Consider the following 49935-nt stretch of genomic DNA (forward strand, 5'->3'; position numbering starts at 1 on the left):
CATAACCAATAACCCTAAGATTACTGAACATGTTATTATGTGTTTCTTTATCATTTTCCTCCTTTTTTTGGTTAACAATTATAAAACGCCTGCAAACATACAATATATAAACCTAATTATCAACCCATTACATAATTTAGGGACAAAAGCACCGTTTAAACGCCTATAAAGCACGATTTTAAAATCAACAATGAGCCCGAAATTAAAAGAGGTGATTTGAGCTATTTTTATTAAATTTGCACCCCGCATTAATTATGTGGTAAACAGCGTATCATGACAAAAAATAACAACAGGAACAGTCGGGATGACAAGTCCAAACCGGGAAACCGAAGCACAACAGGTAGAACCCAGAGTGGAACTGATAGTTCTTACAAAGGCAAAAGCAGGTTTGAGGGGAAAGAGGGGAACGATAAGAGTAAATCTGGAGCTGGCAAAGACAACTACAGACCAAGGGCAGCAAAAGAGGGCGATGATTTTAACAGCAGACCTCCGAGAGACGGAGAAAGAAGCAGCTTTAAATCAAGAGAAAGTGGCAGCAGCAACTTCAGACCAAGAACAGGAAGAGATGGCGATGCCAAAGACTTCAACAGCAGACCTCCGAGGGACGGAGAAAGAAGCAGCTTCAAACCAAGAGAAGGTGACAGCAGCTTCAGACCAAGAACTGGAAGAGATGGCGATACCAAGGATTTTAAAGGCAGACCGCCAAGAGACGGAGAAAGAAGCAGCTTTAAACCAAGAGAAGGTGACAGCAGCAATTTCAGACCCAGAGCAGGTAAAGATGGGGAAAGCCAGAGTTTCAGGCCTAAAAGCCCGAGAAGTTCAGCAGGTCCGTCAAGCTTCAAACCACGCGCATTCAAAGAAGGCAGTTCTAAAGAAATGCCAAGAAATGAAAGCCGCAGTTATGTAAAAAAAGACAATTTCAGTACGGATGGCGAAAGACCATTCAGAACATTCGATAAAAAAACCAGCACTTCAAGAAGTACAGACAGCAGGCCATTCAGAAAAAGAGAAGAAGGCGGTCCCCTGTTATCAGGCGGAAAACCATTCTCTAAAGACCGTCCGGCAGCAGCCCCTGTAATGCGCAGCAGAAAAGAAAGCAACAGCGTTGATGACGGAAAAATCCGTTTGAACCGTTACATTGCCAACTCTGGTATCTGTTCACGCCGTAAGGCAGATGAACTGATTGCTGCAGGTGTAGTGTCAGTAAATGGTGTTCCGGTTTCTGAACTGGGCCATAAAGTAGATCCTGCAAAAGATGAAGTACGCTACAATGGTGAGCTGCTGAAACGTGAAAAAAGGATTTATGTGTTGCTGAACAAACCAAAAGATTATATCACTACTACGGATGATCCTCAGGAACGCCGTACAGTAATGTCACTGGTGGAAAAAGCAAGCAGGGAACGTATCTATCCTGTTGGCCGTTTAGACCGTAATACTACCGGTTTATTATTAATGACCAATGATGGTGATCTTGCAGATAAACTGTCACACCCTAAAAATGGCATTACCAAGATTTACCATGTTGAACTGAGCAAAAGCCTGAGCCAGGGCGACCTGAACAAGATCCAGTTTGGACTTGAACTTGAAGACGGTATAATAAAACCAGATTCCGTATCTTATGTTGCAGGGGGATCAAAGCGTGAAGTAGGCATCCAGATCCACAGTGGTAAAAACAGGATTGTCCGCAGAATATTTGAACACCTGGGATACGAAGTAGTAAAGCTGGACCGCGTAGTTTATGGTAACCTGACTAAAAAAGATCTTCCACGCGGAAGATGGCGTTATTTAGAAGAGCATGAACTGATCCAGATCAAACATCTGATCCAATAATATAAGCGCATTGACGTTATAGTTAACATGAAGCCGGCATAAGATCAATCCTATGCCGGCTTCATAACTGAGAGCCAACAATCATCCAATGAGAAAATTAGTTTACCTGTTAGCTGTGATCATGAGTTCCTTAACTGCAGAAGCACAAAAATCAGATTACCGTCTGGTAATCGGAACCTACACTGCCCCCGGAAAAAGCGAGGGGATTTATGTATATGACTTCGATGCCGTTACTGCCGGTCTTAGGCAGGTAAGCGTACAGAAGAACGTTATCAATCCAAGTTTCCTCACCCTAACGGCTGATAAAAAGTTCCTGTATGCGGTAAACGAAGACGCTGACAGAAGCATGGTAAGTGCTTTTAGTTTTGATGAGGCTACAGGCAAATTAGATTTTCTGAATAAACAGAAGGTTGATGGCGCCGATCCATGCTACCTGATTGCCGATGATCAGAATGTAATTACTGCCAACTACAGTGGTGGCAGCATTTCCGTTTATGGCAGAGACCGCAGCGGAGCACTAACCCCGGTAAAACAATTGATCCAGCATACCGGATCGGGAATCGACAAAGCAAGACAGGAAAGTGCACACGTACACATGGTGCGCTTCACACCTGACCATAAATACGTTGTATGCAACGATCTGGGAGAGGATAAAGTAAAAATCTATGCTTACAATAAGTATGCTGATAATGAGGTCCTGACACTAAAAGATAGCATTGACACCAAACCAGGCAGCGGCCCCAGGCACATCGTATTTGGCAACAGTGGTAAATACGCTTATCTGATTCAGGAGATGCATGGCGATGTGACAGCTTTCAGTTACAACAATGGTACGCTCAAAAAGATCCAGGAAACCAGTGTGGTTGACAAAGATTTTAAAGGCCAGAGCGGCGGTTCAGATATCCAGCTATCAGCAGACGGAAAGTTCCTGTACATCAGTAACAGAGGTACTGCAAATACCATCACAACATTTGCCATAGGCAAAGACGGGAAACTCAGCAAAAAAGGTCAGATCAGCTCTGGGGGAGATGCCCCGCGCGCATTTACTATAGATCCGAGCGGAAACTGGCTGCTTGCAGGCCACCAGAAAAGCAATGATATCATCATTTTTAAACGCAATAAGATTACCGGTGAACTTACGAACACCGGCAAGAAGATTGATATTGGTGCCCCGGTATGTTTTGTATTTGTACCTAAAAAATAAGCAGGTCTATAAGTCAACCTGCGGAGTCAGCAGGTGTGCATGGCTTTTGGCAATAATCTTATTGTACATTTCAATATAAAAAGGCAGGATCTTTTTCAAATCAAAATCCTGTGCCCTGGTAAACGCATTCTCTTTAAAACGGTTCAGCACTTCATCGTCCTTAAGGATAGAAATTGCTTTAACAGCCATATCCTCAACATCACCAACGTTACTCATATAACCACAGAAGCCATCTACATTCAGTTCAGGTAAACCACCTGCGTTGGATGTAATAATAGGCACCTTGCAAGCCATAGCTTCTAACGCTGCCAATCCAAAGCTTTCCGTTTCAGAAGGCATCAAAAACAAATCAGATACAGAGAGAATTTCCTCAATCGCATCCTGTTTGCCCAGAAAACGTACCTGGTCACAAATTCCCAGATCACGACATAACTGCTCATTATTTGCACGGTCAGGTCCATCACCAACCATCAGTAATCTTGAAGGGATCTGATCATGGATAAGTTTAAACATCTTAATCACATCAGCAGTTCTTTTCACCTTGCGGAAATTGGATGTATGGATTAGAATCCTTTCATTATTTGGAGCGATCGCCTTCTTAAAGTGATCTTTCGCCTTCAAGCTAAACCTAGTAAAATCAATGAAATTAGGGATCACCTCAATCTCATTGGTAATATCAAAATGTTTCTTGGTATCTTCTTTCAAATCTGCAGAAACAGTAGTTACGCCATCAGATTTGTTGATTGAGAACGTAACCACCGGTTTATATGTTGGATCTTTTCCAACCAATGTGATATCAGTACCGTGAAGGGTAGTTACAAAAGGAATATGGATACCGTAAGTTTCCAGAATTTGCTTGGCCATAAAAGCTGCAGAAGCATGTGGAATTGCATAATGAACGTGCAGGATATCCAGTTTTTCAAATCTTACTACATCTACCAATTTGCTGGCCAGAGCCGATTCATAGGGAGCATAATCAAACAGGGGATAATCTCTCACAGAAACCTCATGGTAGTATAGGTTAGCAGAGAAAAAGTCTAACCTGGCAGGCTGGCTATAGGTAATAAAATGTACCTGATGCCCTTCATCGGCCAGTGCCTTTCCTAATTCTGTGGCTACAACACCGCTACCGCCAAATGTGGGGTAACAAACAATACCTATCTTCATTAATTCAGTTCTTAGACAGTCACAATTTAACTGTTTTGCGGTTGCAAATTACAGTACTAAACATGAGCTTTGTGTTAAACAATTGCAATTATTTGGTTTGTAACAAAATTATCTTCCCATTTCTGCCTGGATCACCAATAACATTTCGTTAGGCCTTTGTGTTCCAATATAATACATCAGTCCATCCCGGTCAGTTAATACTATAGCGTCCTTTCCTGAAGAATAGAAACGTATACTTCCCTTACGGTGCAGATTATATACAGGATTATTAAACAAGTAGTTACTGTAGGAATCCTTTCTAACACTTACAATACTGTTCAGGTCGATTTTCACCTTCTTGGCAGTCCACAACCCATCGATAACAATACTCTTATTGTGAATGATGATCTTGTACTGGATCATAAACAGCAGGATGATAGAGATCCCGATAATTCCAAAACCTACAACAAGAAAAAGATCCTGCGTATTGTCGCGGTCCCTTTCATATACATAAGCACCAAAACAGAAAGCTGCCATTAATAAACGAATAGCAATCCTGATGTAATCCCGGCCTATGTATTGTTTTTCAAGAAAAGCGTACTTATTGATCATTTATTTAAATTTCTGTTCGAATATAACGACTTTTTTTGTGGTTGACGTCACTTTATATCGGTTGTCCTGTCGCAAACCCATCACCCAGACGATCTCCCCGTTGCCATTAATTAAAATTGGAATATTCTCCTTTTCGGGCAGGGGCACCTTTTGATCGATAAAAAAGTCGCTCAGGTTTTTAAAGTTTTTCATTCCCAGCGGCATAAAACGGTCACCCTCCTGCCAGTTTCTCAGGATCAGCGGAAAGATTAGTTTTTCCACATCTATAAAGGCTTTATGCAGGTTACTTTCAAAGCTGACCTCTTCTGCATAGGTGATCTCAATCATTTGCCTGTCCAGCTGCAGCGTTTTGTCTGCCCGGTGGATCATATGGTGGCGGTCATGCTCTTCAATCGTGTTTGTGATGATGAGTTCGGTTCTGTCTATCGTGATGCGGTGGCTGGGACTGTAAAATGAAGTTCCGCTTTGTTTGTCCAGTGAAGCCAGCAATTCTTCAGCTACCATTTCAGTAAACCCGTAGGGCTTCAATAGCTCAGAGAGAAGCAAACGCTGCGGACGTAAAGCAACAACTTTTTCAATCAGGAGATACACACCGTTAATCCGTTTCTCACAAATTTCTGCTGTCAGCTGAGCGATACGCTGCTGTAATACGATCTCCGTATCCGCGAAGCGCACTATATTACGTGCAAAGGTTTCTTCCAGATTGGGGTTAATCTCCTTTAACTTTGGAATTACATCCAGCCTCAATTTGTTCCTTGCGTAATTGCTGGTCAGGTTGGAACTGTCCTCTACATACTCAATGGAATTTGAACTGATCAGTTCGTCTATCTCCTTGCGTGAAAGAAACAGCAATGGTCTTACCAGGTAATCCCTTTTAGGAAGAATCCCATGTAAACCTGCTATTCCAGTTCCTCTCACAAGATTCAGTAAAACCGTTTCTATTGCATCATCCTGGTGATGTGCTACGGCGATGAAATCATATTGCTCGTTGCTTCTCAGTTCTTCAAACCAGCTGTACCGTAAATCGCGGGCTGCCATCTGGGTAGATATTTTATGATCAGCAGCATAAGTTTTTGTTTCGAAATGCGTTACATACAAAGGAACGTCCATTACAGCGGCAAGGGTACGGACAAAATGTTCATCCCTTTGCGATTCGCCGCCCCTTAAGCCAAAATTACAGTGTGCAATTCCAAATTTAAAGCCCGCCTCCTTAAAATAATGAACCATCAGAACAGAGTCTTTTCCTCCGCTTACAGCGAGTAAAATCTTATGTGTACGATTAAACAGGTCGTTTTTACGGATGTATTCAGCGAAGGTTTGCAGGGGTAACATCTTCAAAACTACGGAAAAAACAATAATTAACTATATGAATATTGCTGCGCAAAAAACTAACTTTGTAAAGTGCAAAAAAACCACACTTTTAACATTCATGGTGCTTTCATGAATTTACTGTCTGCCACATCCGGGAAAATACTTGCAGGATTCTTCCTGTTTTTTTTACTCCCCCTGGGTCTCTCTGCCCAGCAGAAAACCAAGATTATTCTGCAAAGTTCAGAACGTAGCCGGATCATTACCAAAACCGATATCACCTATCTGAGGAGACCTGTATTTAAACAGGATAACGCTATTCTTACATGCGACAGTGCAGTTTTTTATACTGCGAAAAACTACTTCGAAGCCTATAACAATGTACACATCAACCAGGCTGATACCATTAATATCTATTCTGACTTTCTTACCTATGATGGAAATGCCAAACTTGCGCATTTAACAAGTAACGTCAGGCTTGTGGATAAAAGTTCTGTACTTACAACCAATGTGCTGGACTACAGCATGGTGCCCAAAGTAGGTACTTATGTAGACGGCGGTAAGATCGTGAACAAAGACGCTACCATTACCAGTAAAAACGGTTATTATTTTGCAAACAGCCGGGATGCCTATTTCCGCTACAATGTATTGGTTGTTACTGAACAGAGTACCATCAAATCTGATACGCTGCGCTACAACACTTTCAGCAACTGGGCTTATTTCTATGGCCCTACCAATATCAAGGAAAAGGACGGCGGTAACCTTTACACCGAAAATGGCGCTTACAATACCAAAACCAGGTATGCCTATTTTGGAAAAAACAATCTCTATACCTCCGGCAGCAGGTCTATGAAGGGTGACAGTTTATATTATGATGGTATTGCTGGTTACGGTAGAGCTGTGAAAAACATCACCTTCAGGGATACAGTAGATAAAATGCTGATGCGTGGCCAGCTTGGATATTACTATAAAGCTGACCAGCGAACGGTGGTTACCAAAAATGCATATGCAGGGATGGGAACAAACGACACTGTGATGGTAAAAGATGTAAAACAGCCGGACAGTCTGTGGCTTGGTGCCGATACCCTCGAAACACAGATGGTATTGCAGAAATCATTAAAGCTGATTAAAGGACCTGTCATTAAAAAGGATAATGAACTGGGCGATGAAGACCGCGAAAGCAAAATGAACGGGGTCAGTAAAAAATCACCTGTTGCTGATAAAAAGCCTGGCAGCGCTGCTCAGGGCAAACCGGGAAGCCCGCCACCGGGCGGACAAAAGCCTGATGATAAGAAAAAACCACTAGCGGGAGTTAAACCGCCAGTTGGGGCGAAGGATAGTTTAAAAACTGACTCTGCTGTAAAGGTGCCCGTCGCGCTTACCAAAAAGGATTCTACAGTCAAACTTCCGGTATTTAAAAAAGATTCCCTGAAAACCGATAGCCTGAAATTACCTCCGGGCATGAAAAGGACCGTGACTGTTCCAAAAGCTAAACTTCAGCTGGGAATAAAAAAACCAGTGGTTAAAGACAGCCTTCCTGTTAATCCGCTGGACACGGTACGTACCCGAAGTATTAAAGCTTTCAGACATGTGAATGTATTCAAATCGAACATGCAGGCAAAAGCCGATTCGCTTTTTTATACAAGTGCAGATTCTACCCTGCGCTGGTACAGAAATCCTATTATCTGGTCGCAGGGTTCACAGCAAACAGGTGATACCATTTATTTACAGCTCAGAAATAAAAAGATCAGTTCTGTGCAGGTGATCCAGAATGCCTTCGCGGTAAACGTAGATCCGATAGACACCACAAAGTTCAATCAGATTAAAGGTAAAATGATCACCGGATTTTTTAAAGAAGGGAAACTGAGCAGCATGTACGTGGATGGCAATGCCGAAAGTGTTTATTTCACCAAAACTGATGATGGAAAGAAATACGAGAAAATGAACCAGACTGTCAGCAGCAGGATCAAGATCGTTTTCAGGAACAGTGAGATTGGGGATGTTGTACCAATAAAGAATGTAGAAGGTGCCACCACACCGGTTGCAGATATCAAACAGGATGTAATCCTGACAGGTTTTATCTGGAAGCCCGAACTTAGGCCCCGATCCAAAAGAGATATCACAAATCCCAGGGCGATTGCCAAACCTAAAAAACCTGTGGTCGCGAAGGCTCCTGGCAAAGGGGTAAATCAGGTTAAAGGCTTACTTAAAGATGCAAAAGCCCCGGCAGGTACAAAGTTGGGCGATCTTAAAAATCTCGCTGCTAAAGAAGCTATGAAACAATTGGGATCATCCAGTCCTTCGGCTGTAAGCCCTTCTGCAGTCAGGAAACAAATCAGCACTATCAAACAGCTTGGAAAAACTGCCAATTCGCTAAAACTGAAGGATTCAATCCCGGCTAAACTGATTGATACTGCAAAGAAAGAACTGCCAGGATTGATCAACAAAGCAGATTCGCTGTCTAAACTGCCTGCTCCTTTAAAAAAGTAATCAGCTTGCGCATGGCGATAGCTCTGTGACTGATCTGGTTTTTCTCGGTCATGTCCATTTCTGCAAAAGTACAGTCATAACCATCCGGCTGGAAAATCGGATCATATCCAAATCCGTTAGCACCGGTTGGGTTTTCTCTAATTGTGCCCTCTATAGCTCCCTCAAAAAGAAATCTTTGGCCGTCACGGATCAGGGAAACCACAGTTCTGAACCTTGCTTTCCTGTTTTGTACACCTTTCATCTTTTGCAAGACTAATTGAAGGTTTGCTTCGTCGCCCCTTTCTCCGGCGTATCGGGCAGAGTATATCCCGGGTTCATTGTTCAAAGCCTCTACTTCCAGTCCGCTGTCATCAGCAAAGCAGTCGAGCTTAAAGTTTTCGGCAACAAAGCTGCTTTTCAGCTCTGCATTTCCTGCAAAATTATCTGCTGTTTCCGGAATATCTGTTGTACAGCCGATGTCGGCCAGGTTAAGTACTTCATATTGTCCGGTAAGCAGGGTTCTCACTTCGCTGGTTTTATGCTGGTTATTTGTGGCAAATACTAATTGTCTCATCTAAAATATAAATTGTTTAAGGCTGCTCCATAATTTTTTCTTGCCATCCTGATCCCGGGCCAGAAGGTCGAGCCTGCCTGTAAATACAAGCTGGGTATTCCCATGCGAACCAACACTATGCTGAGGCTGATCAGGGAGGCCCAACTGTGCAGGACTCACACCAAATCCAAGTACAAGTTTGCTGCTGAAGAATCTGCTCAGTTCCTCAAATTGCACATGGCTATAACTGAAGTAATTTAACAGTGCAAAATCATTTGCCGTAAGCTGCATTGCTTTTACCAGGTTCCTGAGCAACTCTCTACCGCCTTCAGAACTCACATCGTTTTCCCCATCATTTACCAGGATTAGCACATTTTTCTGGTTTTTGCCAAGATATTTAAATACAATTTCGGAAGCAGGAGCTATTACTGGCATAGGTGCTACCGGTATAACCGGGGCAGACACTGGAACAGAAGCTGGTTGAGGTGTACTTACAGCTGCATCTGACACAGCGGGTGAAGCTGCAACGGCAACACTAATCTCTTCAGTTCTGACCAGGTAAATATCATCAGTAAAAAATAAACGAAGCGCTTCGGCACTTGTAGTTAATTGTTCAGCCATGAATGCTATAGGATATAGGAATATTTTTCTGTTAAAATTAGTTAAATATCCTATTATAGCGCCTTTATTTATTACTTTTATAGCTTAAAAATACCCTAGTAAAGCTTCTGTGAGAAAAACCTGCTGTATCATTATTCTCTGTTTTTTCTATTTCGGTACTGTTGCACAAAACGTTGCTGTTGTAAACAGCAATCCCATCAGCCAGAAAGAATTCGTATGGGTATATAAAAAACACCGTCCGGGGAATACCCAACCTACACTGACAGATCTGATCTCATTTTTGAATATTTATATAGACTTCAAACTTAAAGTAGAAGATGCAAAGGCAGCGGGTCTCGACAAAGACAGTACCTATATCGCTGAGACAAAAAATTATGAAGCAGCCTTACTGTCATCCATGCCACCCGAAGCACAGAAAGCAGATTATTCTCTTGTGATCAATGAATATAAAGAGGCACTCCTGCTTTTTAATATCTCACAGACAAAAATCTGGGACAAGGTAGGCGAGGAAGAAGATAGTTTACAGGAATATTATAACAGCCACAAACAGCAGTATTCGTCAAAGCTTTTTGATGAGGTACAGACTGAAGTATCAGCCGATTATCAGAAGAAAATAGAGTGCGACTGGGTAACCTCACTGAGAAATAAATATAAAATAACCATAGATCAGAACCTGCTCAATAAGTTGATCAGATGATATTATCTACAAATGGTTGAATAATAGTAAATTTGCAAACAAAATATAATTGAAGAAAGTATAATGAAGAAAGTTTTATTGATGGCAAGCGGGTTGCTCTTCTTGTTTATATTGAATGTACAGGCTCAGACAAAAAGCGTAGATAAAGTAATCGCGGTGCTTGGTAGTGACGTGATCTTATTATCTGAACTGAATCAGCAATACGTAATGTACCTTAACCAGGGTAATCCACCTGATGAGACCAAAGCAAAATGTTACTTCATGCAACAGATGCTGGTTCAGCGTTTGTTAAAACAGCAGGCTGATATCGACTCTGTAATGGTTGATGATAAACAGGTTGATGATGAGCTGGACAGAAGAATGCGCTACCAGATTCAGCGTGCAGGTGGCCAGGATAAACTGGAAGAATTCCTGAACAAGTCTGTACTGCAATATAAAGATGAGATGAGAGCCGACGTAAAAGATCAGCTTCAGGCCAACAAGATGCAGGGTACGATCACAGAAAAAGTGAGCATTACTCCTCTTGAAGTAAAAAAATATTTTGATACCTATAAAAAAGACAGCCTGCCTGATATCCCTGCAGAATACGAAGTAGGAGAAATCACTTTGAACCCTGAACTGACAAAGGCAGAGAAACAAAGGTTCATGGATAAACTGGATGCCATCAGGCTTCGTGTGAAAAGCGGCGAAGACTTTGGTTTCCTGGCAAAAACATATTCTGAAGATCCGGGATCTGCTGCTGAAGGGGGCGACCTTGGTTTCTTTGACCGTACACAGATGGCCAAAGAATTTACAGCGTGGGCTTTTAAGCTGAAACCAGGTGAACTTTCTCCTGTATTCGAAACTGATTTCGGTTTCCACATCCTGCAGGTTGTGGAGAGAAGAGGTGAGCAGGTTCATGCACGCCATATCCTGATCCGCCCGCAAAGTACCCCTGCAAGTTTAGAACGTACCAAACTGCATGCAGATAGCATCTATACAAACATCCTCGATAAAAAACTGAGTTTCTCTACCGCAGCTTCATTGTATTCTGCTGACAAGGAATCGAAGTATAACGGAGGGATGATACTCTTTGCAGATAACGTTACAGCGAGAACAACATTTATCCCTGCGGACAAGCTTGATCCTAAAATTTACCAGGTAATTGATACCATGAAAGTGGGCGAAATATCTAAACCGGTACCTTTTACTGGACAGGATGGAAAAGAAGGTTACAAGATCGTATTCCTTAAATCCAGTGTTGCGGCGCACAAAGGAAACCTTGACCAGGATTACACAAAATTCAAGGATAAGGCACAACAGGAAAAAAGTGACCGTACCATGAGTGAATGGTTTGAAAAAAGAAGAAAGAACACTTACATTAGGATCGACAGCGATTACCAGGAGTGCAGTGAACTGAAACTCTGGACTAAACCTGCTGCAAGTACCACAGAAGCGAAATAAATGACAGCATACCATAACGACATCGCGGCAGTTGATGCCCTGCACCAATCTTATATTGATATTAAAAATGAGATAAGCAAAGTCGTTATTGGCCAGGATGAAGCAGTGAAAGCTGTGCTCATCTCCATATTCAGCAATGGCCACTGTTTACTGGTAGGCGTTCCGGGACTGGCAAAAACCCTCCTGGTGCAAACCGTTGCAGATGTGCTGGACCTTAATTTTAACCGCATACAGTTTACGCCAGACCTCATGCCTGGCGATATCATCGGCGCCGAGATCTTAGGAGAAGACAGGAACTTTAAATTTATTAAAGGCCCTGTCTTTTCTAATATAGTACTTGCAGACGAGATCAACAGAACTCCGCCAAAAACTCAGGCCGCTCTTTTAGAAGCCATGCAGGAAAAGGCGGTTACTGCCGCAGGATTTAAACATATCCTCCCAAAACCATTTTTTGTACTGGCTACACAGAATCCTATTGAACAGGAAGGTACTTATCCCCTTCCGGAAGCACAGTTAGACCGTTTCATGTTCAACATCCAGCTTACTTATCCAAGTTTCGCTGATGAAATGACTATTGTAAGAAACTCTACCGGTGGTGAAACTGTAAGTCTCCGCAAGCTGATCAATGCAGAACAGATCCAGTATTTTCAACAATTGATCAGAACTATTCCTGTCACAGATAATGTATTGGAATATGCAGTAAAACTTACCGGCAAAACACGCCCGGGCAGTCCGCTTGCAACAGCTGAAATCAATCAGTATGTGAATTGGGGCGCAGGCCCCCGTGCATCACAGTTCCTTATACTAGGGGCTAAATGCCATGCGGCGATATCTGGTAAATACTCTCCTGACATTGAAGATGTACAAGCAGTAGCTGAGGCCATCTTGCGCCACAGGATCGTTAGGAATTACCGTGCAGAAGCTGAAGGTATTTCTATTGAGAAGATCATTAAGAATTTGCTGTAGATCCAAATTTCCCAGCTATTATTTCCCCCTTTTTAAAAAGCATATTCCATCCAGTCCTACATTAGCATTATCTGCAGTAACCCCCATGTTTGGCGATATGTAAGCTGCTAAGCTATGGCGATTTTTGGGGACACATAAATAATCATATCTTATGCAATTACAACTAAAGGGAAAAAAGATCCTGTTTGGTACCGTACCTGCTGACGGTCATTTTAATCCTCTTACGGGCTTAGCTGTTTATTTAAAAGAGCAAGGTTGCGATGTTCGCTGGTATACATCCTCAATTTTTAAAAAAAAACTGGACCGCCTGGATATACCATTATATCCGCTTGTCAAAGCGCTGGAAGTAACGGGCAGCAATTTGAACAAACTCTTCCCTGAAAGGGTGGAGATCGATGATCCCTCAGAGAAAGTAGAGTTTGACCTGATCCATCTCCTTGGAGACCGGGGGCCTGAATACTTTGAAGATGTCATTGATATCTATGAAACATTTAAATTTGACATGATGATCACAGATGGTGCTTTTTCTGTGATCCCCTTCGTTAAGCATAAACTCAAGATACCTGTGATAGCTATCGGTATAAGTGTTCTCTATGAAGAATCTGTTGACCTGGCACCATATGGAATGGGATTGCTGCCACCTACAAATGAGGCCGAGCGGAATGAATATGCGAAATTACGCGACCATATCAATAATTCGGTCTGCAAAAAGTCGATCGACAAATTTTCTGCGATCCTCGATCAATATGATATACCCCATAAAAAATCCCTTATCTTTGACCTTCTCGTCAGACAGGCCGATCTTTATCTTCAAATTGGTTCGCCGGGCTTTGAGTTTGAGCGGAGCGACATGGGGAATAACATCCGGTTTATAGGCTCCCTTCTTCCGGCAGTTTCCAAAAGCAGCGAGGAGCCCTGGTTTGACGACCGCCTCAATCAATACAAAAAGATAGTTCTCATCACGCAGGGTACCGTAGAAGGAGATACCGATAAACTTCTGGTACCGGCATTTGAAGCTTTCAAAGATACAGATGTGCTGCTTATTGCAACTACGGCGGGGCACAATACTGCAGAGTTAAGACAGAGATTCCCGCAGCAGAATTTGATTATAGAAGATTACATTTCCTTTGATACAATAATGCCCTGCGTAAATGTATATATCACAAATGGGGGCTACAGTGGTACGCTTTTGAGTATTAAACATCAACTGCCTATGGTTGCTGCAGGCGTCCATGAGGGCAAAAATGAAACTTGTTCAAGAATTGGGTATTTCAAGTTAGGGATCAACCTTAACACAGAAAATCCGGCGCCTCAGCAGCTCAGAGATGCTGTAGAGGAAGTATTTGGCAATCCACAGTATAAGAATAACGTGATAAAGATTGGGACAGAGCTCAGCAGCTATAATTCAAAAGAGCTGTGCCTTAGATATATTAAAGAGCTGATTGGCTAATCTGCTGGTAGTGCAGCAAATTGACAACAAATGATTTCGGCCGGCATAACAACCGGTCGGATTTTTCATTTAAGACCTAAATGCTACAATATTTCCACCTTGTGGTTACTTCTTATTAGTATCTTGACTTCTTTCCGCGCTGACTTTCATGGTATGGGTTTTCAACAAATTCAGGATGACATAGGCACCGATGAGTGCCGGACATAAAAGCAGAAATGAGCGCTGCAGCAGCGTAAACACTGGCAATACGGCTGATGGTACAAGCTTGGAAAACAATACTGCAATACCGGCTTCTGCGAAACCGCTGCCCCCCGGACTTGGCGCAAAATAGATCATGAACTGTATCAGTACCTGAATACTGATCACCTCCAGAATATCAACACGTATACCTAAGCCAAGCAGGATAATGTATTGCATGCAGTACTTGTTCAGGTAAAGCAGTGTCGTAATCAGCAAGCTCAAAGGAAATAACCAGGGATGCTCCGCCAATAATTTCTTACAGATCTGCTGGTAATTGAGGATTTTCCCATAGCTGGTATCAGCCCACTTTAGTAATTTCACTTTCTTCGCCGGCCACATACCACCTATGATTTTAACAAGCCGCAGCAGACCAGCTCCGATCCATAAGGGTTTCCAAAACGCAAGTAGGAAAACACACAGGAATATAGAGAAAACAGTAAATCCATATTTTAATAGCGCCGGGATCAGTCCGCTGTCCAACTGATTGTTCATCGCCCAAATTGCAAATAAACCAGCCAGCGGCATAAAGAGCAGTGTAGCCCCCATGTTGATGAGGCTGACAATAAAGCCATCTAAAACTTTGACCCCATACCGGTTGTAAACATATAACTGCCCTGGCCCTGCCCCACTGTGAAATGGTGTTACCGCCCCCATAAACATGTTGGCTACGTTAGCCTTAAAACTTACCCAGTGTGAAAGTTCTGGTTTAAGCTGGCGGATAAAGATGTGGTTCCTCCAGCTGCCGAGCATAAGGTCAATAAATACCATTCCCAAACATAAGGCGATGTATTTGAGCTTAAGGCTGGAGAGTGCTTTGATGGTATCATCCGTATGGGAATAAAAGAAAACAATTGCTACTGATGCGATTGTCAATAATCCCAGCCACATTCCACCTTTAAGGATTAATCTTTTATTAAAGCCTTGAATAAAACCTGATTCATCTAAAGGCTGAGCGGCTTTTTGAGCTACAACTTCTTCTTTGTATTGCATATGTTTTAGTTTAAGGCCCTTCCTTCGCTTGAAACAGGCACTTTGTTTAGCCATTTTAGAATGGTGGGGAACAGATCAGCTGTTCTGGCTGAATGACTGGCCCAGCCCTTTTGATTGTAAATCAGCGGCACAAGCATATGTTCTCTGCATAAAGATCCATGCGAGCCCTTATGTTCCGGGTATTCCCAGAAATCTCTTAAGTCATGCCCGTTCGCTGCGCTTACCACTATATCACCCGCACGACTGCTTCTGAACAATTGAGAGATCTGAAATAATGCATCAGGGTATTCGCTTTCCATCGTTACCTCCAGTGCCTGCTGTTGTCCCGACACCTCGATATTTCCCATTCCCAATGGATCAGCATCTATAGGGTTATAACTAAACTTCAATCCGTCAGATTTGATTATTGCACTGCCATTTTGATTTTGAATAATAAACTCTCCTAAGTTATCTCCCCGACAGCTCACAAAATCAACTGCTTTCTTATCCAGAAGGTTCTTCATTCTTTCTGATCCAAAATGCTGGTTGATTTCACTGCGGCCCAGGGCATGATCCCCCGCATGATTCAGCAGGTGAATACTGCCAAATGAATTTCCAGAGATCATCACTGCAGACTTGGGGTTTCTTCGCCAGATTACAGGATAGCTTACCGATTTTAGACCCTGCTCTGTCATCCAGTCACCAAGGTCGAAGTGTGCATCACTTGGTGTTAGACCATGGTCTGAGGTCAAAAGAAACAACGTATCCTGCCACCATCCTTTTTTTTCGAGATAGGCCCTCATTTCACCTATGCTGTTGTCTGCAATCTGATAGGCTTTTACAGTCCGCTCGTCGCGGATGTGATGATAATGAGAATCCCAGTCAACGCTTGGGAAAACAGCAAACAGAAAATCAAAATCCTTGTCACTTTGCAGCATTTGCATGATACGTTCGTGGCCTTGTATATCTACAGGATGGTGCCGCTTTAAAAAATGTGCACGGGTATATAACCAGGACTTCCCTTTTTTACCCAGATCATGATCGTCAGGAATGTTTCTGGTAATCATGTTATACAGGTTGTAAGAATCACCGCAAAGGTCAAACAGGGCTGGTTTATCGGCAGGCATATCTGTATTAAACCAGGGCGCTTCCGGCCCGCAATAGGAACGCATGGCCATTCTATTCCAACGGCTGCGTTTAAACTCTTTTTTATCAAACCAGCGAATGCCGGGGATATTCATTGTTCCTGGAAAATGACCGGTCAAAAACGGCAGGTAAGCTGGACCTGTAGTTGAGGGAAAGCATGTTGTAGCAGTGCGGTAAGTCCCTTCTTCTTTTAGCTGTTTTAAATGAGGTAATTTACCTTGTGACATTAATTCGCTTAGCACATCCGGCCTTGCACCGTCTAACAGATAAAACACAACACGTTTTCTAATTTTCTTCAAGCTGATAGTATTATATATAAGGAAGGACAACTCATTAAGGGCAGCCCCCCATACAACTAAGTTAAATAAAATAATAATTACAGTAATGCATGTAGCATTAACTATCGTTATTACATTTTGAAGCTAAAACGTAATTTTTAGTGAAATAGCATATTTCGTTAAAGAGTATAGCTTCAACAGCCGCGATGAACGCGTAGCTGCAAGCTTTCACACTCTTCATATCACGTATTATAAACCCTATAATAGCAATCATATAACTGAACACTAACCTTACAAATGAATCACAACCTTTGCATAATTCAAGTAGTAGCAACTTAATAATTGTGGGCTCTCCAATTGTTGAGCCGATTCTCCCTAAAAAAAAGAGAAATGAAGCACATAGGCAAAAAGGTCAATCATTATGAAAAATGTAATCTTAATCACCGGAGCAAGCTCTGGTATGGGCAAAGAGACCGCTAATCGGTGAAGGATATACTGGAGACCGCAGCCCGCCGGCTGGAAAACATGGAAGACCTGAAACAACTGGGCGGTTGTCCTATGCAACTGGATGTAACCAACGAGGAAAACATTCAGTATGTAGTGGATACGATAATCCAAAAAGAAGGTAAGATCGATGTACTTTGGAATAACGCCGGTTATGGGCTATACGGCTCCGTGGAAGATATTCCGCTGGCAGAAGCCCGCAAAGAATTTGATGTAAATCTGTTTGGACTTGCAGCCATGACACAGAAAGTGGTGCCACAAATGCGTAAAGCAAGATCCGGAACTATCATCAACACATCGTCTATGGGCGGTAAGATGTATTTTCCTTTAGGAGCATGGTACCATGCAAGCAAACACGCTGTAGAAGGGTTTAGTGACTCCCTGCGGTTGGAACTCAAACTTTTCAATATCGATGTGGTGGTACTGGAGCCCGGACTGATTGCTACGGAGTTTAACGATGTAGTGCTTCAAAGTATTTCAGCGATTTCAGGACAAAGCCCGTACATAGACCTCATGAATAAATTCTCCGATGGAGCGAAAAAGACCAGCGAGAAAAACGGCTCTTCTAAACCTTACATAATAGCGGATGTCGTAAGCAAAATCGTAGGAAGCAAAAAAGTAAAGACGCGCTACCGTATTGGAAAATTCGCGAAGCCGTTGGTTTGGATGAGGGTTTATCTGGGTGACAGGTTATTTGATAAAATCATTACAAGTCAGATTTAACAGCGCTATAAATCTTAGGAAAATGGACCTATCTACTTCTTCACAGGCAAATCAACCCCTGAAAAAAGATTAGGATAATCAGTAATAATCCCGTCAACCCCTAACCCAACCATATACTGAATCTCCTTAGGGCTATTCACAGTCCAGGGGATAATCTTAATACCCGCCGCATGGCAGCGGTCTACAAGACCTTTGCCAACTAAAACAGAATAAGGGCTATAAACCGTAGGTGTAAACCCAAGATCCTTGATATTATTCTCAAAATCTTCTTTCTCGTCAATCATCAGCGCAGTCCGCATCTTAGGATACTTCTCATGAACATATTGCAGGCTTCTAACATCGAAGGCCTGGATGATCGTGCGCTTACTGATTTTCTTCTTCTCTACTACATCCATTACAAGCTGAGTAAATTCTCCAGGCTCAGGATGAAACTCAAGGTCTCCTTTACGCACTGTCTTGATCTCAATTCCGTAATTTGGCTTAGGCAACTTGTGTAGTTTCACATAAGCTTCAACAGAATCGATCACCTCAGAAAGCAAAGGTTTATAAGCTTTATACTTCTGCTGGCCGGGAAAGCGGCTGTGCAGCTTACTGCCTACATCAAACTTTTTGATCTCTGCATAATCCATCTTGTACATATTAAAACTCCGCTCGTCCTTTAAAGGAATAGGCTTTCCTGCGGGAGTGAGACTAATCTCATTGTTGAAGTAAGGTTCATGTGAAAGCACTACCTGATTGTCCTTAGAGATCACAACATTCATTCCTAGGGTAGTTACACCAAGGTCAAGGGCACGAAGCATTCCCCCAATGGTATTTTCCGGCATTAAGCCCCGGGCTCCTCTGCTGCCTTGTTTATCAAAACTCTGTGCATTAGCAGCAAAAGGTAAGGTCAAAGCCAATAGTATTGCTATTTTTAATTTCATCATCATTCAAAAATAGCAAATCCTGCTGCGTTCAGTTCAAAATAATCATAACAAAATTACAAAGAAAATCACTACCCTGTGCGCGCACACATTTTATATTTATATATTTGTGCACGCACACAGGAAATTCGATTAGCTGAAACAAATTTCATTAACAGCTTAACTACAACTATTCTATTTAACCGAATTAGTTTTAATAAAAGGAGGCAAAGGCCTGCAACATATTTACTAAACACCAAAAATGTAGACATGAGAACAAAACAATTCTTTTATGTAGTATTATTCCTTTGTTTATCAGCGCTCTTAAATGTGAAGGCGCAGGAGAAAAGTAAAAAGAACATTATAGAACATGCTTTTAACAAAACTTCGCGGATCAGAATTGAGATGGTATCCAGTAATATCCTCAGAATCTCAATTATCCCTAAAGGGGGCACTTTTCAAAACTCCGGGCTCAACCGCTATGGATTTATAAATAGTCCTGACATCAGAGATTTCAAACCGGAAGTAGCAAAAACCGACCAGGTTTTCTCCGCAAAAACAGCTGATATGCGCGTTAAGATCAATTACTCAACAGGAAACATCTACGTTACCAATGCCGATGGCAGCAAAGTATTGCTGGATCAGCGGACAGCTACCTTTGAAAAGGGTATCACAGAGGCTACTTTTAAAGCTGACAAAAATGAAGACTGGATCGGATTCGGAGATCAGTCAAGAACTCATCTTTACCACAGAGGATACATGGCCGACTGTGATATCAGGTACAAGACCTCAACATATATTCCCGTTCCTTATTTTATGTCAACAAATGGAGCAGGAGTATTGGTAAATACTACATTCCGTACCATATTTGATATGTGTAAAACCAAATCCGACACATATAACTGGAAAAACCAAAGTGGTACCGTAGATTATTATGTGATTGCCGGAAAAGACTTCAAACAGCTTTTGAGTACCTATACTGGATTAACCGGCAGGGCTAACCTGCCACCGCAGTGGGCTTTTGGCTTATGGTTTATCTGCCGCGATCAGGCCGATGATATGGAGGCAGTGACCGCAGCATACAATTTCAGACAGGAGCAAATACCCTGCGATATAATCGGACTGGAGCCCGGATGGATGGAGCGCAGATATGATTACTCCATAAAAAAGAAGTGGAGCTCCAAACGTTTCCCCCACCCATTCTGGTTTGTTGAAACACGACCTCCATCATTTGTACCCGCACTGAAAAAGATGGGCTTTAAGCTCGAATTATGGCTGTGCAATAATTACGACCTGAGTTACGAAGCAGAAAGGCAGGCAGCCAGGCGGGCAGGAATAAAAGTGAACGAAGATTCCCTGAAAAATGCGGCGAAAGCAAACGCAACACCTCCGCTATTCCAGGATGATCACCTGGGTGGCAGTGTGTACGCAGATACCGTAACCCGCATTGATACTCCCTGGTTCCAGCACCTGGAAAAATTTGTAGATCAGGGCGTGGATTTTTTTAAACAGGATGCTGCCGTACAAATGGAATTTCACCCCGACCGCCTCTGGGGAAATGGAATGAAAGATAAGGAAATGCACAACCTCTATCCTATTCTCTATTCACAACAGATGTATGACGGCTTTAAGGCAAAAACAAACAGGCGCCCCACAGCACTTACCCCTGCCGGCTGGACGGGCTTTCAGGCGTTTGGTGCCACCTGGACTGGGGACACAGGAGGAGAACTGGCTACGCTTGGAGGTATCCTGAATACTTCGATAGTAGGCGGAAGCTGGTCAACCGTCGATATGGAAGTAAGCACTAAAGAGGGAATTCATTACGGTTACCTATTGCCCTTTAGCGAAATCTGCAGCTGGGCTTACTTTAAAATGCCATGGGTACAGGGAAACGAACTCAAATCCATACACAAGGATTACGCAGAACTGCGTTCAAGATTATTCCCTTATCTGTATTCATCTGCCAGGATGACCACTAAAACTGGTTTGCCCTTGCTGGAACCACTCACCATTGCTTTTCCTGAAGATAAAAACTGCCGTGAAAACTTGCACCAGTATCTGCTCGGGCCCGGATTAATGGTAGGTATCTATAAAAAAGAAATGTATTTCCCTGCCGGGAGATGGAAGGATTACTGGAGCGGCGAAATAGTTGAAGGTTCGCAGCAAAAAGATGTAACCTGGCCGGATAATAAAGGAGGAGCTTTGTATGTTTCTTCAGGCGCCATTATACCCATGGCACAAGTAATGCAGTACCGCGGCGAAAAACCTATGGATGAAATCACCCTGTACGTATTTCCGGATCAGAAAGAAACAGCCTTTGATTTATACGAGGATGACGGGATCAGTTTCGATTATGAAAACGGCAAATATTCAACCAACCGGATTACCGCGAAAAAAACTGCAACTGCCAGTATCATCGAAATTGGTAAAACCACAGGGGGCTTCGAAAACAGCGTTAAAAACCGGACCTGGAACATTATCCTGAATCTGGCCGCAAAGCCATTAGCTGTATCTATGGACGGAGCTGCTGTAAAAGAAGATCAGTATACATATAATGAGACCAGGAAAGAACTGACCATCCGTAAGCTAAGCAACACGGGAATTATCAGCGTTCAGGAGAAATAAAAAAAGAGGCTGCTCCACAGCCTCTTTAAAAAATCATGATAGCAAACTTATTTATCAGCAGGTGTATAAATCTGCTCAACTAAATTCCAGTTGTGATCTGGCTGGCGTGCATAGATAAATATATAATTGAAATATTCTCTGAGATCAGTACGGTAATCTACAGTGGCCACCCCATAGGTATAAGCCAGATCACCACCATTTGCTTTATCAGCCTGGGTAGTTTTATAGGTAACCCTTTGCATCAGGCTATTATAAAAGGCTACAATTTTGTCTTTACCAATAATAGGCTCATATCCCGGGAAAAGTACCCTCGAATCCGGGTTAAGGAAACCGCCATAAGCACCAATACCATGAGATTTGATCATCGCGCTCAGCGTTTTTTCTGTAGTCAGGATGATTTCCTTGCCAGAAGCAATCTGTCTCGGGCCCAGGAACTGGGGTTTAAAATAATCTTTAGGATCTACAAAACTATTCACTACAGGATGTAATGGTTTGTTGTGCGTAGTACCCATATCAAGCACAAGCTCCCATTTGCCATTGACAGCCTTCCAAACCGACAGGTACTGACCATAGGTTTGCGTTGTACCATCAACAACATATGCACCACTGGTAAATCCCCAGTCGGCACTGCGCGAAACCCTGGCGAAATCAGGCGTCCAGCTCACATTTTTATCATTGGGCTGCGTATTGTAAAAAGTTTTTGCATTTACAGGGTTTGGCCTGAATACCAGTGCATCACTGGCACTGAAGGAATGATAAGCAGATTTCACTCCGTTTTTAGCCACTGCCTCGGCAAATTCCTGTTCTGCTTTTAATAAAGATTTAGTAGTTCCGTCGGTACGTTGCGCATTTGCGCTAAAAGTTAGTGTAGCAACCAGCAGGGTGCAGATTATTTTATTGATCATTTGATGAGTAGTAGTATAAAAAAATAGTATTAGATTTTATTCCAGGTAGTGCCTTCTTTACTGTCTTTTAACTGGATGCCGATATCATGCAGCCCAATGCGGATCTTGTCAGAAGTTGCATAGTCCTTGTTCTCTTTAGCGCTTTTACGGATATCGATCACCATATTCAGAACATCATTCAGTTCTGTATTGGAAGAATCTTCGTCCTTAAGACCAAAAATATCATATACAAACTCCTGCATCAGGTGCTTTAAGTTATCCAGTTCGCGCGCTGTGATCTGTGCTTTGCCATCATATACTGTGTTGATGATCCTTGCTGCTTCGAACAGTTCTGCAATTACTACCGGACTGTTAAAATCATCATTCATTGCTTTTATACAATTGTCCCTGATCACAGCAATATTAAAATCACTGGCGCCCGGAGATGGCGTAAGTTTGTCCAGCAGGTTGAGGGAATTCATTAACCTCCTGAAACCTTTTTCCGAAGCATCAAGTGCATCATTGGAAAAATCAAGTGTACTGCGGTAATGTGCCTGCAGCATAAAAAACTTCACCGTCATCGGGCTGTACCCTTTTTTAAGCAAGGGATGCTCGCCGCTAAACAACTGCAAAGGCATAAAACCGTTACCTGCAGTTTTAGACATCCTTGATCCGTTTACGGTAAGCATATTGGTATGCATCCAGTATTTGGCGGGATGTTTATGGTAGCAGGCCTCAGACTGCGCAATCTCATTGGTATGGTGTGTTGCGGCAAGATCCATTCCACCCCCGTGAATATCAAACTCGGCACCCAGGTACTTCGCGCTCATGGCAGAGCACTCGATATGCCAGCCCGGGAAACCTACTCCCCATGGCGAAGGCCAGCGCATCAGCGTTTCTGGCTTGGCCTTAATCCACAGCGCAAAATCCAGTCGCCCGCGTTTCTCGTCCTGCCCGGTCAGCTCCCTGGTATTGGCCATCATGTCATCCAGGTTGCGGTTGGTAAGTATAGTATAGTTATAAGTCTTGTTATATTTCTCTACATCAAAATATACTGTACCATTAACCTCATAGGCATAGCCATTGTTAATGATATCAGTGATCATCTCAATCTGTTCGATGATATGACCTGTAGCTGTAGGCTCAATACTTGGCGGCAGTGTATTGAACATCCGCAATACATCATGGAACCCGAGTGTATACTTCTGAACAATCTCCATCGGCTCCAGCTGCTCCAGCTTGGCACGCTTGGCAAATTTATCATCACCCTCGTCACGGTCGCCCTCAAGATGGCCTGCATCCGTAATATTCCTTACATAACGCACCTTAAAACCCAGGTATTTCAGGTACCTGAAAATGAGGTCGAAAGAGATGAAAGTACGGCAGTTACCCAAATGCACATCACTGTAAACAGTTGGCCCGCAAACGTACATTCCTACGTGGTCTCCGTTCAGGGGTTCAAAGTTCTCTTTTTTGCGTGTTAGGGTATTATATAGCTGTAAGCCGTGTTCCATCGGTATTTATATTATTTAGTTGTCAAAGGTAAAAGATTTGCAGATATATTAATTGATCCTAATGTCACTTCTTACCGGAAAATGGTCTGATAACTTAGCCTGGATAATCCGGTGGTTGGTGATCACCAGTGGTTTGGTTGCCGAGATATAATCGATCTGGAAATTAGGAAATTTGCCGTTATACGTACGCCCAAGCCCGGTGCCCTCTTCCACAAATGAATTGTTGAGTGATTTGGTAAGCTGTGTAACTGCATAGGAAGCCGGTGTATCATTAAAATCCCCCGCAATAAGAAAAGGTGTCTGACAGGTTTTCATATGTGCTTTCATGATATCAACCTGCGCGCTGCGCTTGGAAAAAGCAGCCTTAAGCATTCTCAGGATACGTTTTGCCGGCGTGATCTTGGCTTCCATATCCTTTTTTACCTGGTCCAGGTAATCGTAATCCTGTTTATCAAATGAAATCGACTGCAGGTGTACATTGTAAATCCGCAGTTTTTTGCCCTTCACCAGGATATCCACAAAGATGCTGGCGTTGCCGCCGAGGTTGGAACTGAAAGAGATAGTTCCTTTCTCCACTATAGGATATCTGGAAAAGATGGCCAGGCCCATAGCCTCATAGTTATTCTCAGAAGTGGGAATAAAATAATAGTTAGGCGTCTTCAGCATATTCTTAAGGCTGTCAGTAATGTCAAATGGTCCTTTGCGGCGCGAATAATATTCCTGGAAACAGATGATATCAGGATCTTCGTTTTTCACTACTGCCAGCATCTGCTGTTTAACAGACTCGTTGCTATCTTCGCCATAGGGCTTAAAGCTGTGCACATTGTATGTCATCATCCGTACCAGGTCCGGACTGTTCTTTGGGCCGTTACCGGATTCACCAACAAACCCGATAGTAGCGATCAGTGCATGCCAGCCTGAGGCTATCAGCGCTACAGTGATCAGTGCAAAGATGATCCTGCGCTGCATCAGCCAGAAGATTACCATTAGCACATTGAGCAGCAGTAAGAAAGGATATGCCAGGCCAAAAAACGCTATCAAAGCATGTTCGCGGGGATCAAATTTGCCCGCAACCATCCCCAGTACCAGCGCAAATGCCAGTACTGCAGCAAGGAGCAGGTATATCTTTGTGAAAAATGTGATTCTGCGTTTCTTCATTAACTCTTGCTCGCCTTAAATAAGGTTTCCTTCTCTTCTTTGCTTAATTTATCGTATCCTGTTTTAGAAATCTTATCCAGGATCATATCCACTTCTTTCTGGTTTACCTTATTGCTGGTATGCTTTGGACTAACTTTTGGGGCGTCATTCTTAACTACCTTTAATTTGGATTTCTTTTTAAAGATATTGCTCCAGTCGTTTCCGTTTTGCAATAGCTTGATGTAGATAAAGCCCATAAATGCCCCGCCCAGATGCGCAAAACTTCCTCCCGGATTGGAATAGCCTATTCCGATCAGGTCGATCAGCAGATATACCAGCACTACATAGCGCAGTTTTACCGTACCAATAAACATCAGGCTGATAGTATAATCAGGCAGCAAGGTAGTTACCGCTACAGCAATTGCCATTACTGAAGCAGAAGAGCCGATAATAGTAGCTGCATACGCCGTTGGGATAAATGGTGGGAAAACGTTAAATGCCAATGCAAAAAACAATGCCCCCATGATACCACCGCTGAGGTATACAAAATGAAACTGCCTGGGTTTAAGAAAATCTATAAAGATATTACCCATCCAGAACAGCCACAACATATTGAACAGGATATGGAAGATATCCTCATGCAGGAACTGATACGTCAGTACCGTATAAAAACGGATAGGCAGTTTTGGCAGTGCTGCAGGAAAGGCAAAGTACTCCCTTGCATAATCCAAAAAAGTAATGTTGGTATTACCGGCCAGAAAATAGGTAACACCAAAAAGTGCAACCGCTACAAAAACAATGGTATTGATCCCGATGTAAAAAAACACAGGGTTCCCGGAGCGGAAAACTTTATATTTTAAATCTGCTATAAGATTATTCCTAGTCATAATAGTCGTAAAAAGTATTTTTGTCCTTCCAAATTTTTACTAAAATGAAGCCCAGCAGTGCCCCTCCCAGATGCGCATAATGCGCAACAGAATCTCCGGCAACACTGGCCACGCCCAAACTCAGTTCTATTAAAATATACACCGGAATGATGTATTTAGCCTTCACCGGTACGGGGATAAACATAATGTACAATTCCGCATTCGGGTATAACATCCCAAAGGCAACCAGCAGCCCGAAGATGGCTCCCGAAGCACCAACCATAGGGCCAAAATAGATACCGTATAAGGTTGAAGCCTGTTCTGGAGTAAACTGCGCCGTATTGTACATCTTTTGCTCCAGCGATTCTAAAGAGAGCACGCTATGGGCTAGAGGAGTACCCGCTATCTGGTAAATCTCAAATGCCTGTACTGCCCATTGCAGTGCCAGTGCACCCAAACCGGTAATCAGGTAAAAATTGATAAAACGTTTTGCCCCCCAGTGCGCCTCAAGCACAGCCCCAAAGGTATAAAGGGCAAACATATTGAATAAAATATGCGTAAAGTTGCCATGCATAAACATGTAACTGATGGGCTGCCAGATTTTAAAATATGGCGAATCGAAGTAAAATGCGCCTAAATAAACATCCAGGTCTACTCCCTTCGATTCAAAAACAAATTTAGCTGCAAAGAACAGCGCATTGATGATGAGCAGGTTTTTAACAACAGGAGGTATGTGAATAGTATTCATTTCTTTTATTTATCAAATTTTTTGTCCAGTTCTGTCAGTGACATGGTCTGGATAACCGGTTTACCACTGATACTAAAGTTGGGTGCCTTACAGGCAAACAACTGTTCAATGAGCATATTCATTTCTTCCTGCCCCAGTACTACGCCACTTTTGATGGAGCTGTTGCGGGCCATGCTCCTCGCAAGCGCATCCCTTTTATCCAGCCTCAGCTCCTGCTGGGAATTCTTAAACCCTTCGATCAGGTGTTCAAAAAGCTGGGTCTCATTGATCTGGTTACTGCCAAGATCAACCGGTATACCTTCAATCACCAGCGTATTCTTACCAAATTCGCGCACCTCAAAGCCAAGGCTTTTGATATCGTCAAGCAAGCTCTTCGCCAGCTCATAATCATTGGGGCTCAGCGTAACGGTCTGCGGAAACAGACTTTGCTGCGAAGCCCCTTTTCTATCCTCCAGATGCAGACTAAAACGTTCGTAAAGTATCCTTTCGTGTGCGGCCTGCTGGTCAATTAACATCAGTCCGGATTTGATCTGCGAAATAATGTATTTGTTGTGCAGCTGCATCAGCTGTTTTTGCACAGGTGCATATTTATCATCAGGTCCGTTTCCGGGCAGCTCCATCGCTACCTGCTCTACCGGCTGATGGTTGGAAATCTCATAAAGTGATCCCCAGTTTTTGGTACTTTGTTCCCTGTTCTCGTTGCTTCTGTATGCCGTAAAACCACGTTCTGACCGCTCCGGAGCTTTTTCTTCGCTGAAAGGGTTAAAATCAGGATTAAAACTGATGCTCGGCGGTACGATTTCATCCAGGGACTTGGGACTGATCATTCCGCTGAAAGCTGTTTCCTGGTCAAAATCTATAGTCGGACTGATATTAAACCGTCCCAGTGAGCGCTTCACCGCAGAGTGGATGATCGCATAGATCGACTTTTCATCCAGGTATTTGATCTCCGTTTTTGTAGGATGAACATTTACATCGATCTTGGAAGGGTCAATATCTATAAAAAGTACATACAAGGGAAAGTTATCCTCGCCCAGCAGTTCATCATAAGCTTTATTGACTGCATGGTTAAGGTAAGCATCCTTGATAAAACGGTTATTTACAAAAAAGAACTGCTCGCCACGGGTTTTCTTGGCAAACTGAGGTTTACCGATAAAGCCTTTGAGGTTGATAATCGTAGTTTCTTCTTCAACAGGGATGAGCCTTTCGTTATAATTATTCCCAAATAAATGAACAATACGCTGTTTAAGTGCCGATGATGGTAACCTGAAGATTTCAAGCCCGTCATGGTGCAGGCTAAAGGCAATTGCCGGATTGGCCAGTGATACACGCTGAAACTCGTCAATTACATGGCGCATCTCAGCAGGGTTGCTCTTCAGAAAATTCCTTCTTGCAGGAGTATTGTAAAACAGGTTTTTGATGCATATGCTTGTGCCTTCCGGCGTAGCCACCGGCTCCTGCTTAGTTACCGTAGAACCTTCAATTTCGATCAGTGTTCCCAGCTCATCTTCATGCCTGCGGGTTTTCATTTCTACCTGGGCAATTGCCGCGATAGAAGCCATGGCTTCGCCACGGAAACCCATCGTACGGATGGCAAACAAATCTTCTGCTTTGCGCACCTTCGAAGTAGCATGGCGCTCAAAACACATACGTGCATCGGTAACGCTCATTCCACATCCGTTATCTATGACCTGGATCAATGCCTTCCCTGCATCCTTAAGGATCAGTTGTATCTTATTTGCCCCCGCATCTATTGCATTCTCCATTAACTCTTTTACTGCCGAGGCAGGCCGCTGAACTACCTCTCCGGCAGCTATCTGATTGGCAACACTCTCGGGTAAAAGTTGTATTATATCTGACATTTATCTCCTTAGTAAAGGTTGCTAATTTAACGAAAATAAGCCTTATACATAAATCTTTTGATTATAAATACCATTTCGTGACGAAGCCGGCACAAGCTTTTTATATCTTTAACGTTTTGAATGAACTTACCTACTTTATGCTAAAAAACAACCTTTTGCAAAGCCTTACCATTTGCATCATTGCAATTTTCAGCCTGAGCGCCTGCGCACAGGAACACCAAAAAAATGAAGACCTGCTGAAGATGAATACTACCATCCTGCAGCGCACCGTTCTGCTCAATAACCAGCTTGCTATTGTCCCTGTCAGCGGGCTCGACAAAAAAACGATAGCATCAGTTAGCCTGGGCTTTGGCTTCCAGCCGGTATCAGACAGCCTGCTCAATAAATACAGCAAAATCACTTCCTTCAGTTCTGCAGGTTATGAGCCCGCAGCCGATCTTTTTAAACTGGAAGACGACCTGAAATATTTTAACACGGTCATCATTTCCATCTCCGACCGTGAGACCACAAATGCAAAATACATCAACTTTATCAGTTCCGTTTCCAAAAACAAAACTGTTATTGTTGCGCTGTATGGCGATCAAACTGCCCTGGTAGCTTTTGACGCTGTTAAGGCGCCAATCATCTGGTCGCAGCAAAAAAGTGCAGAAGCAGCAGCGCTGATCCCGCAGCTAATTTTCGGAGGGATAGCCGCAGAGAATAAACTGACTACCGCAGTGTCCGGAAAATATACCATCGGCTCAGGATTCAGTACTGTAGCAAACCGACTGAAATATACGCTGCCGGAGGATGCAGGGGTAAACTCGGATAACCTCCGCGAAATCGACAACATTACTGCAGAAGCTATCAATGCCCACGCAGCACCCGGAATGGTAGTATTGGTGGCCAAAGATGGTAAAGTGATCTTTAACAAAGCCTATGGCAGCCATACCTATGGCGGTGTACCGGATAAAATTACAGATATCTTTGATCTTGCATCGGTAACTAAGATTACAGCAACCACGCCGATGGTGATGCGCCTTACAGAAGAGAATAAACTGAACCTGGATACAAACATCGGAGCTTATATCGCTTTGGCAAGAACCACGGCAATGAACAACATCCCGGTAAGGGAAGTGATGCTGCACCAGGCAGGATTTATTCCTTATATCCCTTTTCAAGACAGCGTAAAACCAACTGATCATAGCAGTGACTCTTCGGCAGCTTACCCTACTAAGGTGGCCGACGGATATTTTATAAGAAAAGATTATTTCAGGGATGTAATGTGGCCGCGCATGCTCAATGCACCGATCAGAACCAGAGGGAAATACGTGTACAGTGATATCAGCATGTATGTGATGCGCGAAATCGTAGAGCACATCAGCGGGGAAAAACTCAACGCGTATACCGAAGAGAACTTCTATGCTCCCCTGGGGATGCAAACTGCAGGATTTTTACCCAGGAACAGGTTCAGCAAAGATCAGATCATCCCTACAGAACAGGATACCTATTTCAGGAAAACCCTGCTGGTGGGCTTTGTGCACGACCAGGGTGCGGCACTGGCCGGAGGAGTATCTGGACATGCCGGTCTGTTTGCAAGTTCGAACGATATGGCAATCATGTACCAGATGCTGCTGAACAAAGGAACTTATGGCGGACAGCAATACTTTAAACCTGAAACAGTAACAACCTTCACTTCCAAACAATCCAATGTGAGCAGAAGAGGCCTGGGCTTTGACCGCTGGGATCCGGATCTTGCTAAAAAATATCCGTCTGCAAGCGCATCCCCCCAAACCTTTGGGCATACCGGTTATACCGGAACAGCTGTTTGGGTAGATCCTTCGAGGGGATTGGTATATGTGTTTTTATCCAACCGGGTTAATCCGGGCGTAACTGATAAACTGGTTAAGATGGGCATCCGCTCCCGGATACAGGAAGTAATTAACAGCGCGATCGACAAAGGACTGTAATTTTTGTGGCTCAGCCACAGGCGGATAAGCCCGCAAATGAAAAAAATATTTTGTATTCAGGATCAATTCTTTTATCATTGCACCCTGTTAAGAAATTAACAGGGTTTAAAAGCCTTCTTAGCTCAGCTGGTAGAGCAACTGACTTGTAATCAGTAGGTCATTGGTTCGATCCCGATAGAAGGCTCAGTAAAAATCCGCTGGTATCAAGAGATACTCAGCGGATTTTTTGTTTTATTTCTTCAGCCCTATTTCTCTCAGTCTTTCATCAAGATATTCGCCGGCAGTCATATCGCTATACAATTTCGGGTGGTCCTCGTCAATACAGGAATCCAGACTGGTAAGGTCCATATCAGCACGCGGATGCAGAAAGAACGGAACTGAAAAACGCGAGGTTTTCATCAGTTCTCTTGGCGGGTTTACTACCCTGTGTGTTGTAGAACGCAGTTTGTTATTGGTTAAGCGCTGCAGCATATCGCCCACGTTTACCACAATATCTGAATGATGTGCTTTGATCGGCAACCACTCATCGCTTCTGGTCAGTACCTCAAGCCCGTCAGCACTTGCACCTATAAGAAGTGTGATCAGGTTGATATCCTCATGTGCTCCCGCGCGGACAGCATCATCTGGCAGGGCATCTGGATCCTGGATAGGGAAATAATGTATACCTCTTAAGATCGAATTTCCGTTATGCACATGTGCGTCGAAATAATCGATCGGCAGTTCAAGATAGGTTGCAATAGCTCTCAGGAGATGCTTTCCATTGCTTTCAAGTTTCTGGTATACCTCGTTGGTAATCTCATTGAATTCAGGGATCTCTTCCAGGAACTCATTATCAGGATACAGGAATTTAACCGGGTCTCCATCAGTAACAGTCTGTCCAATCTGCCAGAACTCCTTCAGATCGGCAGTCTTTGCCCCCTTCGCTGTTTCTTTACCCGGACTGGTATAACCACGCTGGCCCGCAAGCTCAGGTTTCTCGTATTGAGCTTTCTGATCTGCAGGCAAACTGAATACCGCCTGGATATTTTCATAAAGTTTGTCAATCAGCTCCTGACTTAAGCCATGGTTGGTGATCGTTACAAAACCTGAATCATTGAAAGCTCTTCCCAGTTCATCAGAGAACTTTTTACGTTGCTGCTCTGTTCCATCAATATAAGAACCGAGATCCAGGGTTGGAATATAGGGTGTTGACATAGGTATTAACTTAAATTTTTAAATGATCGAAATTATAAAACAATTGTTGATAAAGCCGGTATTTAAACTTCAGCAACAGTCATCCTACTAATTTACAATTATTTAAGTTATTAACATTAAAATCTGCCCGAATGTGTTTATCAGTTAACTGTAATTTTAGGTTATAATCCCGCGAATGTACATCTGCATTACTGTACAATGCGTTAATAACAATCAAATATGCGGTAAATTTGCTCAGGCAACTAAACCTTACCGGATAGTTAAAGTCCATTCTTATATATAATACACAACAAATGAAATATCTATCAATCATGATTTTAGTCCTTCTCTCTGTTCACAGCGCCGATGCACAGCAGCAGAAATTACAGAAAGCCACTTTCGGGATGGGATGTTTCTGGTGTTCAGAAGCATTGTTCGACCGCTTAGTAGGCGTTAAATCGGTAAGATCAGGCTTTGAAGGCGGCCAGATTGCCAACCCATCGTATGAAGACGTTTGCACAGGTACTACCGGCCATGCAGAGGTTATTGAAGTAACTTACGACCCTGTTAAAATATCCTATGACGAGTTACTTGAAGTATTCTGGAAAAGTCACGATCCAACAACATTAAACCGCCAGGGTGCTGATGTGGGTACTCAATACCGTTCTGTAGTGTTTTATCACACGCCTGAACAAAAAGCTGCAGCAGAAAAGTATAAAGCCGAGATCAATAAAACCAATGCTTACGGCAAACCGGCAGTAACAGAAATTACTAAGGCCCAACCATTTTACCTGGCAGAAAGTTATCATCAGGATTACTTTTCTAAAAATGCTAACCAGCCCTACTGCAGACTGGTTATCCTGCCAAAAATGGAAAAACTGGAAAAGATCTTTAAAAGCAAGCTCAAAAACTAGTATCAAGCCTTTCTATCTGATTAACAAAACATTAATCCCCTTAATAGGGGATTTTTGCTTTTAAAAGAAATTCCCTCTTTTGTGTGATTATTCAATAACCGCTAATGCTACGGCATTCCAGCGAATACTACTTTTAACACAACATCAAATGAGCACAAAAGAAAAATTTGAGGAGTTTAAAAACTCCGCTTCTGATTTAAACCCAAAAGACCTGGATAACTTTTTTGATTCCCTTGAGCCCATCACTCTGGAGGAAATCCTTGGAGAATGGAAAGGCGGACAGCTAAAGACAGGGCATCCTATTGTGGCCGCCCTTGAGGGAATAAGGTGGTATGGAAAAACCTTCATTTCGCAATTAGATGTAAAGCCACTGGTTTGCGTTGATAAAGATGGTAATTTTTTTTCTGATACAGAATCAATGAACGGCGAGGCCAGCATCTGGCCTGTTGCTTTCAGGGACAAGGTTTCTACCTCACTGGTTTATGATGGTGTGCCTACAGTGGCCCACTTCAGGAAAGTAGACCAGAACACACTGATAGGTATCAGGGATGGTAAGGACGCTCTTGATCAGACTGGAAACTACTTTTACTTTTTCCTGGAAAGAAACTGATGGGCTTGTCTTAAAAACAGCCCAAATGACGCTATGTCCCCCTTTTTGGGGGACATTTTGATTATATAAGCACCCTAATAGGGGATTTACCCGAGCCTGTAAAAGCTGTTCCTTTGACTTGATAATTAATTGAAAACAAGACATCTATCCTTGCGCTCTTTTAAACCAGTCAAAAAAAAAACAGAAATGAAAAAACTAGCAACAGCCATTTTGATATGGTTAACAATCTCCACTGCCTATGCAGCAGAAAAAATGAATTCCGCTCCTCATTTACAGGATACAGTCAATCACGACTTTAAGCGGGTAATCCTGACCGGAAATACCATTGTGTATTTTGTTCAGAGCCATACAGATCAGGTAACAATTGATGAAGGTGATCCAAGGGACATCTCTATCACGCAGATTGGAAACAAACTGAGAATCAGTTCCAGCAAAACCGTACCCGTTATTGTAACTGTTTATTTTAAGAACATTTATCGCATCGAGGCTTTTGATCAGGCAGTTGTGAGATCAGCAGGAAAGGTTAATCTTATAAACCTGCAGCTGATGTTCAATGACGAAGCTGAAGGCCGCTTTAAAGCAAACACAAGTAGCTTGTATACGGTGACAAATGGCCAGTCGAAACTGGAGCTAACCGGCAAAACGGATCGTTTGATCTCCGTAGGAAATCCAAATCTGGAGATGAAAAATTTTACGGCAAAAACCAGTGAGGAAAAAAGCCCGGTGGAAATGGTGGCCAGGTGGGAAAGCGACTATATCCGCTAAAGAAATCATTCAGGAACAAAAAAGGGTGCATGATGCACCCTTTTTCAATTTTATACCGGCCATCCAAAGGCAGGATTAAGGGAATTTCACTCCCCTGTATTTTGTAATGTCTACAATAGGAATACTCGCTGAGTATTGTGTATTGATGGATTTGATAAATGCATTGGCTACAATTGCATATCCCATTGGTGTGAGGTGTATACCGTCAAGTGAGAACAGGTTACCTGTTACAAAAGCAGAACTTACATTTACACCGTTTACTACTTTTCCGGCACCATATTCTTTTAACAGTTCGTAAGCATCCATCACAGCCAGGCCTTTAGCGGCTGCTACCGACTTAATCGTGGCATTATAGGCCGATACATAATCATTAACTACTGCAATTTCTTCAGGATCAAGCACCCATTTGCTTTCAATCGGGTTCAAAGGGCTTAAGCCATAAGGCACTCCTGCTGTCGGCACACCAATTACTCCGGCTGAACTCAGTGGAAGCACAAAGCGGTCTTGTGAGGTTGCCGCACGTGTAGAACCTGTTCCGGTTTTAATATATAAGGCCGTAACTGTCGGGGCACTGGCCCTTACTGTAGCAAGCAATACTGCTAAAGTAACAGTATTAAAATGTGGCGTGCTCAGCACGTCTGGTATAGTGGCCACTACCCCTTTGGCACCAGTGGCAGTAAGCTTGTTTATGGCAGCATTGTACAAAGCTGTAAAAGTTGCTTTAGGCGTGGGCACATCTCCTGCACCACCTGTAGTTGCATACATTAAGATGTCATTGTTACCTAACCACATACTAAAGAAAGTAAAAGGTTTGGCGGTCACAAAGTCAAGATATGCGGTAGTATTTGCCGGTGCTGCATTTGGCAATAACCTTTCAAAAAAACCATTCAGGTTGCCATATGCACCAGTAGTAATCTGCAACAATTTAATGCCCGGCACGCCATAATTGTTAATCTCGCCGGTGTATTTTGTGTAATAGGTTAAGGTACCATAGGTTGGATCTGCCACCTGTCCACGTACTGCCAGGTTGTTTTTCTCCGTTTCAATTACCGGATTTCCTGTTGAGCTAAAGCCCGTCAGCTTTAAATAACCCGAGCCATTGGCCTGATTGGCATTAAAGAAAGGGGTATAAAATTCTCCGCCGCCAACCGCCTTCATCTGTCCGGCAATCATTTCGGGATATGAATTCTGCTGCCCCTCCAGATAAAGTCCCCCATCAGCGTATCCCGAGGTGAGGGAATTTCCTACTGCAATATACCGTGTAAAGTCTGCCGTTCCCTTTGAAGGCGTTACATCTTTAAACTCTGGTTTGCAGGATGCCATTGCAACTACGGCAACGACAAGAATATTTTTGACTATAAATTTAGGCTTCATGATGTTTTCTATAAGGTTACCATTTGTAGGTTAATGCAATACCCGGGATATAGGCAAGGGTTTTAAAAGAGCCGTTCAGGTTGGTTTCAATATTGGTCTCGCTCCTGGTTTTCACATTTTCATACAGGAAGGAAAGATCTACACTAAACCTTTCCGAAGCCTTGTATCCAAGCCCCGCACTCAATAACACACGGTCGGCATCCGGTACTTCTGGCGTTACGTAACCCACGCCAACAGGAGTAAATGCATAACCTACACCTGCGCGTAAAACCAGTTTTGCAGTGGTTTGATTTTGAAAACCCAGTCGCAGTGCCGCAGCATCATGGTAATTCCGCGGTGATTTGGTATCAGCAATCCTGGCATTATTGTCGTAATCAAAGGAAAGATCTTTGTATTTGCTCCAGTGTACCCAGTTCACATCAAAAAGAATAGTCGTTTTATCAGAAGGATAGAATCCAAAACCTAACGTTGAGGTGGCCGGCAATGGGAGTGTAGCCGTAAACTTTGTAGGGAACGAGCTGAGCAGTGCATCAGGCACTTTAAAGGTAGCGTCCCCGTCTTTCACCCGGGCATTTACCGATGAACGGTGGGTAACACCAATGGAAACGCCTGAGATGGTCTCCACGTAAATACCGGCGTTCCAGCCAAAGTCGTGCGTGCTCCCTTCAAGCTTGGCTGTACCCGATTCCCCACTGCTTAAGGTCAATGGAACAGCCCTTCTCAAGTCAACATGGCCATTGGAATAAACCAGGCCCGCACCGATACCAATATGATCCGTAATCTTGTAACTCAGCGTAGGCTGCACAAATATTGCCCTCAGATCCAGCGAAGTAACAGTATATTTCCCTGTCCAGTTTTCATCCCAGTGCATTGCACCGCCAAAAGGAGTGTAAATGCCCAGTCCAAAACGTAAACGGCTGGCCGGGGATCCAAAAACCGCATAGCCCATTATTGGCGTAGCAACCTTATCCTTGTTGTGCTCGGTAATATTGGAACCCGCTTCCCTGAAAGATGTTTTTAACAAAAGCGGACTGATGCCCGCCTGTACCCCGTTCTGTTTCAGAAAGGATACAGCTCCGGGATTGAAAAACACAGCAGCCTCATCAAGGGCAACACCCGTTCCCGCACCGCCCATTGCAATTTGCTTTTGCCCCTGAAGATTTACCTGAAAGGATTGGGCATAGCCCAGAAATGGCAAGCCAAGTAAAAAAATCAATAATTTCTTTTTCATAATATTTGGTTAGTTAACGTTCATTGTTATCCTGTATGAACTTAATAAACTAGCAATCAGCTTATCACAAACTGTTATAATAATACCGGGGTACAGTAAATTATATTCTATGCACGCATAACAATATACGAGTTTAACAAATAAAAAGATCTTAGCCAAAAAAAGACTGGATATTTTTTGACCCAAAATTTTTACACCTATAACGCAATAAAACGATCTGTAATTTAAAAGTAAAAACGCGCTGCACTTCATCTTTAACGTTGCAACAACTATACATTTGTAACAAGTTCTAACAACTATTGTTTGAACGCATTACCAATCTTGAAAATTGAAATTATGAGTTTAATTGACGCACTTAACTGGCGATACGCAACAAAAAAAATGAGCGGAGCTGCAGTTCCGCAGGAAAAAGTTGATCAGATTATTGAAGCAGCGCGCCTGGCGCCTACTTCTTCCGGTCTGCAGCCTTTCAGGGTGATCGTGGTAACCAATCCCGAGCTGAAAGAGAAAATCAAACCTATAGCTTATGGTCAGGCGCAAATCACGGACGCTTCTCACCTGCTGATTTTTGCTTCATGGGACAAATACACAGAAGAAAGAATCAGGTCTGTTTTCTCTCATGCCAACCAGGAACGTGGTTTGCCTGATGAATCTCCTTCAGATTACGAAGTGCAGTTAACAGGCGGCCTGCTGTCTAAAACTGCTGAAGAAAACCATGTACACACGGCAAAACAAGCTTACATTGCATTTGGCACAGCCATCGCTGAAGCAGCACTGCTGGAAGTAGATGCTACACCCATGGAAGGTTTCAACAATGCACAGCTTGATGAACTCTTAGGCCTGCAGGAAAGAGGTTTGCGCAGTGTAACTATCCTGGCTTTGGGTTACAGGGCCCAGGAAGGCGACTGGTTAGTGAACCTGAAGAAAGTACGTACCCCTGCTGCTCAGTTCCAGATCGACTTTAACTAAGAATTTACAATCGTCATAAAAGGGGAATCAGCGCAATCTGGTTCCCCTTTTTTCTTTTATACCGGTTTGTGGGCCTGATTTTAAATGTCAAAAAATGTTAAAGACTTTGCCAACATAGGCAAGCTCATGGTTAAATCAATATATTAGCACATTAATCCCGCATTATCAGATATTCATGAACTACTTAAAATTATCATTTGCATTCTTTATACTTTGTTTTTCTATAAGTATAGGTGCATCAGCCCAACAGGACACAGCCATTTTAAGCAACATTCTTAATAAATCCAAGATCATTGCCGACCGCTATCCTGCAGAAAAGGTCTATCTGCACTTTGATAAACCTTATTATAGTGTAGCTGACACGATGTATTTCAAAGCTTATCTTACGTTTGAACAAAATGTTCCTTCGCCATTGAGCAAGGTGGTATATGTAGATGTGATCAACAGTCAGGACTCAATTGTAAAATCACTGAAACTGCCTGTTACCAACAGCGTAGCCTATGGCAGTCTCGATCTGGACATGATCAATTTTAAACAGGGCAACTACTATGTACGGGCCTATACAGTCTGGATGTTTAACGCCGGACCAGAATATTTCTTTACCAAAAGCATCCCCGTTGGTGAAGCAATTGACAAGAAACTGATCACACATTTTAGTTATAACAGCACACAAAGTGATAAAGGCCAGGTGATCGATGCAAGGATCCAGTTCAAAAACCTGGATAAAATACCCCAGGCAGGTAAGACGGTCAACTGGAGCGTGACCTCAAATTATGAGGTGGTCAGCAGGGGGAAAGGTGTAACCGACGCCAACGGGATCCTGAAACTGAGTATCACGCCGCGTAAAAACGAATCTATCAAAATAGGAAACCTGGTGACGGAATTAAATATGGGCACACAGGACCCGCCGGTTAGCACATCTTTTGTATTGAAACCAGTGGTGGGAAACAACGATCTTCAGTTTTTCCCCGAAGGTGGCGAGCTGATAAAGGGAGTACCTACACAAATCGCCTTCAAGGCTATCAATCAAAAAGGACTGGGTATTGATCTTACCGGTACGCTGACGGACAATGACGGTAACCAGATCACAACCTTTACTTCTGCACATTTAGGTATGGGTAGTTTTTACCTGAATGCCGAAGGCACAAAAACCTATAAAGCGAACATCACCTTTAAAGACGGCTCTAAAAAGAGTTTCGATCTGCCTAAAGCTGTAGAATCAGGTATCTCTATCCAGGTAAATACCGCAAACCCGGAAACCATCAATTTTAAAATTGTAGCAAATGACAGCTATTTCCAGCAAAACCAGGGGAAGAGCATTTCTATCGTTGCACAAAATGGAGGTAGGGTTTATTATGCAGCGCAGTCAAAATTACAGACTCAGGTTACTGCAGCCAAAATCCCGTCGAATAAGTTCCCTTCCGGAATTATACAAATGACACTTTTCGGCGCAGACGGACAGCCAATTAGTGAACGTCTTATTTTTGTACTGCACAAAAATGCAATGAACCTGACACTAAAATCTGATCTTCCGGCGTATAAACCACGCCAAAAAGTAAGGATGCTGGTTTCTGCCAAGGATTCTACCAACCGCCTGGTGGGTGATTTCTCTCTCAGCGTTACTGATCTGCAGAAAGTACCGGTTGACGAAAATACAGAGACTACGATCTTAAGCTCTCTGCTCCTCACCTCCGATCTGAAAGGCTTTATCGAACGCCCAAATTATTATTTTCTGAAAACTGATGAGAAAAAACGTCAGGAACTGGATATCCTGATGCTTACACAAGGATACCGCCGTTTCTCTTACAAGGAAATCCTGGCAAACAGGTTTCCTGAAACCAGCTTTATGCCTGAACAGGGTATTACTTTTACGGGTACTTTAAGGGACAGAACGGGTATGCCTTTGAAGAAGGCAGGACTTCGCTTAACAAGTCCGGGCAGAAACGTTTCATCACAGGCACTGACTACCAACATGGGTGTATTTACTTTCCCTAACCTTGTTTTTGATGATGGCGCTGAACTGGTCATTAACGCAAATTACGGCGCCGGAAGCAATAGCATGATCATGCTTGATGCGCCTTTTGTTCCTGAAATTACAAAAAATCCTGCCGCTGCTACCGAAGTGGTAAACATCGACAGTACTTTATCATCATATCTGGACAACAGTAAGAAACAGTACAGCAACCTTCGTACGTTAAAAGAGGTGAAGATTACCGGGGCAACGGTGAAGAAACCAAGCCACACGGATTATATTGCCCTGACGGGACTGAGCATGATGCCTGATCACATGATTGCCGGTGAACGCTTTTCGGATTGTAATGACCTGATGATGTGCCTTAAAACTATGGCTGTTGGGATGACCTTTGATGTAGATAAATTCTACGTGAGCCGCAGTTATAACCAGGGGGACAGAACTCCGGTACAGATCTTTATCAATGGGAATGCTGTTGATGCAATCTCTGTCAGCAGTGTTATGCCAAAAGATGTTGAATCCGTAGAAATCTTTACGCAGGATCAGCTTGGTATTGTTTTTAAACAGTACCAGTGTAATGGTGTGATTGTAATCAATACCAAAAAGGTTGAAAAATCAAATATGAGCCTGGCAGATCTGAAAAAGCTGATGCCGCAAAACAACATTCTGAAATTTACACCTAAAGGATATACCAGGGCTAAGGATTTTTATTCTCCGAAATATTTAACGCAAACCAGTTCTTATACCGGAAATGATTTGAGGACGACAATTTACTGGAACCCGAAGATTATTACCAATGCAACAGGTGATACTGCTGTTGAGTTTTACAATTCTGATGGAAAGGGAACTTACAGGGCGGTTATCGAAGGAGTTGATGTCAACGGTAATGTTGGCCGCTTTGTTTATCGGTATACGGTTAAGTAACCCAAAAGCCGAGCCCCCTATATCTAGGCTACCTGCTGCTGAAAAACACCAGAAGGCCTCGATATGGGGGGCTCGGCTTTTGAGACTTTATCCCGTAGCATGATGGACAAGCAGGGCGGACATGCAGGGAACCAGGCAGGGCGGACAAGCATGTTGCCAAGCAGGCCTTACTGATCAAACTGGCACTTCAGTCCCTCTTCAGTCATGATCCCGTAATAGGGCTCTTCCCTGCGGTCATCATCTCCGCAATCCCATAAAGAATAACCTTGCAGATAGCGGTCAAGGTCCTTGTCAATATTGAGTTTTGCTCCTACGGGAACCTTCAATACAAGTTCAACCTGCTGGTTGCGCCAGTTTACATTTTTCATCAGGTGCAGCTCCGGGCTAAACTTCAGCACCGAATCCTTTTGCATGAAATCGTAATGGATGTTCTTTGCGTGGTATAAAGCCGTTTCAAAGTTAATCCCCTGTGAGCTGTAACTTTCAGTAAGCGATGACACATTGTTCTCACTTTTTTCAATCCGGATGGTCACATTGCGTGGGGCATTGAAAGGACCTCTTTCATCATCCTGAATGATTCTTCCTGTATATTCTTTGGAGTTTAACTGGTAATGCAGACTGTCCTCCTTACTGAAGAAGCGTGACCTGTCGATAGACAAGGTGTAAACAGGATAAGTTTTTAAAGGTATGTTTTGTGTGAATTCTGCATTTTCCTTAAACTCGGTACTGATCTTGGCAACATAGAATATACCTACCGATAGTGCACATAGCCAGATCAGCAGCAAAGCATAGGAAAACATTCTGTTGATACTGCGGCTGTTAAACGCAACACGGATGGAAAGCAGGATCAGTGAGAGCAACGGAATTACTATAACGATGAGCATTGCAATTACAAATGTTGTAAAGTATGCCTGATCAACGATGTTCAACGGAAAGATTTCGTTGGTTGAGGCATCCCAGAAACCGAGCAGGGCAGCAACGGTAATGAAAGCACCCAGCAGGGCGATTGATCCGCTAATCATGATGATCACCGCAACAAACTTAAGAATGGTTTTGCCGGCGCCCTGCACAAATGTACCCAGCACCTCAACAAATTCGGCAATAAAACTTCCGGACTGTTTTACAAAAGGCCTCATCTGGTCGCTTGCATCTTTAAAGTTATCCCTCAGGTTGGAGAGTTCCTCTTCAAAGCTCCTCTTAAAACCCTGCAGGTTAACGGCCTCCCCTTTCATTGCCATCTTCTCAGAACGGGTAAAAGCTTTGGGGATAGATACCCATAAGATCAGGTAAGCGATCAGGCCTGATCCGCCGAGGAAAACAGTCATCACTGCGATAATCCTTAATATGCTCACGTCCATTCGCAGGTAATGGCTTAAACCGGCACAAACACCGGCTACCATGGCCTCGTCAGTATCCCTGAAGATCTTCCGTTCCCCGAATGCAGAGAAATGAGGATTGCTGTAGGTGGCAGAGGGCTCATCCTCAGATTCGTTCTCAAAATCTTTCACAGATCCCATCAGTTCAATTACTACTTGCACATCCGCCAGTTCAATCACCTGCTTCTGCTGGGTATGCAGCATTTCGGTAAACATTTCAGCAATGCGGTTTTCTATGTCACTTACAATCTCAAAGTCGTCTGCACTTTTGCCAAAATGCTGTTTCACTTCAATCAGGTAGGTATTGAGCAGATCGCAGGCATCTTCTTCAATATGAATGATGGAGTTGCCGATATTTATGTTAAGTGTCTTTTTCATTGTTTTGAGGTTAAGAGCGTTGCATCAGCCTGATGCAGCTTTAGGGTTAATTTTTCTTTGATTCTTTGGATTGTGCAATTGCAAACGAGAGTTCCTGCCAGGTTCCATCCAGCTGGGAGAGTATAGACACTCCATCCGGCGTAAGGGTATAGTACTTACGGGGAGGGCCACCGGTTGACTCCACCCAGTTGTAATTCAGCAACCCATTGTTCTTTAACCTGGTGAGCAGCGGGTATAAAGTGCCCTCTACTACAAGTAGTTTGGCCGACTTTAATTCTGCAATAATATCAGAGGCATATATCTCTCCCCGTGATATGATCAGGAGCACACAATATTCGAGTATGCCTTTTCGCATTTGTGTTTGTGTATTTTCTGCTATCATAAAACAAAGTTATGTGTTTTCTATAGTAATATGCAATACATAGTACTGTATGAAATATAAATATCTTATAACTAACTGATTTACAGACATAATATTTTAAAATGTAAAAATTGGATGGCCAAAACACGCGGCAAGCAGAACTATTTAAGCTTGTTTTGCCAGAAATGAGAGACAAAATATTATTCTAAAACTACAGTATGTGTGTGATACCTTAGAAACAATAATCTACTTTTGCAGCTTATTAAAGAATAAGATTTTATGCTCAAAAAATCTATTGACCTGATCAGGCTCGAAGCTGCGGAGAATTCAGACCAATCCCTCAAAAGAACATTAGGCCCTTTAAACCTGATCTTGATTGGTGTAGGATTGACCCTTGGCGCCGGCCTGTTTTCCATTACAGGACTTGCCGCCGCCAACTATGCCGGCCCGGCAGTTACCCTTTCGTTTATCATCGCGGCTCTGGGCTGCGGTTTTGCTGCCTTATGTTACGCAGAATTTGCATCCATGATCCCTGTTGCAGGCAGCGCATATACTTATTCCTATGCTACCATGGGCGAATTTTTCGCCTGGATCATCGGCTGGGACCTGGTACTTGAATATTCTGTTGGCTGCGCCACAGTGGCTATCAGCTGGTCACAGTATTTAATACGGTTTTTATCCTCCTTTCACATCTACCTGCCGGCACAACTGACGCTTTCTCCATTTGAGACTGCCAAACTAAGTGACGGCACTATCGTTCATGGCTGGATCAATATTCCCGGAGCATTGATCGTGATCCTGATGACACTGATCGTGATCCGCGGAACCAAAGGCTCTGCCATTGTTAACGGCGTAATTGTATTCCTGAAGGTGGGCGTAGTGCTGGTTTTTATCGCCCTTGGCTGGCAGTATATTGATCCTGCAAATTACAAACCCTATATCCCGCAAAATACCGGTGAATTTGGCCATTTTGGCTGGAGTGGCGTTCTTCGTGGCGCAGCACTGGTGTTCTTTGTGTTTATCGGCTTTGATGCCGTTGCCGCTTCTGCCCAGGAAACCAAGAAACCCTCAAGAGACCTGCCAATAGGTATTTTGGGATCATTGCTCGTATGTACTGTGCTTTTTGGATTATTCGGACATGTAATGACTGGTCTCGCAAACTATAAGGAGTTTGCCGGCAGTGGTGCACCAGTGGCTATCGCGATTGAGAAAACACCCTTTGCATGGCTGAGCCAGGCCATCATCCTGGCCATCCTGATTGGCTATACTTCAGTCATCCTGATCGATTTAATGGCGCAATCAAGGATGTTTTATTCCATCAGCCGTGATGGCTTGTTGCCAAAAGTATTCTCAGAAGTACATCCAAAATACAAGACCCCTTACAAGTCAAATATCCTGCTCTGCGGCTTCATTGCCCTCTTTGCAGCATTCGTTCCAATTACTGTGGTAGGCGAGATGACCAGCATTGGAACTTTACTGGCATTCCTGATGGTGTGCGTGGGCATTCTGATCCTGAGAAAAACAGACCCTGCAGCAGAACGTCCGTTCAAAGTACCTCTTGTTCCGCTGATTCCGATACTTGGTATCCTCACCTGTTTAGGCATGATGGTGTTCATGCCATGGGAAACCTGGCTGCGTCTGATCGTATGGCTGGCCATCGGTCTGCTGATCTATTTTTGTTATGGAAAAAAGAACAGTGTACTCCGGAAATCGTTGCATAAATAGTACACTCTACTGTACTAAAACATGTTGTAACGCATTAAAAATCAATTATATTAATAAAATAAAAAATCGATTGTCAATCCAAAGAAAGAATTCTTAACATTTTAACAGGGCAGGTTTTTTTGGCGCAGGGTTTGTAATAAACTTTGTACCTACTAAAAACATCTATCTATGCTAGCTAAAATGAATCTTCTTTTCCCGGCTTTTGCAAGGCAAGAGCGTGTGACACATCAACAAAAAGCATTAACTCACAAACAATGGGTAAGTGTAGATAGAATAGTAATGGCGGTATTATTCGTCGTAACCATCGCAGGAGCAATCATTTTCTCCTGATCCCTTTAGAACAAGACCTTAAATAATAGATTAATTTTTAGCACCTGGGATACCGGGTGCTTTTTTTTGCCCCGGATTTCGCTACAGCAATAAGGTATCTATCCGGTGCGCCTGAACGCGCTGTTGTGTAGGTGCCCAGGAATAAATGGTGAAATGCCCGTCCTGTGAAGCTACCATGGCTACAGCATCATTCTGATCGTGGACAAATTGTGCAGCAGAAAGATGACGCGTGCCCCCAACTTTTGCAGCATGCATAGTAACAGCTCCCCCACCTGAAATAGGCTCCATAAAGGAAATATCCTCAATCAGATCTTTACCCTTGGCCCTGCCGATTTTAGCCCCGAAGGCCAGCAGTTCAAATTCATCGCTAATGACAGTAGCACCATCAACAGCTGTTAGGCCGGCAAGATGCTCTACCTCTCTCTTCAGTGCTGTCTGCCAGAATATCTGGCTCGCTTCCTTACGTTCCTGCCTCAGCAGATTTGACAGTCCTACAAATGCAGGCTGAATACCATATTGAATAGGTTTTATAATGGACTGTAACCAGTTCCCTGATCCATGGGGCACCACAAGCAATGTACCGCCCCGCTGATGCGAACGCATTGATACTGCCAGCTGGATCATTACATTTACTGTGTCGTTCCAGTAGGAAGGCGCTGTGAGGTCTAAAAGAGACAATAATATCGGAGGACAGTCCGGAAGTTTCGTACTGTCGCCATCTACAATCTTAATCTGGTCGCCTTTAAGTACGGCAATATTGGTGAATTTACCGAAACCATAAATACGCCTGTGTTTGATCACCAGCAAGGCAGGCTCAGAAACATCCACCACAAAGCAGAAATTCGGGATACTTGTTGTTGTACCCCAGATATACAGTCCGTCATCTTCCAGCCAGATGCCCAGATGAATGCCCGCACGTTCTATACCGGGTGCAATCTTAACCAGTGTAGTAGGGTTTAATGGCAGCCGCTGTCTGAAAAGTAACGGATTGCCAGCTTGTGAAGGGGGTAAAAATGCAAGTGATATTTTTGGGGAATGCCCTTCTTCTTTACGGATACTCGCCCAGAAGGCAGCATCAAGAACAGCTTCAACGATTTCTGCCGAAGGCAAAGGTGCAAGATCTTCTTCCCCGCTTTCCCTGGCCGTATCAAGATGCCCGGCAAAAATAGCTTCAACTTTTGTAGCAATAATGCGCGCTGCCTGATAGGTAGGTTTATAGATCATGGTTTAAAGTTACTAAAAAACTCCATGCCACAAAACGGCTCTGTTTCTGCCCCTGTGACATATCTATAGTTTTTAAAGCAGTTGCGCCGGCCCTGTCAATGGCATCATAAATCATCGGAAGGTGCGCGCTTTTTGAAACAAGGCTTGTAAACCAGCGGCATTGGGCACCTATCTCCTTACTTTCCCTCACCATATTCTTGATAAACTCAACCTCCCCGCCCTTGCACCAGAGCTCTGCCTGCTGGCCTCCGAAGTTTAAAACCACTTCTTTGCCTTTTCGCTTACCAAGATTTTTTACTTTACGATGAGATCCCATACGCGCTTCTTCGGCAGAAGCATGGAATGGTGGGTTACACATTGTGATATCAAATTTTTCCCCCGGCTTTACAATACCCCTGAAGATACCTGAAGATGAATGCTGCAGGCGGAAAGATAAATCATTTTTAAGCGCAGGATTTATAGCAGCTATATTCTCAGCTGAGCTGACCGCCCGTTTGTCTACATCGGAGCCCACAAACTGCCAGCCGTAAACCTGGTGCCCGATAATCGGATAGATACAGTTTGCACCAACACCTATATCCAGCACCTTAATACTGTTTCCCTGCGGGATGACGTTGTTATTTCCTGAAGCCAGCAAATCAGCCAGGTAGTGGATATAATCAGCCCTGCCGGGTATCGGCGGGCAAAGATAATTTTCGGGAATATCCCAGTGGGCTATTCCATAGAAATGCTTTAACAATGCAGCATTCAGCGTTTTTACTGCCTCAGGATTGGCAAAATCTACTGACAGATCTCCGTATGGGTTTGTAAAAACAAACTGCTCTAACTGTGGGTAGCTTTGGATTAATTCGGGGAAATCGTACCGGGAACGGTGCAGATTTCTGGGATGGAGTTCTCGCTTTTCAACAGACATAATTTAACGCTTACCCCAAAGGTAAGCGTTAATTGATATATTTCAGCGGGCAAACCGCAATTGTATGCCCGGCTATTGTGCAAGCAGACCGCCATCAGCAGCGTAGTATGTTGCTGTAACGAAAGACGCTTTGTCTGAGGCCAGCCATACTACCAGCTCTGCAATTTCCTGCGACTCGCCCAAACGACCGATCGGATGTTGTTTGATCAGTCCTTCCATCTGCTCCTCGGTTGTGTTTTTCTCCAGCAGAGGAGTTCTGATATAACCAGGACCAACGGAGTTGATTCTGATCTTCTGATCAGCATAGCCAAGGGCAGCAGATTTGGTTAATCCTACCACACCGTGTTTGGCAGCTACGTAAGCAGGAGAAAGCGGAGTTCCCACCTGACCCAGCACCGAAGCCATATTGATGATACTCCCACCGCCGTTAGTTAACATCGCAGGGATCTGGTAACGCAGTCCGTAAAAAACACCTGATAGATTGATGGCAATAACCTTGTCCCAGTCTTCAATTTTATATTCTGCAGCAATGGCAGCCGGCCCACCAATACCAGCATTGTTCACAGCGATATCAAGTTTACCAAAATGTTTCACTGTTTCTGCTACAAGGTGTTCGTTATCCTCTGGTCTGGAAGTATCAGCTTTGATAAAAACAGCATCTCCGCCATTGCTCTTTATCTTCTCTACAACCTTGTTTCCACCTTCTTCATTGATATCCGAGACCACTACTCTGGCTCCTTCTGCCGCAAATGCAATTGCAATCGCTTCACCTATTCCTGAACTTGCACCTGTAACAATAGCTACTTTATTTTCTAAACTCTTCATATCCATATTTAATGTTAAAACATCTATATAACAGGATGTACTTTAAATATGTTTGTATAAAAAATCAAAAAACTGATGTTTAACACAATTTTATGACACAAAAAAAGCTGCCTTTATTGAGGCAGCTTAGCTTTTAAATCACTTTAATGTATTAATGATTTGTTCTTACCGGTTTATCAACTGATACCTTGATCCGCTTCATGCAATACAGTCCGAAGAACAGGATATAAGCATAACAGGCAACAGGCAGAAAGAATGAGTTCTGGATCCCTATCGAATCTGCAAGTCCACCCTGGATTAAGGGTACAAGCGCACCACCCAGAATAGCCATTACCAGCAGTGATGAACCCTGGCTCACATATTTGCCCAGACCTGAAATGGCCAGCGTATAAATGTTGGAGAACATGATAGAGTTGAACAAACCTATACCCAGGATAGGATACAGCGCCATGCTTCCTTTGCTAAACACCGAGATCAGCAATAAGGCAATGTTTACCCCTGCGAACAACACCAGTGTGCGTGCCGGAGCAGATTTACCGATTACAAAGGCAATGATGTTGAGCACAATAAATATGATAAAGAAACTGGTTTGTGCAAAGGTCAGGTCAACAATACTGAAGACCAGCCCGTAAACCGCAGCAGCAGCAAGGATCATATAGATCAGTTTTTTACTCTGTGCCAGGCTGCTCAGTGAAATTGCACCAAGGAACCTTCCGATCATCGCACCGCCCCAGTATAAGGCAAGGTAGTTTTTACTTACAACCTCTGGCAGGTTCATGATGTCTTCCTGGGCCATAAAGCTGATCAGCAAACTGCCAATCCCTACTTCGGCACCTACATAACAGAAGATCCCGAAAATTCCCATCTTCAGTTGTGGAAACTTAAGTGCACCAAGGCCTCTCTCGTCAGACTCTTCAGAACTGAAAGAAGGGAGTTTAACACGGCTGATAATAAGCGCCAGGGCGATCAGGATACCGGCAAAGATCAGGTATGGGATACGGGTAGAATCGGCCGTAACTTTACCATCTACTAAAAATAAGGTGTAGATCAAATGCCCGCCCAGCACAGGAGCAATGGTTGTTCCAAATGAGTTGAAAGCCTGGGTCAGATTTAAACGGCTCGAAGCACTTTCTTCAGGCCCCAATAAGGTCACGTAAGCATTTGCTGTAATCTGCAGGATGGTAAATCCGAGTCCTAAAACAAACAGAGCTGCAAGGAATACACCATAAACAGACAAACTTGCGGCCGGATAGAACAGGCAGCAGCCTACAGCTGATAAGATAACGCCCGAAATAATTCCTTTTTTATAACCAACTTTGTTGATGGGATCGCCATTATAATAGGAGATCATAAAATAAATCAGTGATCCTATAAAATAAGCACCAAAGAAGGCAAACTGAACAAGCATCGACTGCAGGAAAGTCAGGCTGAACATCTCTTTCAGATGCGGGATTAAAATATCATTCATACAGGTGATGAAGCCCCACATGAAGAAAAGAAGTGTCATTGTAATGAGAGGGATAATAGAACTGTTTTTTTTAACGGGGGTACTGCTTTCCATGTTTAATTTTGTGTCTGGTTTATATTATGTATCTGGTTTGACAAATGAGTAAGTGTATCGAATACACAAATAAACTGTTTACTCAACGATTAATTGTGTTGATAAGGTAAAAATTGGTAAATACAGGGCATTACATCAAATAATAGTATTAATTTATACGTTCGAGGCAACATAAAATAAGATGCGAAGATTAGTAAAAAGTTTTGGATATGCAGTATCAGGAATTACTTATACTGCAAAAACACAATTGAACTTTAGGATTCACCTTGCTGCTATTCTTGCAGTAGGGCTTGCCGGATGGTACTTTAAGTTGTCCTCTGCAGAATGGACCTGCATCATGCTGGCCATAGGGCTGGTACTCGTGGCAGAACTCCTCAATACGGCAATTGAGCTGCTGGTAGACCTGGTTTCTCCCGGATTTAATGCACAGGCCGGTAAAGTAAAAGATATTGCTGCAGGAGCTGTATTGGTTGCAGCATGTATTTCAGTTGCTGCGGGGGCCATCATTTTTATTCCAAAGCTGATCTGACCATGCTCCACAAAACCCGCGGTATCGTATTGAAAACTACCCTGTACAGTGAAAGCAGTGTAGTGGTACAGATCTTTACTGCCAAATTTGGCATACAGTCCTATCTGGTGAACGGCGTAAAAAGGCCAAAGGCAA

General features: G+C 43.3%; 41 protein-coding genes and 1 tRNA gene. 19 read left to right on the forward strand and 23 right to left on the reverse strand.

Going from position 1 to position 49935, the window contains the following annotated elements:
- The first annotated feature begins 273 nt into the window (after positions 1-273).
- Complete coding sequence (locus ABWY16_RS16905; RefSeq protein ID WP_353905835.1) at positions 274-1830, forward strand: pseudouridine synthase; 1557 nt, start codon at positions 274-276, stop codon at positions 1828-1830.
- 88 nt (positions 1831-1918) lie between these two features.
- Positions 1919-3034: a lactonase family protein gene (locus tag ABWY16_RS16910; protein WP_353905836.1), complete on the forward strand. Its 1116-nt coding sequence runs from the start codon at positions 1919-1921 to the stop codon at positions 3032-3034.
- Between the two features lie 6 nt (positions 3035-3040).
- Here ABWY16_RS16910 and bshA read toward each other — a convergent pair whose 3' ends face one another.
- The 3 genes from bshA to tilS all read right to left on the reverse strand — a co-directional run bounded on the left by bshA (position 3041) and on the right by tilS (position 6124).
- On the reverse strand, positions 3041-4201 hold the full coding sequence (bshA, locus tag ABWY16_RS16915; RefSeq protein ID WP_353905837.1) for an N-acetyl-alpha-D-glucosaminyl L-malate synthase BshA: 1161 nt from the start codon (positions 4199-4201) through the stop codon (positions 3041-3043).
- Positions 4202-4309: 108 nt separating this feature from the next.
- On the reverse strand, positions 4310-4792 hold the full coding sequence (locus ABWY16_RS16920; protein ID WP_353905838.1) for a hypothetical protein: 483 nt from the start codon (positions 4790-4792) through the stop codon (positions 4310-4312).
- Positions 4793-6124: a tRNA lysidine(34) synthetase TilS gene (gene tilS, locus ABWY16_RS16925; protein WP_353905874.1), complete on the reverse strand. Its 1332-nt coding sequence runs from the start codon at positions 6122-6124 to the stop codon at positions 4793-4795.
- A gap of 108 nt (positions 6125-6232) precedes the next feature.
- On the opposite strand from tilS, the gene ABWY16_RS16930 reads away from it, so the two are divergent.
- Positions 6233-8590 carry an OstA-like protein gene (locus ABWY16_RS16930; RefSeq protein ID WP_353905839.1) on the forward strand — a complete coding sequence of 786 codons (2358 nt, stop codon included), beginning with the start codon at positions 6233-6235 and terminating at the stop codon, positions 8588-8590.
- Here ABWY16_RS16930 and ABWY16_RS16935 read toward each other — a convergent pair.
- Positions 8562-9143 carry a non-canonical purine NTP diphosphatase gene (locus ABWY16_RS16935; protein WP_353905840.1) on the reverse strand — a complete coding sequence of 194 codons (582 nt, stop codon included), beginning with the start codon at positions 9141-9143 and terminating at the stop codon, positions 8562-8564. The two genes, ABWY16_RS16930 and ABWY16_RS16935, sit on opposite strands and share 29 nt — an antisense overlap.
- Positions 9144-9743 (reverse strand): hypothetical protein, encoded by a 600-nt coding sequence (locus ABWY16_RS16940; RefSeq protein ID WP_353905841.1) that lies wholly within the window; start codon positions 9741-9743, stop codon positions 9144-9146.
- 109 nt (positions 9744-9852) lie between these two features.
- Here ABWY16_RS16940 and ABWY16_RS16945 point away from each other — a divergent pair, with 109 nt between their 5' ends.
- From ABWY16_RS16945 to ABWY16_RS16960, 4 genes are all read left to right on the forward strand, one after another.
- Complete coding sequence (locus ABWY16_RS16945) at positions 9853-10440, forward strand: hypothetical protein (protein ID WP_353905842.1); 588 nt, start codon at positions 9853-9855, stop codon at positions 10438-10440.
- 63 nt (positions 10441-10503) lie between these two features.
- On the forward strand, positions 10504-11883 hold the full coding sequence (locus ABWY16_RS16950) for a peptidylprolyl isomerase (RefSeq protein WP_353905843.1): 1380 nt from the start codon (positions 10504-10506) through the stop codon (positions 11881-11883).
- Entirely contained in the window at positions 11884-12849 is a 966-nt protein-coding gene (locus tag ABWY16_RS16955) for an AAA family ATPase (RefSeq protein ID WP_353905844.1), read from the forward strand.
- A gap of 151 nt (positions 12850-13000) precedes the next feature.
- Complete coding sequence (locus tag ABWY16_RS16960) at positions 13001-14299, forward strand: glycosyltransferase (RefSeq protein ID WP_353905845.1); 1299 nt, start codon at positions 13001-13003, stop codon at positions 14297-14299.
- Positions 14300-14404: 105 nt separating this feature from the next.
- Here the strand turns inward: ABWY16_RS16960 and ABWY16_RS16965 are convergent, their stop codons facing one another.
- Together ABWY16_RS16965 and ABWY16_RS16970 are read right to left on the reverse strand one after the other, a co-directional pair.
- A complete protein-coding gene (locus ABWY16_RS16965; protein WP_353905846.1) occupies positions 14405-15529 on the reverse strand; it encodes a lysylphosphatidylglycerol synthase transmembrane domain-containing protein in 1125 nt (374 codons plus the stop codon).
- 5 nt (positions 15530-15534) lie between these two features.
- A complete protein-coding gene (locus ABWY16_RS16970; protein ID WP_353905847.1) occupies positions 15535-16953 on the reverse strand; it encodes an alkaline phosphatase family protein in 1419 nt (472 codons plus the stop codon).
- Between the two features lie 462 nt (positions 16954-17415).
- On the opposite strand from ABWY16_RS16970, the gene ABWY16_RS16975 reads away from it, so the two are divergent.
- Positions 17416-18159, forward strand: coding sequence for an oxidoreductase (locus tag ABWY16_RS16975; protein ID WP_353905848.1), 744 nt, complete (start codon positions 17416-17418; stop codon positions 18157-18159).
- A gap of 32 nt (positions 18160-18191) precedes the next feature.
- Here ABWY16_RS16975 and ABWY16_RS16980 read toward each other — a convergent pair whose 3' ends face one another.
- Positions 18192-19088: a glycerophosphodiester phosphodiesterase family protein gene (locus ABWY16_RS16980; RefSeq protein ID WP_353905849.1), complete on the reverse strand. Its 897-nt coding sequence runs from the start codon at positions 19086-19088 to the stop codon at positions 18192-18194.
- A gap of 243 nt (positions 19089-19331) precedes the next feature.
- Between ABWY16_RS16980 and ABWY16_RS16985 the strand changes: the two genes are divergently transcribed.
- Complete coding sequence (locus ABWY16_RS16985; protein WP_353905850.1) at positions 19332-21686, forward strand: glycoside hydrolase family 31 protein; 2355 nt, start codon at positions 19332-19334, stop codon at positions 21684-21686.
- 47 nt (positions 21687-21733) lie between these two features.
- Here the strand turns inward: ABWY16_RS16985 and ABWY16_RS16990 are convergent, their stop codons facing one another.
- The 6 genes from ABWY16_RS16990 to mutL are packed head-to-tail and all read right to left on the reverse strand — an operon-like array spanning position 21734 to position 28697.
- Positions 21734-22591, reverse strand: coding sequence for a DUF4440 domain-containing protein (locus ABWY16_RS16990; protein ID WP_353905851.1), 858 nt, complete (start codon positions 22589-22591; stop codon positions 21734-21736).
- Positions 22592-22620: 29 nt separating this feature from the next.
- Positions 22621-24084, reverse strand: coding sequence for a cysteine--tRNA ligase (cysS, locus tag ABWY16_RS16995; RefSeq protein ID WP_353905852.1), 1464 nt, complete (start codon positions 24082-24084; stop codon positions 22621-22623).
- 48 nt (positions 24085-24132) lie between these two features.
- Positions 24133-25242 (reverse strand): endonuclease/exonuclease/phosphatase family protein, encoded by a 1110-nt coding sequence (locus ABWY16_RS17000; RefSeq protein ID WP_353905853.1) that lies wholly within the window; start codon positions 25240-25242, stop codon positions 24133-24135.
- Positions 25242-26108: a rhomboid family intramembrane serine protease gene (locus ABWY16_RS17005; RefSeq protein WP_353905854.1), complete on the reverse strand. Its 867-nt coding sequence runs from the start codon at positions 26106-26108 to the stop codon at positions 25242-25244. The genes ABWY16_RS17000 and ABWY16_RS17005 overlap by 1 nt, the downstream gene beginning before the upstream one ends.
- Positions 26101-26835, reverse strand: coding sequence for a rhomboid family intramembrane serine protease (locus ABWY16_RS17010; RefSeq protein ID WP_353905855.1), 735 nt, complete (start codon positions 26833-26835; stop codon positions 26101-26103). The genes ABWY16_RS17005 and ABWY16_RS17010 overlap by 8 nt, the downstream gene beginning before the upstream one ends.
- A gap of 5 nt (positions 26836-26840) precedes the next feature.
- Positions 26841-28697 carry a DNA mismatch repair endonuclease MutL gene (mutL, locus tag ABWY16_RS17015; protein ID WP_353905856.1) on the reverse strand — a complete coding sequence of 619 codons (1857 nt, stop codon included), beginning with the start codon at positions 28695-28697 and terminating at the stop codon, positions 26841-26843.
- Positions 28698-28834: 137 nt separating this feature from the next.
- On the opposite strand from mutL, the gene ABWY16_RS17020 reads away from it, so the two are divergent.
- Positions 28835-30646 (forward strand): serine hydrolase, encoded by a 1812-nt coding sequence (locus ABWY16_RS17020; RefSeq protein ID WP_353905857.1) that lies wholly within the window; start codon positions 28835-28837, stop codon positions 30644-30646.
- Positions 30647-30757: 111 nt separating this feature from the next.
- Positions 30758-30830 (forward strand) — tRNA-Thr (locus tag ABWY16_RS17025).
- A gap of 47 nt (positions 30831-30877) precedes the next feature.
- Here ABWY16_RS17025 and ABWY16_RS17030 read toward each other — a convergent pair.
- A complete protein-coding gene (locus ABWY16_RS17030; RefSeq protein WP_353905858.1) occupies positions 30878-31840 on the reverse strand; it encodes an isopenicillin N synthase family dioxygenase in 963 nt (320 codons plus the stop codon).
- A gap of 293 nt (positions 31841-32133) precedes the next feature.
- Between ABWY16_RS17030 and msrA the strand changes: the two genes are divergently transcribed.
- From msrA to ABWY16_RS17045, 3 genes are all read left to right on the forward strand, one after another.
- On the forward strand, positions 32134-32733 hold the full coding sequence (gene msrA, locus ABWY16_RS17035) for a peptide-methionine (S)-S-oxide reductase MsrA (RefSeq protein ID WP_353905859.1): 600 nt from the start codon (positions 32134-32136) through the stop codon (positions 32731-32733).
- A 148-nt stretch (positions 32734-32881) separates the two neighbouring features.
- Positions 32882-33343 (forward strand): DUF4334 domain-containing protein, encoded by a 462-nt coding sequence (locus ABWY16_RS17040; RefSeq protein WP_353905860.1) that lies wholly within the window; start codon positions 32882-32884, stop codon positions 33341-33343.
- A gap of 186 nt (positions 33344-33529) precedes the next feature.
- The gene (locus ABWY16_RS17045; RefSeq protein ID WP_353905861.1) at positions 33530-34108 is read left to right on the forward strand and encodes a GIN domain-containing protein; all 579 of its coding nucleotides are present in this window, start codon (positions 33530-33532) and stop codon (positions 34106-34108) included.
- 75 nt (positions 34109-34183) lie between these two features.
- Here ABWY16_RS17045 and ABWY16_RS17050 read toward each other — a convergent pair whose 3' ends face one another.
- Positions 34184-35482, reverse strand: a complete 1299-nt coding sequence (locus tag ABWY16_RS17050) for an SGNH/GDSL hydrolase family protein (RefSeq protein WP_353905862.1) — start codon at positions 35480-35482, stop codon at positions 34184-34186.
- Positions 35483-35498: 16 nt separating this feature from the next.
- Entirely contained in the window at positions 35499-36713 is a 1215-nt protein-coding gene (locus ABWY16_RS17055; RefSeq protein WP_353905863.1) for an OmpP1/FadL family transporter, read from the reverse strand.
- 336 nt (positions 36714-37049) lie between these two features.
- Here ABWY16_RS17055 and ABWY16_RS17060 point away from each other — a divergent pair, with 336 nt between their 5' ends.
- On the forward strand, positions 37050-37682 hold the full coding sequence (locus ABWY16_RS17060; protein WP_353905864.1) for an NAD(P)H-dependent oxidoreductase: 633 nt from the start codon (positions 37050-37052) through the stop codon (positions 37680-37682).
- A gap of 175 nt (positions 37683-37857) precedes the next feature.
- Positions 37858-40578, forward strand: a complete 2721-nt coding sequence (locus ABWY16_RS17065; protein WP_353905865.1) for a carboxypeptidase regulatory-like domain-containing protein — start codon at positions 37858-37860, stop codon at positions 40576-40578.
- A 167-nt stretch (positions 40579-40745) separates the two neighbouring features.
- Here ABWY16_RS17065 and ABWY16_RS17070 read toward each other — a convergent pair whose 3' ends face one another.
- Together ABWY16_RS17070 and ABWY16_RS17075 are read right to left on the reverse strand one after the other, a co-directional pair.
- Complete coding sequence (locus tag ABWY16_RS17070) at positions 40746-42332, reverse strand: PspC domain-containing protein (RefSeq protein WP_353905866.1); 1587 nt, start codon at positions 42330-42332, stop codon at positions 40746-40748.
- Positions 42333-42378: 46 nt separating this feature from the next.
- Positions 42379-42714 (reverse strand): PadR family transcriptional regulator, encoded by a 336-nt coding sequence (locus tag ABWY16_RS17075; RefSeq protein ID WP_353905867.1) that lies wholly within the window; start codon positions 42712-42714, stop codon positions 42379-42381.
- 258 nt (positions 42715-42972) lie between these two features.
- On the opposite strand from ABWY16_RS17075, the gene ABWY16_RS17080 reads away from it, so the two are divergent.
- Positions 42973-44418 carry an amino acid permease gene (locus tag ABWY16_RS17080; RefSeq protein WP_353905868.1) on the forward strand — a complete coding sequence of 482 codons (1446 nt, stop codon included), beginning with the start codon at positions 42973-42975 and terminating at the stop codon, positions 44416-44418.
- 411 nt (positions 44419-44829) lie between these two features.
- Here ABWY16_RS17080 and ABWY16_RS17085 read toward each other — a convergent pair whose 3' ends face one another.
- The 4 genes from ABWY16_RS17085 to ABWY16_RS17100 form a co-directional block, all read right to left on the reverse strand.
- The gene (locus tag ABWY16_RS17085; protein WP_353905869.1) at positions 44830-45972 is read right to left on the reverse strand and encodes a putative sensor domain DACNV-containing protein; all 1143 of its coding nucleotides are present in this window, start codon (positions 45970-45972) and stop codon (positions 44830-44832) included.
- Entirely contained in the window at positions 45962-46885 is a 924-nt protein-coding gene (rlmF, locus tag ABWY16_RS17090) for a 23S rRNA (adenine(1618)-N(6))-methyltransferase RlmF (protein WP_353905870.1), read from the reverse strand. Before rlmF ends, ABWY16_RS17085 begins: the two co-directional genes overlap by 11 nt.
- 72 nt (positions 46886-46957) lie before the next feature.
- Positions 46958-47710, reverse strand: a complete 753-nt coding sequence (locus tag ABWY16_RS17095; protein ID WP_353905871.1) for an SDR family NAD(P)-dependent oxidoreductase — start codon at positions 47708-47710, stop codon at positions 46958-46960.
- Between the two features lie 151 nt (positions 47711-47861).
- Positions 47862-49271: a sugar MFS transporter gene (locus ABWY16_RS17100; RefSeq protein ID WP_353905872.1), complete on the reverse strand. Its 1410-nt coding sequence runs from the start codon at positions 49269-49271 to the stop codon at positions 47862-47864.
- 181 nt (positions 49272-49452) lie between these two features.
- Between ABWY16_RS17100 and ABWY16_RS17105 the strand changes: the two genes are divergently transcribed.
- Both ABWY16_RS17105 and recO read left to right on the forward strand, forming a co-directional pair.
- Positions 49453-49800, forward strand: a complete 348-nt coding sequence (locus ABWY16_RS17105) for a diacylglycerol kinase family protein (RefSeq protein WP_353905873.1) — start codon at positions 49453-49455, stop codon at positions 49798-49800.
- A 2-nt stretch (positions 49801-49802) separates the two neighbouring features.
- On the forward strand, positions 49803-49935 hold a 133-nt coding region (gene recO, locus ABWY16_RS17110; protein ID WP_353905875.1), incomplete at its 3' end, for a DNA repair protein RecO.

This window comes from Pedobacter sp. (assembly GCF_040513095.1).
Lineage (GTDB): Bacteria > Bacteroidota > Bacteroidia > Sphingobacteriales > Sphingobacteriaceae > Pedobacter.

Coding starts and splice junctions, on each gene's coding strand:
- ABWY16_RS17020 (WP_353905857.1), top strand. CDS start 28,835: ATGCTAAAAAACAACCTTTTGCAAAGCCTTACCATTTGCATCATTGCA.
- ABWY16_RS17010 (WP_353905855.1), bottom strand. CDS start 26,835: ATGAATACTATTCACATACCTCCTGTTGTTAAAAACCTGCTCATCATC.
- ABWY16_RS16980 (WP_353905849.1), bottom strand. CDS start 19,088: ATGATGATGAAATTAAAAATAGCAATACTATTGGCTTTGACCTTACCT.
- cysS (WP_353905852.1), bottom strand. CDS start 24,084: ATGGAACACGGCTTACAGCTATATAATACCCTAACACGCAAAAAAGAG.
- bshA (WP_353905837.1), bottom strand. CDS start 4,201: ATGAAGATAGGTATTGTTTGTTACCCCACATTTGGCGGTAGCGGTGTT.
- ABWY16_RS17100 (WP_353905872.1), bottom strand. CDS start 49,271: ATGGAAAGCAGTACCCCCGTTAAAAAAAACAGTTCTATTATCCCTCTC.
- ABWY16_RS16965 (WP_353905846.1), bottom strand. CDS start 15,529: ATGCAATACAAAGAAGAAGTTGTAGCTCAAAAAGCCGCTCAGCCTTTA.
- ABWY16_RS16990 (WP_353905851.1), bottom strand. CDS start 22,591: ATGATCAATAAAATAATCTGCACCCTGCTGGTTGCTACACTAACTTTT.
- ABWY16_RS17085 (WP_353905869.1), bottom strand. CDS start 45,972: ATGATCTATAAACCTACCTATCAGGCAGCGCGCATTATTGCTACAAAA.
- ABWY16_RS17055 (WP_353905863.1), bottom strand. CDS start 36,713: ATGAAAAAGAAATTATTGATTTTTTTACTTGGCTTGCCATTTCTGGGC.
- ABWY16_RS16985 (WP_353905850.1), top strand. CDS start 19,332: ATGAGAACAAAACAATTCTTTTATGTAGTATTATTCCTTTGTTTATCA.
- ABWY16_RS17005 (WP_353905854.1), bottom strand. CDS start 26,108: ATGACTAGGAATAATCTTATAGCAGATTTAAAATATAAAGTTTTCCGC.
- ABWY16_RS17040 (WP_353905860.1), top strand. CDS start 32,882: ATGAGCACAAAAGAAAAATTTGAGGAGTTTAAAAACTCCGCTTCTGAT.
- ABWY16_RS16930 (WP_353905839.1), top strand. CDS start 6,233: ATGAATTTACTGTCTGCCACATCCGGGAAAATACTTGCAGGATTCTTC.
- ABWY16_RS16955 (WP_353905844.1), top strand. CDS start 11,884: ATGACAGCATACCATAACGACATCGCGGCAGTTGATGCCCTGCACCAA.
- ABWY16_RS17080 (WP_353905868.1), top strand. CDS start 42,973: ATGCTCAAAAAATCTATTGACCTGATCAGGCTCGAAGCTGCGGAGAAT.
- ABWY16_RS17105 (WP_353905873.1), top strand. CDS start 49,453: ATGCGAAGATTAGTAAAAAGTTTTGGATATGCAGTATCAGGAATTACT.
- mutL (WP_353905856.1), bottom strand. CDS start 28,697: ATGTCAGATATAATACAACTTTTACCCGAGAGTGTTGCCAATCAGATA.
- ABWY16_RS16910 (WP_353905836.1), top strand. CDS start 1,919: ATGAGAAAATTAGTTTACCTGTTAGCTGTGATCATGAGTTCCTTAACT.
- rlmF (WP_353905870.1), bottom strand. CDS start 46,885: ATGTCTGTTGAAAAGCGAGAACTCCATCCCAGAAATCTGCACCGTTCC.
- ABWY16_RS17045 (WP_353905861.1), top strand. CDS start 33,530: ATGAAAAAACTAGCAACAGCCATTTTGATATGGTTAACAATCTCCACT.
- ABWY16_RS16920 (WP_353905838.1), bottom strand. CDS start 4,792: ATGATCAATAAGTACGCTTTTCTTGAAAAACAATACATAGGCCGGGAT.
- tilS (WP_353905874.1), bottom strand. CDS start 6,124: ATGTTACCCCTGCAAACCTTCGCTGAATACATCCGTAAAAACGACCTG.
- ABWY16_RS16940 (WP_353905841.1), bottom strand. CDS start 9,743: ATGGCTGAACAATTAACTACAAGTGCCGAAGCGCTTCGTTTATTTTTT.
- ABWY16_RS17075 (WP_353905867.1), bottom strand. CDS start 42,714: ATGATAGCAGAAAATACACAAACACAAATGCGAAAAGGCATACTCGAA.
- ABWY16_RS17050 (WP_353905862.1), bottom strand. CDS start 35,482: ATGAAGCCTAAATTTATAGTCAAAAATATTCTTGTCGTTGCCGTAGTT.
- ABWY16_RS17065 (WP_353905865.1), top strand. CDS start 37,858: ATGAACTACTTAAAATTATCATTTGCATTCTTTATACTTTGTTTTTCT.
- ABWY16_RS16935 (WP_353905840.1), bottom strand. CDS start 9,143: ATGAGACAATTAGTATTTGCCACAAATAACCAGCATAAAACCAGCGAA.
- ABWY16_RS16950 (WP_353905843.1), top strand. CDS start 10,504: ATGAAGAAAGTTTTATTGATGGCAAGCGGGTTGCTCTTCTTGTTTATA.
- ABWY16_RS16905 (WP_353905835.1), top strand. CDS start 274: ATGACAAAAAATAACAACAGGAACAGTCGGGATGACAAGTCCAAACCG.
- ABWY16_RS17070 (WP_353905866.1), bottom strand. CDS start 42,332: ATGAAAAAGACACTTAACATAAATATCGGCAACTCCATCATTCATATT.
- ABWY16_RS17030 (WP_353905858.1), bottom strand. CDS start 31,840: ATGTCAACACCCTATATTCCAACCCTGGATCTCGGTTCTTATATTGAT.
- ABWY16_RS17060 (WP_353905864.1), top strand. CDS start 37,050: ATGAGTTTAATTGACGCACTTAACTGGCGATACGCAACAAAAAAAATG.
- ABWY16_RS16960 (WP_353905845.1), top strand. CDS start 13,001: ATGCAATTACAACTAAAGGGAAAAAAGATCCTGTTTGGTACCGTACCT.
- ABWY16_RS17000 (WP_353905853.1), bottom strand. CDS start 25,242: ATGAAGAAACGCAGAATCACATTTTTCACAAAGATATACCTGCTCCTT.
- msrA (WP_353905859.1), top strand. CDS start 32,134: ATGAAATATCTATCAATCATGATTTTAGTCCTTCTCTCTGTTCACAGC.
- ABWY16_RS17095 (WP_353905871.1), bottom strand. CDS start 47,710: ATGAAGAGTTTAGAAAATAAAGTAGCTATTGTTACAGGTGCAAGTTCA.